Source organism: Marinomonas sp. G8-14, from assembly GCF_055808935.1.
The window spans coordinates 3,884,940-3,942,610 of record NZ_CM147891.1 but is presented as its reverse complement, the minus strand read 5'-3'; the positions used below and the strand labels follow the sequence as shown (position 1 = coordinate 3,942,610).

Below are 57,671 nucleotides of genomic sequence, written 5' to 3'. Positions count from 1 at the left end.
TTGCGCATAATCGATCGCCACATCGGTAAGACGATAGGCCTGATCTCGCGCCAAACGCAAACGCGGAAACTGCCTTAACACCTGATTCACCTGAGCCAGTAAAAGCGCCTGTTCCGCTCGCATCGCTGACTCTTCTCGCCAGAAAGAATAGGTCAAGTGACGGTCTGCCGTTCTACCAATAAAGCAGGCACCACCTTCAGTAATCACGCCATCCACAGGCAAGGCCCTAGCAATCATGTCTGACCAACCAGCACAGCCACCGGTGACGGGAATCACCTTAATGCCATTGGCCTGTAACCGTGCCAAAGCCTGCAAAGTATCGACAGGCAATTGACCTTCCCAGGTCAGCGTGTCATCAAAGTCCGTTAAAATAAATCGTAAGTTTTGACAGGCGTTGTCCTCTAAAGCAGACAAAGGCTGCGCAGAAAAAGCGGATATCGACATATTCGTCCTACGAGCAAAGTTTAATATGAACACCATGAGAGGTGAGTAATTGGGTTTGCGACTCGGTGAGTGCATCACTAAAAAACCAATCAATCGATGAAAAGGGCTGCACTCGCGCCATTGCTTTACGCCCCCACTTGTGTTGATCCGCCACCAACAAGCTATAGCGACTTTGCTCCACCAGAACGCGACTTACCGCCGCCTCTTCTGGGTCAAAATCTAATATCCCTTGCTCTTCATCCATGCCACCACAGCCCAATACGCCATAATCAAAATAATATTGACGCAACCCATACAAGGTCTCTTCGCCGACCAAATCATGGTGTTGATGACGCAATTTACCGGCTAATACCCGCACACGAATATGCGGATAATTCCCCAAAATACTCGCGACCGTCAGATTATTCGTGAACACCTGCAAATCATGGTGAGAAACCAAGGCTTTTGCCACGTACTCCACCGTTGTACCAATGCCCAAAAAAACCGACGCACCACTCGGAATCATCTGCGCTACTTTCGCCGCAATGGCCTGTTTCGCATCACTGTTCAAAAACTGGCGATGATCAAACGGCAGATTTTCGGTACTAGAAACCAGGGCAATACCGCCATGGGTACGACGAACTAGATGACGCTCAGCCAGCTGATTTATGTCTTTACGAATGGTTTGTGATGACACATTGAAACGTGCCACCATCTCCTCCACTAGCAAAGCGTCTTCCTGCTGTACCCAGTTTAAAATCTGATTTTGTCGCTCGTTTAAACTCACAAAACAACCTTAATGCCACAAAGCATGGTTATTCCGACAAGAACGCGAATTTCGTCGGATCGTCGGTAATAACGGCATCCATGCCCCACTCCCAATGTGCTTCCACTTTTTGGGGATCATTAGCGGTATAACACAGCAATTTATACCCCGCGGCTTTAACCGCACGCGCTTGCGCTTCGGTCAAACGGGAGTAATCACAATTCAGACTGTATGCTTCAATACCTGCAAGCTGCTCTTGCCAGTCGTCTGGAATCTCTTCATACAAGGGCGCAAGATAACGCTGAGGATCAATCTCGTAACACAGCTCTAACGCCGCCAGATTAAAACTGGAAATCATCAACTTGTTGTTGTCTTCCCAGTGATCACGCAACATCGCCATCACCGCCGGTACGATATTTTCCACATCGGCGCTGTCGTGTTTAATCTCAAGATTCAAACCCAGATTCAACGACTGAATGCATTCCAATGCTTCCAACAAGGTTGGCACTTTCTCGCCCGCAAACGCATCAGAGAACCAAGATCCTGCATCCAATTCCGCCACCTCGGTTGGACGTGCTTCACGTGTCACACCCGATCCATTCGTGCAACGATCAAGGCTGTCATCGTGGAAAATGATTAACCCACCTTCGGCGATCAAATACACATCAATTTCCACCCACGTCGCACCCACATCGGCCGCGGCACGAATCGACGCCAAGGTGTTTTCTGGCGCCAATAATGCCGCCCCTCGATGACCCATTACTTTTGTCTTCAAAATATCCTGCTTCACAAGCGTGTCATTTTGCATACCAATCTCACAATCTCTGTTGAGTTACTGCGTCGAATAAATGCCAGTATTGAGCTGGCGCCTTGAGCCACATAAGGCTATTAATATCCGGTAAATGCGGCCCAGAAAGACGTACCACCATAGCATCGCCTTGACCAGACGGCGTTTCCACCTTACCGTGAATTAACGTCTCGGCTCCTAACGATTCTACTGCCTGAATACGCAAAGCGAAATCGGCATTATGCTCGTCACTGACGTCTAAATGTTCAGGACGAATCCCCCAGACAATCGCCCCTCGATGCGGATGAGACAATGGTAAGGTTAATTCATCGGATACCGTGATGCCTTGCTCAGTCAAATGAGCATCAAGCAAATTCATCGAAGGCGAACCAATAAACGCCGCCACAAATGGCGTAGCCGGTTTATTGTACAAATCCATTGGTGTACCGATCTGTTCAGCTTTGCCTTTATTCAACACCACCAAGCGATCCGCCAAGGTCATGGCTTCTACCTGATCGTGGGTCACGTACAAGGTCGTGGTGCCTAATTTACGCTGCAATTGACGAATCTCAACACGCATCTGCACACGCAACTTTGCATCTAGATTAGACAAAGGCTCATCAAACAAGAACACTTTCGGATCTCGAACCATGGCACGTCCCATGGCAACACGCTGACGTTGACCGCCGGATAACTGACGTGGTTTACGCTGCAGCAACTCCGTTAACCCCAACATAGCCGCCACATCACTGACTTTTTCCGCAATCAGGTCTTTTGCCATGCCTCGATTTTTCAAACCATAAGCCATGTTGTCATAGACCGTCATGTGTGGGTATAAGGCATAGTTCTGAAACACCATCGCAATGTCACGGTCCGCAGGCTCTTTTTCATTCATACGCTCGCCACGAATGCGCAGCTCGCCTGTGGAAATACTTTCCAACCCGGCCACCATACGCAGCAGAGTAGATTTACCACAGCCAGAAGGGCCAACCAACACAATAAACTCACCTTCTTCAATCGATAAATCGACGCTTGGAATCGCGTGATAACCATTAGGGTAGGTCTTGCCCACTTTTTCTAAAATAACGTCCGTCATGACTACTTCTCCGAATCCACTAAGCCTTTTACAAACAGCTTCTGCATACCAATCACTACTGCAACCGGTGGCAACATCGCTAATAAGGTGGTGGCCATAATTTGGTTCCACGCAATATCACCGTCTGTTACTGACAACATGCGCTTAATACTCATTACCAAGGTGTAATAGGCATCGTCTGTGGTGATCAACAAAGGCCAGAGGTATTGATTCCAACCGTAAATAAACAAAATAACAAACAACGCGGCGATATTGGTTCGAGACAAAGGCAACAATATGTCAAAAAAGAACCGCCATGGCCCGGCGCCATCCATCCGAGCCGCTTCGACTAACTCTCCTGGAATACTCAAGAAACACTGACGAAACAAGAAAGTCGCCGTCGCACTGGCAATTAAAGGCAAGGTTAATCCAGTGTAACTGTTAAGCAGATCCAGATTCGCCACCACCTCGTAAGTGGGCACAATCCGTACTTCAACAGGCAACATCAAGGTCATGAAAATGATCCAAAAGCACAAGTTACGAAACGGAAAGCGGAAGAACACAATGGCGTACGCCGACAACAACGAAATAGCAATTTTGCCAAAGGTAATGCCCAACGCCATAATCAGGGAGTTCAGCATCATAAACCACACTGGCACGTCGACACCGTTACCGGCTTTGTCGAATAGCACAGCGCCCCATGTTTCTGCACCAGCATTGCCAAACCACAGAGGAATATGCCCAACGCCAAACGCCGACGCAGGATGAGTCGAGGCCACCAAGGCCATCCACACAGGCAATGCCACCAAAGCAATCCCCGTCAATAACGTCGCGTGGCTTACAAAGGTTAACCAAGGTCGATTCTCGATCATGAGTACTGCACCTTACGCTCAATAAAGCGAAACTGAATGACCGTCATCAGGCCAACAATGCCCATCAACACCACAGACTGCGCCGCCGATCCACCAAGATCCAAGCCAACAAAACCGTCATCAAATACCTTATAAACTAAGGTCGTCGTACTTTGCCCTGGGCCACCTTTGGTGGTCGCATCAATCACCCCGAAGGTTTCGAAGAAAGCGTACACAAGGTTAACAACCAACAAGAAAAACGTCGTCGGAGACAACAACGGAAAGACAATGGTCCAAAAGCGTTTAAACGGACTGGCACCGTCAATCGCTGCCGCTTCAATCAGCGAACGCGGCACGGCTTGCAAACCCGCTAGGAAAAATAAGAAGTTGTAACTGATTTGCTTCCAAGTGGAGGCTATCACCACCAATATCATCGCTTGGCTACCATCAAGATAATGGTTCCAATCGACACCCGCAGACTTCAACCACAAGGCAATCGGCCCCATGCTCGGATCAAATAAAATCCACCACAACACACCCGCTAATGCCGGTGCCACCGCGTACGGCCAAATCAATAAGGTTTGATACGCCAACTTGCCGCGAATCACCCGATCCGCCATCACCGCCAACAACAAGGCCACCGACATGCCCACAATGGCCACAGAAAAACTAAACACCAAGGTGGTTAAAATAGATTGGTAATATAAGGGGTTTGAAAATAAATCAGCAAAGTTTTCCAAACCAATAAATTCACGACTCAGACCAAACGCGTCTTCTTGATAAAACGCTTGCTCTAAGGCTTGCTCAGCAGGCCAAAGAAAGAAAATGGCGGTTATCAGCAACTGGGGCAAAAGCAATAACCAAGGTAAGCCCTTTTGGGGAAAGGTAACTGTCATCGGACAATCCAAACAAAAGAAAAAGACAAATAAAAAAACACACCATCGCAGCAATAAAAAGTGCCCTCACGCATGACACATGAGGGCACTGCTTTTATTTAATCATTCGCTTTTTCAAAACGGCGAAGTTGCGCATTACCACGCTCAACCGCCGTATTAAGAGCCGTTTGAGCATCCACATCTCCGCTCCATACAGACTCTAATGCTTCATCAATGATGCCGCGAATCTGCACAAAGTTACCCAAACGCAACCCCTTAGTGTTTGCCGTAGGCGTGCCCGTTGTCATTTGCATGACACCCGTTTCTGTACCTGGATTTGCTGCGTAGAAACCTTGTTCTTTGGTCAAATCATACGCCGCCTTAGTAATTGGCAAGTAGCCTGAAAACTGGTGCCAATCCGCTTGTACAGACGCTTTAGACAAGTAGCTCAAGAAAGACGCCACACCTTTGTATTCTTCTTTGGAATGGCCTTGCAATACCCACAAAGACGCACCACCGATAATGGTGTTAGAAGGCTGCTGCACCTTACCTTCCCAATAAGGCAACTCGGACACACCGAAATCAAAAGTCGCATTACGCTTGATACCAGCGTAACCTGCTGACGATTCGGTAAACATGGCACACTCTTGGCTGTAGAACTTCGCCGCACCATCGTTGGTACGACCAGAATAACTAAAAATACCGTTCTTTTGCCATTCGCCCATTTTCTCAATGTGAGCCACTTGCAATGGGCCATTGAATGTAAGCTCGGTTTTCACACCCGCAAAACCGTTTTCCAACGTCGCAAACGGCACATTATGGCGAGCACTTAAGTTTTCTAACTGAACCCAAGACTGCCAAGCAGTCGTAAAGCCACAGCTCACGCCAGACGCTAGCAGCTTTTTAGACACACTTTCGACTTCTTGCCAGGTTTTAGGCGCTTGATCAATGCCCGCTTTTTTGAACAAATCTTTGTTGTAATACAAAACGGGTGTTGAACTATTGAAAGGCATGGAGAGCATATGCCCTTCGCTGTTAGAGTAATAACCGGTAACAGCGCTTAAATACGCACTTTCATCGAACGGCTGACCTGAGTCTTTCATCAACTGATACACAGGATAGATCGCGCCTTTGGCCGCCATCATACTGGCTGTACCCACTTCAAATACTTGTACGATAGCTGGTTGTTGCTTAGCGCGGAACGCCGCAATCGCCGACGTCATGGTTTCCGTATAGTTGCCTTTATAAACGGGCTTAACTTCGTAATCACTCTGAGAATCATTGAAGGCCTTCGCCATTTCATCAACCTTCTCACCATTGGCACCACCCATAGCGTGCCACCACTCTATTTGTGTTGCCGCAAAGCCCGAACTTGCCATAGCCAACCCAACAACCACCGACGCTAACTTCAAATTATGCATTTCCGTGTTCCTCACAATGAGTTTTTATTTGAAAAGAAAGAACCACTATAGAAAGAAAATGTTTCACTTTGATGATAGTTAGGTTTCATTTGAAATACAATTGCAATTCAAATGAAACCTTCCTTGCGTCGAAAGGGCAAGATATGAAAGGAAATAAAGATCTCTTAGAGAAGATTTAACGCAAAATTTCTTGTTTGAAAACAAGCCTCAAAGCCTCAAAGGCCTATCTCAAAGCAGTATAACGAATAGGTAATTGATCGCCCTTACCTTGTATCGCTACACGTTCCATTTCAGTGATTAGTTGACAAAAACGATAACCAGACACTTCCAAAGCAGCGCCTTTTAAACGGTGTGCGACCAAAGCAAAATTTTCCCAGCCCTCATCCATCATGTGAGCTTGTAGCATGTCTAGAAAGACAGTAGCTTCTTTAATAGACTCACTGGCAACCAAAGTCATTAGTTCATGGTTATAGGTCAGACGAGGCTCTCGTAGAGCTGTATTATCAAATACCTTAGGCTCAAGCATGACAAAGAATCTCCATTTCAATCTTATCCACTAAGAAAGCCATTTTGTGAGTATCACTACTAATTTATCTTGTGAAATTGGTTTAGCGATATGGTCATTCATCCCTGCCGCAAAACATTCATCTTCATCACCTTTCATGGCATTGGCACTAAGTGCAACAATCACTAAATCAGAAGGCGTTTGTCCATCGGTAAACTGACGAATCGTTCGCGTCGCTTCATAACCATCCATGATTGGCATCTGGCAATCCATGAAGATCAGATCGAATTGAGTGGATTGGGCTTGCTCGACCGCTTTTTGACCGTTCTCCGCTACCACAACCTCTACGCCATATAAATTCAACAGACCACGAGCAACAATCTGGTTGGTTAAATTGTCTTCTGCTAGCAATACTTTGGCCTTAAATATTGGCCGACCCTCAGAGGCTTTCTCTACTTCGCTCGCCGCCATCACTGGCTCTCCTCCCACTAATGGTTTTAGATTTTCAAGCACGTCCACCAATGGTTGATGAAAAACAGGTTTCGTTAAAGAAGCAACATACACTTCTTTATCAAAATCCATACTTGAACGTCCTTGTAGCAATATTCGCTTAACCGCATTCTTCCGGCAAAATGAATCCAACTCAGTCACATCAGAAGTAGCCGAAACGACATCAGAGTCCAGTAGTATACAATTTCCGATCCATTCACTGTCAGCAAGCGCGCTGGCAATACTATCGTAAGCATTGCAAATGACCCCTAACGAATCCAGCAATGCGCTAACATACTCACGACCAATTTTATTCGCATAAATTAACGTCACTCTAATAGCTTGTTCTGTGCCATCAGTCACCACGGGGATATGCTCTGCAGTTGAAACCACAGTGAGTGGTATACGAAACCAAAAATCAGACCCCTGACCTTCCACTGAGTTTAAACCGATCTCTCCATCCATGGCTTGGATAATTTCCTTACTGATTGCCAAACCCAATCCTGTGCCACCAAATTTGCGTGTTGTCGACCCATCCGCTTGTTTAAAACGCTGGAACAAATGCCGTTGATTAGTTTCAGACACACCAATTCCTGAGTCTTTAATACCAACACTCAAAACAACACTGTCATCCGCTAGCGGCTCAAGCGTAAATCGCAACGCCACTTCACCTTCTTGGGTAAATTTAACCGCATTCCCCATCAAATTAACCAACACTTGTTTGAGGCGCAATCTGTCGCCAAAGAGTAATATATTAGGAACTGGAGTGGTTGGTGAATTCAGTACGATGCCCTTCTCTTCGGATTTTAAAACAAAGATATTGGTTACTTCTTCAATTAACGCCCGTAACTCAAAGTCTTGCTTGTATAACGCTAAGGTTCCCATCTCAATCTTAGACAAATCTAAAATATCATTAATAATATCCAACAAGGATTCCGCACTCTGCTGAGACATTTTTGCTAAATTCGACTGTTCAGGCTGCAATTTCGTATTCATCAACAAAGACAAACAACCAATAACGCCATTTAATGGCGTACGAATTTCGTGACTCATATTTGCCAAGAATTCACTTTTAGCGCGGTTGGCTTCTTGCGCCTCTTCTTTGGCTTTGCTTTGTTCCAGTTCAGACGCTTTTAAATGCTCGTTTGCCAACTGCAAATCTCGCGTCCTTAATCTCACTCGATTTTCAACTTCCGCCGTATGGCTACTCACAATCAATAAAAACCAACCAAATAAACCAGTGAATAAAAAACCACAAGCTAGAACAAACTTCACGATCCAAGGCTGTTTGAAAAAGTAGTTGTCACTAACTTGATACAACTGCCAGTTTTTGCCACCCACATTAATAACGAAATTAACCGCATGATGAAATTCACCGGCCAGGTAACGAGTAACCAAGTCTTCTGCAGACAAATGAGCTGCCGTATTTTTTGTCACGATAATCGGCTTGGATGTCGCGTTATCAGTATCGACCAAGTAGAGCTCAGTATTGGGGAGAAGCCCTTGCTTAACAATGGTATCGGTTAACGTATCAATCTCGATGACCGCTGTCGCAACACCTAAAAAAACATCGGTGTCTCGATCAAAAAATGGCAAAAACAATAATACAGCATTCGAATTTTGAACTAGCTTGAGTGGAGCCGTGGGGTAAACTTGACGTGACGAAATAGCCTGATCTAAGGCAAAACGTCGATCGGCTTGCGAATAAACGTCGTAACCTAATGCCGCTTTATTGCTCTGTAAGGGGCTAATAAAAGTCACCACAATGTGCCTATCTCTTGGCGTAACGGTCTTAAGTTTGCCCTCGCTGTCCCTTTCCTTCACACGAAAAATATCGTCTGGGTAATTTTTTTGAATCATCTGTTCAAAGCTAGCAATATCTTTTCCAGCCACGACAAAGTTTAATGACACCCCCAAAATAGAATCATCTCGACGCATCACACTATCTGCAAAAAGCTCAAACTCATTCGCTTCAATTTGCTCACTGCCGTTTATCAAGCCGACAAAGCTGTGCAACATATCCACGCTGTTTTTAATACGATTATTAAGCAGCACTTCTAGCAATTCGGCGTTGGAACGAAACTCTTTCGATTGTTTATTCCATTCCGAATAACTGCTTCCCCAAGACAAAACAATCGTAAGCACCAAGACAAATATAAAACCACCCACTAAACGCAGCGGATGTTCGAATTTATTACCAAAGTACTGAGGGAAACACACTGCCAACCAAGGCACCATGACCAACACCCCGATCATGTCACCGCCCCACCAAACCAGCCAATTGGTTAGAAACTCCGCCTTATTAATGATTCCAAAAGAAAGTAACGACGTTGAACCAACACTGGCACTAATCAAGGTGGACAAGACACCGGCTAAAAAGACAAACCTAACCACTAAACCAGTACGATGAAATTGAAAAGGCACACCTACAAAACGGCGAACTAAATAGCCACCAACAAAAGATTGTAACGTTGAACCAAGGGCAATAAGAACAGGAAGAGACCAAGCAAAAACATGATGATTAACCCAAGTCGCACCCATGTTTAGCAACATAGACCCTAGGAAAATACCGAACGGCGCTTGCTTAGGAAAAAAGATAGACGCCGCCACCGCCAAACCAGAAGCTGGCCAAATAATCGTCGAATAGCCCGGTGAAATCGCAACAGCCAACCCCACAACGCCAAGGATAAAATACCCCAACGCAGTTAAGGCGACTATCGTCATCACTCTCATCATAATCACTTGCTCCATCAAAGATAGTTAAAGCATAACTAAAACAACGAGTGTTTAAGATTTAATATTGGTTACGTTATGTAATAAAAAGCTATTTTATGGAGAGTTTATTATAGAGAAAGATGAGGAATATATGGTGCCCAGAGACGGAATCGAACCGCCGACACGAGGATTTTCAATCCTCTGCTCTACCGACTGAGCTATCTGGGCAAATAAGACATGACCGGTCATTTTGAATAAAAAACCGATTTAACCAAAAAAAGCCTGCTAAAAATAGCAGGCTTTCTCTTAATCATGGTGCCCAGAGACGGAATCGAACCGCCGACACGAGGATTTTCAATCCTCTGCTCTACCGACTGAGCTATCTGGGCAAGTGGGGCGTATTATAGAGAAACCTTTTTTCTGGTCAACAGTTTTTTTGAAAAAAAATTAAAAACTTAGTTTCTTCTGTTCCTCTGGTATTATCTTCCTATATCAAGGAGATAAACCTATGCTGCATGTTGTGCTTTACCAACCTGAGATTCCACCCAATACGGGCAATGTTATTCGTTTATGCGCCAATACTGGCTTTCATTTGCATCTGATTGAGCCTCTCGGCTTTGATCTAGACGACAAAAAGCTACGTCGGGCAGGTTTAGATTATCATGAGTTCACTCGTTTAAAACGCTATCCAGACTTTCAATCCTTTGTTGATCAGAACGAGATCGCCACGATTTACGCTCTAACCACTAAAGGCAGTCGTACGCACAGCGAAGCGCGCTTTGTTGAAAACGATGTGCTGGTTTTTGGCCCTGAGACACGCGGCCTGCCTGCTGAGTTTATTGAGGCGCTGCCACCAGCCCAAAGACTGCGTTTGCCCATGCAAGCCAATTCTCGCAGCTTAAATCTATCGAATACTGTCGCGGTGATGGTATATGAGTCTTGGCGTCAATTAAATTACGCCATGCCAATCGATAATGAGTAACACAGAGGTCCAATGAACTCTCTCGCAATGATGCTAAGGCGAAATAAAAATCGTCATCAATTCCGCAAAAAAGTTCACCTGCATGAGACGAGTGATTTAAAAAAGCGCCTCGTATTGATTGCTTGTGTCATCGCCTTGCACAGCTTGGCGATGGTTTTTTTCGAAGATTTGGATTGGTGGCAAGCCTTCTGGCTGACCATGACATCGGCCAGTACAACGGGTTATGGAGATATCTCAGCCATCACTTTTTGGGGACAATTTTCAACCATTCTGTTAATTTATGGAATGGGGATCACTCTGCTCGCCCAAATCGCCAGTGACTATGTCGAAATCAGGCTAATACGCAAAGAGATGCGTATTAAAGGCCGAATGAAGTGGGACGATATGCAAGATCACATACTTATTGTTAATACCCCCAAATACGATGCAGAACGCTACTTACGCTTACTGATCAATCAAATTAGTGTCACACCAGAGTTGACCGATATCCCGGTCCAGATCTTAACCACGGCCTTTCCTGAGGGTTTACCTCTGGATTTAAGATCACATGGTGTGGTACATCACACAGGCGACGCCTTAGAAGATGGCATGCTCGAATCCGCAGGTGCACACAAGGCTAAATACATTATTGTGCTTTGCCAAGACTTACAAGATAGCCACTCAGACAGTTTGACCTTTGATATTCTGCATCGCATTCACGCACTACAATCGCCAGCATTTATTATAGCGGAAGCGATTAACGACACGAATCGCCCGAGATTTAAAGCCGCCAGGGCAAACGCTATTATCAGACCCGTTCGTGCCTATCCAGAAATGCTTGTACGCTCGTTAATCGCTCCAGGAACAGAGCAAGTGTTAGAAGATTTATTCCGACACCAAGGAGACCACACAATTCGTTTGAATGTGCGTTTAACGGGAGTGACTTGGGCTGAGGTGGTCACCACCCTAATTCAAAAGGACATTGGCACCGCGTTGGGTTATGTGCGTAAAAATGGTGAGATTGTCACCCACCCACAAACCTTCTCTTCCATAGAAGCCGAAGGGTTGATCATTCTGATAAACGACGATCAGGTGATCCCTTCACTAGAAGAAATAGGCCAGTATTTTACGTCTTAAGGTAAAGGTTGGGCTTACGCTTGTTTGTCTTGAAGCTTAAGCCCAATGATCTCAATTTGGTTACCGTCCATTTGGCGAATGGTTAGGCGAATGTTACCAAAGCGCACTCGATCCCCTACCACCAAGTGCTTACCAAGCTGACGCTGTAGCAGCTCAGCGGCCGTGTCTTCAGGCGCGATGCCCTCTAGCGGCACACCATATACTTTCGCTAGATCAATCAAAGGCGCATCACCACGAATAGCAAATTCACCAAAGAAATTCTGCAATAGGAAAGAGCCAGACGCTTGCTGAGAAAAAATCTGCGCGACATCATTGACATCCTCCGGGTGCAACAGCATCCAAATTCTATCCCCTAGCTGCAATACAGTATCCGCGTTCACTACGATGGGTTTTTGATCACGAACAAGCGATACCAACTGCGGTGTAGACACGGTTGCACTGGGTACATTTTGCACAATCGAAGCGGGAATACGCACTTTTTCAGTCTGTACAAGAAACTCATACAATTCTAATGAGTGGTGCGAATCGGCATCATCAATCAAAGAAAAGCGCGTCGTTGGCGCAGGCGCAGGCGGCACCACCACTTTCAACCAGCGCGCGACAACTGGCACTGTCGACCCTTGTAGCAACAAAGAAATCAGCACCACGGTAAAGGTAATTTCAAACAATAATTCCGAATTAGACAGGCCAGCAATAATCGGATAGAGCGCCAATACAATGGGAACCGCACCTCGCAAGCCAACCCAGCTAATGTAAAAGCGTTCGGGCCAACGGAAATCAAATGGCAGCAAACAGACCATTACCGCCAAAGGACGTGCAACAAAAATCAAAAATGCGGCAATCGCAATCGCCTGCCAACCATGGGTTAACAAACTGGATGGCGTAACCAATAGACCAAGCAACAAGAACATGCCAGCTTGTGCCAACCAGGCCAAACCGTCCATCACCTGGGAGATAGCATCAAGCTGTTTAATGCGCCCATTCCCAACGGTCAAACCCACTAAGTAGACGGCCAGAAAACCACTGCCGCCAATCATATTGACACCAGAAAAAATAGCCAGACCAAAAGAAATAATGAGAAGTGCGTATAAACCTTCAATCAAAGGCACACGACGCAGGATCATTAATAGCAGTTTACCACCTAGCAAACCAAGCACACCGCCCACAGCAAATTGCTGCAGCATTTGCCCTAAGAAAGACAAAATACTCAAATGATCCGCACTTTGCAGCAAGCCCGTTAACATGGCCACCAGCAAAATTGCCATAGGATCGTTGGCACCGGACTCTATTTCCAATGTGCCGCCAACACGCTCATTAAGCTTTACGCCACTGTTACGCAACAAACTAAAGACGGCTGCAGCATCGGTTGAACCGACCGTCGCCCCCAGTAGCAAGCCATAGATCAACTGTACATCGAGCAACCAAGCCGCAAACATGCCGACGGCCCCGGTAGTAAAAACCACACCCAACGTAGCCAAAGACAAAGATGGCCATAAAGCCACACGGAAAGTACTAGTTTTGGTTTGCATACCGCCATCCAGAAGGATAACGGCGAGAGCGAGGTTACCGACAAAAAAGGCGAGGCTTGGGTTGTCAAAATCCAGTTGGCCAATTCCCTCTTCACCTGCCAACATCCCCATTCCGAGGAAAACAAGTAACAAAGGTAAGCCAACACGTACCGTAAAAGAGCTAGCCAGAATACTGACTAACAACAATATTCCGGCTAAAAATATAAAACTATTTGTGTCGATAGCGGCAACACCCTATTGGTTATAGCTGACCTGTGAGCACTAAGTATTTTTCCATTAGCTGCTCTTCCGTTTCTTTGTGATTCGGATCCAAAGGAATACAGTCAACAGGACACACTTGCTGGCATTGAGGCTCATCAAAATGACCTACGCACTCTGTACATTTGGATGGGTCGATCACATAAATCTCATCTCCCTGAGAAATCGCTTCGTTCGGGCACTCAGGTTCACATACATCACAGTTGATGCATTCATCGGTAATGATAAGAGACATTTTTCTCTCCTAAGACCGCTGCGATATTGGCACAGGCGCTAAGCAGCAGAACTAAATAAAACAGACATTAAATCGTTTGGTAGTGTTCTTGTAGAACACGTTTTACTTCTGGATTTACAAACTGACCAAAATCGCCGTTTAGAGACGCAATTTCTCGCACTAAGGTCGACGAAATATAAGAATGTTTTTCAGAAGGCGTCAAAAATATGCTTTCAACATCCGGAGCAATCGCACGATTCATATTGGCTAATTGAAACTCGTATTCAAAATCTGACACAGCACGCAAACCACGGATCACGACCTTGCCATTGACGGAACGAGTAAACTCGGTCAATAGGTTATCAAAACCGACCACTTCCACATTAGGCAAATGACCCAATACTTTTTTCGCCAATGAAATACGCATTTCATGGGACAGTGCTGGGCGCTTTTTAGGACTCGCAGCCACCGCTACGATAACCTTGTTAAATAGCTTTGATGCGCGTTCAACCAAATCCGTATGGCCGTTTGTAATAGGGTCAAATGTCCCCGGATAAACCGCAATCGTACTCATAGCTTTCATCCAAAAAATTAATAAGGGAGAAGGAAGCGGGCAGCTGACGTTTTTTTGTCCGCTCAAATTCCCGTTTAGGGGTCGCATCATATAGGAATACGCCCCTGTTCTCAATTCACCGAATAATATCCAGTATTTTTATTGCCTTATGCACAATGCAGATAACTGCACTAAATACTATACGGTGCTAACACTTGCTTCAAAAACGAAATCGCCAAAAAGATAAAAATGGGGGATAAGTCCAATCCGCCCAAGGTCGGAATTACTCGCTGACAAGCACGATATAGAGGTGCCGTAATTTGCCCTACTAGCAAGGCACCTGGGTGACTCGCCGTAGGAGCGACCCAGCTCAGAATGACCGAAATAAGCATGGCCCAAAAATACAAATCCAACAAATGGTATAACGTGCCTGCCACGGTAAAAATAGCATAACTGACCGGAGAAATCCCCACGCCATTAATCAATACCACCAAGAAGACCGTCAGTAACTGCACACCTAATGCTAGCACTAGGGATGCGGTATCCAAACGACCAATCGCTGGAATCACCTTGCGCAAAGGCAAGACAATCGGGACTCGTTGCTTTAACGATGCCTTGGCTAATCGGATTGTAAAAATCCGCACGAGTCAGTTGAAGCACCAAACGTAACAACACAATAAATAGATAAAGGTTACAAACAACCTTTACTAGCATGACAAATGGATCCGAGTACATGTTCAATAGTCCTTAATTAAGGTTTTTTCACAGAAAAGCTTTGCGCCATTTCTTTAGATCGGTTGATACAAGCCGTCATTGCATCGGCTACCATTTTATCAATATCGGATGCCTCCAAAGATAACAACGCCTGTTCCGTTGTCCCCTTAGGTGAGGTGATGTTCTTACGCAATTGGGCAATAGGCTCATCCAGCTCGATTACCATACGGGCTGCGCCTAACATAGTTCGACTGGCCAATTCACGGCTGGTAGTTTCATCCATGCCTTGTTGCTGTGCATGTTTAATCATGGCTTCAAGGAAACGAAAAAAATACGCTGGCGCACTGCCAGACAAGCTAGTCACTGTGTGCATATACTCTTCATTGTCTACCCAAACAGAATGGCCAATACTAGAGAATAGTTCACTGACCCATGTTTTTTGCTCATCATTGGTATACTGATTAGCAATTAATCCTGTCATCCCCACGCCTAGCTGCGAGGGTGTGTTTGGCATACTGCGAACCAAAGCAACAGGCTTACCTAACCAATGGGCCATCGCGTCAAGCTCAACACCCGCGGCAACTGAAATGAACAGCTGATCTTCTCGTACAGAGGCCGAGAAGGCTTCAATTACGTCTTGCATTTGTGCCGGTTTAACGCACAGCACTACCACATCGGCTTGACTCACTGCTGAGTCATTATCGGCCAGCATGGTAATTCCGTACTGCTGCTGATAATAATCACGTTTTTCAGGTGTTCTAGAAGTACCGATAATGTTTTTAGCTGGATAGCCACTCGCAAGCATGCCACTAAAAATCGATCTTGCCATATTACCCACGCCAATAAAGGCGATATTTGGTGTCATGTTATACCCTATTCTGTTCGTTATTTAAGCAGACATTCGTCTACCTATTTAAAATACGCTGTCGTTATCTCTCACGCTTTCGCTGAGGCTCTCTCACGCTTTCGCAGAGTAATCACGCTCGCCAAAAATAGCGGTTCCGACTCGCACCATGGTGCTGCCGGATTCAATCGCTGCTGCTAAGTCGCCAGACATGCCAATCGACAGCGTGTCTATCATGCTATCGGATGTCGATAAATCAACAAAAGCCTTCACCAGTGGCGCGTAAACGGTGCATTGCGCAGCATGGCTTTCCTGTGGTGCAGGGATAGCCATCAGGCCTCTAAGTTGTAAATTCGGCAACGATTTTATCAAAGCCACCATATAACCCAACTCCGACAAGGCGATACCCGCTTTGCTCTCTTCACCACTAATGTTCACTTGAATACAGACATTTAATGGCGGTAATCCTTCTAAACGCTGCTCACTCAAACGACGCGCAATTTTCTCTCGATCAAGCGAATGTACCCAGTGCATTGTTTCCGCAATCAGGCGTGACTTGTTAGACTGAATAGGGCCAATAAAGTGCCACTCTATGTCGGTTAAATGCGCTAAAGCGTGGTATTTATCGACCGCTTCCTGCACATAGTTTTCACCGAACGCTCTTTGCCCTGCTTCATAGGCCGCACACAACGCTGACACGGGCTTAGTCTTACTGACCGCCAATAAACGTACGCAGCCTGCGGCTCTATGACATTGTTGAACGAGCTGGTCAATCTGCCCTGTAACCTGGGCTAAATTGGCTTTGATATCGGCCACTTCAAGGCTTTCGATTTTCATCGACATATCGCATTATGCTCCTTATATTCACCCACCATAGGCTCATTTTTTGTCTGCATTTATCAGCCCAAATATACTAAACAAGCTTAAAAGCCCTTTATAGGAGGCATGATATCATTATTTTAAGGGACAAATAAAAGTGACGTGACGACTTATTGAGCTTTACAAGGTATAAAAACCGGCACTTGACTCATAGCATTCTCCATGAAATTCGAGGCGATATCCGGTGACATTTTTCAGCGAGTGCGCGGCAAACGAAGCCGCCTGATAAAGCGACTCCAAGGATGAATGCTCTGGGTAGAAAGCAATACCGATAGACAAGCCACTTCGTATTAATCGATTTTTTGAAAATGCGGGAGCACTGAGCGATTTTAATAATTTTGCCGCTACCACTTCTGCATCCTCTAAATGTTGAATACGTATTCCCATCACCAGCTCATGCTCATCGTAATGGGCAATAAGATCATTATCCCGAACAGTATCTCTCATGACGTCGGCCAGTACTTTTAGATCAGCATCATTCACTTTTGAACTAGAGTGCAACAAAATTGAAAGCAAAGCCGCTCGCTGAAAGTGGCGACGAGAGTCTTTTAGTACAATACCAAAACTGTTTTCAAAACTGTAACGACGTAATAATCCAGTGGAAGGATCTCGATGACTGTCTTCTAGCAACAATTGATCGGCTTTTTCACGTTCAAAAATAGCACATAGCCAAGCTTCATACGCATTGAGTGCAAGCATCATCAGCTCATTTTCTAAGCGATTTCTTTCTCGCTGAAACGCCAACATGAGATATATAGAACCTTGGTCGTCCGACACACTGACCATGGATACATGGGTAAATTCGTGATCATGCAAAAAAGGTTGCCAATGTTTCCAGCTGGACATGGTTTGAATATCAACATCATGGCGCTTAGGACACGAAGGTGCTCGCGGCAAAAGTCACCAAGGCTTGAGGAACGCTGATCAACTGGCCATTACGATTGGGCAGACCTTCATTGATCGAGTCTGTGAACTGTATACGCCACTGCAAACACTCCTTGTCACAAACAATAAAAAGGCAATATGCATTGGGCAATAGAGATTGCAACTTCTGTTTAGAACAATTCAGTAAAGTACTTAAAAGCGCTCCTTTTGCAAGTAGCTGCAACATCTGAGGCATGTCACCGTATAGCTTTTTAACAAAATCTCGCTCTTTTTCAAGAAAGACCACACGCGACAGTAATGCCTGTTGTTCCTTGAATAATGAGTTTGAAGAATCGATAGACATAAAATACTAAAGCCAAAATAATCCGTAATACAAACTAGATTAACGGCCTAATATTAAAAGTAAAGGAATAGTAAGGCCAAGTAAGCGAAAAACCCTACTTAGCCTTACTTATTGACTCAAACGACCTGATAAACACGCTGGCCTGAGATATAAGTCGCCATAACCCGACCGACAAATTCCTCACCGAGGTAAGGAGAATTGTGGCCTTTTGTCTTGCGGTTCTCAGAAGACCATGTCCAACGCGCCGTACTATCAAACAAAATAAAATCTGCGAAACTGCCCACGGATAAGGAACCCGCCTCGAGACCAAAACAGGCTGCAGGCCCTGAAGTTAGGCAAGTTAACAGCGTCAAGAAGTCTAAGTCGCCTTCATCGATCAATTGCATCGCCAAAGGCAACAAGATTTCTACGTTCGCCATACCTGGTTCAGTTGCAGCAAATGGTGCGATCTTGGCCATTTTTTCATGTGGCTGATGATCAGAACAAATGGCGGAAATAACCCCCGCTTTGATACCCTCGATCAAGGTCAATCGATCTTCATCACTACGCAGTGGTGGCAATACATGATAATGACCGTCAAAACGATTCAACACCTGATCAGTAAGCAACAAATTGTGTACTGCCACGTCTGCGGTAACATCCAAACCTGATGCTTTAGCATCGGCAATCATTTCAACCGATTTTGCACAAGACAAACGAGCAAAGTGTGCACGAACCCCTGTTTTTTGCACTAGCAATAAGTCGCGCATCAATGCAATGGTTTCTGCTTCTTCTGGAATACCTGGCAAGCCATGCATGGTCGACATTAAACCTTCATGGGCACACCCCCTTCCGAAAGACTGGTCTCGTCAGGATGAAATACCACCAACAAATCATGCGTTGCCGCATACTCAAGCGCACGAACCAATACCTTAGTATTCGCCATAGGATGGCGATGGTTCGATAGCGCCACGCAACCTGCATCAGTCAGCGCCACCATATTACTAAGTTGAGCACCTTCTAACCCCTGTGTTAACGCGCCAAGAGGAAATACGTTTGCCATTCCTGCATCGTCAGCCTTGTCTTGGATCAAAGCCGCTACCGCCGGTGTATCCACAATAGGGCGAGTATCTGGTGCACATACTAAGGTAGTCACACCACCGGCAACCGCCGCACGACCTTCCGTGGCAATGTTACCTTTTTGAGTCAATCCAGGCTCACGTAGAGACACTGCCAGATCCACTAAACCAGGCAATATCCAATGGCCCGATGCATCTACGACTTCGGCATCATCAAACTCTTCAGGCGCCTCGCCAATCGCGACAATTTTTTGATTATCAATAAACAATTCTGTGACGGCATCGAGACCTTGACTAGGATCGATCACACGACCATTTTGAATACGTAATTTCATGCTATTTATCATCCCCCGCTGCTGACGATTCGGCACTTTGCAACTGCCCACTCATCGCCATAGACATCACCGCCATACGCACCGCAATGCCGTTAGTTACTTGGTTCAAAATAACCGAATGTTTGCCATCAGCAACTTCAGAGGAAATTTCCACGCCTCGGTTAATTGGGCCTGGGTGCATCACGATAGCATCCGGCTTGGCCCAAGAGAGCGTTTCTTCCGTTAAGCCGTACAAACGATAAAATTCACTTTCACTGGGCAACAATCCACCCTTCATGCGCTCTTTCTGCAGACGCAACATCACCACGACATCTACGTCTTTTAGACCCGCTTCTAAATCATGGCAAATCGTAGCGCCCATTTCCGCAAAGAAACTGGGCACAAGAGTCTTTGGTCCGACCAAACGTACATCACTGACACCCAATGTCGTCAGAGCCTGCAATTGCGAACGCGCCACACGAGAGTGCAAAATATCGCCCACAATGGCGATTTTTAAGCCTTCAAAGCCCCCTTGTGACGTCGAATAGTCAACATGTCTAGCATGGCTTGCGTTGGATGGGCGTGACGTCCATCCCCTGCATTAATAATGGCCACGTTAGGCGTACAATGCTCGGCAATAAAATGTGCCGCACCACTGTCTGAATGGCGCACAATAAACATATCGCTTTGCATAGCTTCTAAATTTTTTAAGGTATCCAGCAAGGATTCACCTTTGGATGTGGCGGACGTTTCGATATTAAGGTTGATGACGTCAGCCGATAAACGCTTCGCAGCCAATTCAAAAGTTGTGCGAGTTCGTGTGGAATTTTCGAAGAATAAATTCACCACGGTTTTGCCGCGTAGCAAAGGGACTTTTTTAACCGATTGCTCTCCCATCGAAAGAAAAGATTCCGCCCGATCAAGAATCTCAGTCAAAATGGTTTTATCCAAGCCATCCAACGTTAAGAAATGTTTAAGCTGCCCGTGTTCGTTTAACTGTAATGCCCGAGGTTCGGATCGCATCATGGTTTGCTTTCCTCAAACTGCAAAGACGGTATCGTCTTTCTCTTTTTGCTTAAAAAATAAAACGTCTAGATAGGAAAATGCCCGGTGCAGGCGTACTGCAACCGGGCATTCATGACAGTAAACAGCTGTCTCACCTCATTCCCTCGGTAAGATATCGTTCTTATCACCACTGTAGAGTCAATTTTATCCATGCGTTAATTGTCGTATGTGTACGCGAAAAAATAAAGTCTTGTTGTGTATAATTAATCGGTATTAATCACCGAAAAACCAAGCGGTTGTGGTCCAGTCAGCTTAACTCTTTGGTCAGGATTAAGCGTCAACCGCTCACCAACAATGTCCGCCGCAATCGGTAACTCATGTTGCCCAAGATCATAAAGAATCGCTAAGGTGATACTGGCAGGTCGGCCAAAATCAAATATTTCGTTCATGGCGGCTCGGATCGTTCGACCAGACATTAATACATCATCAACCAAAATAACGTGCCGATCTTCAATCGCTGGTAACAGGGTTTGGTTTACCTTAGGGTTTAAACCCGCTTTGGTAAAGTCATCACGGTAAAAGGTAATATCTAAGGTGGCGAGTGGCTCGTTTGTTGGCACAGCAGACATCAAATGCTCCGCCACCCAAACACCACCGGTATGAATTCCTACAACAATGGCATCTTCAATCTTTTTCTTTTCGCAGTAAGACGCTAATTGTTCCCTCATAGACGCCAGCGAGCGCTCTAAATCTAACTTCATTATTTCCTCATACCTTGTTGTTAAATTCATCATAAAACAGGACGTAATCTCTGTCTTCTATTAGCGATAAAGTCCCTAGAAAGATTCTGCAAACCAAGTTTCTACAATCATTTGGGCCGCCAAACCATCCACAGAATTCTCTTTAAAGTTACGGTTACCACCACGTGCAATAACCTGCCCTTTTGCCTCATAAGAGGACAGTCGCTCGTCCATCATATGGTAAGGAAGGTTGAAACGTCCATGCAGTCGTTTGGCAAACTTACGCGCCCGTTGACACATCTCATTTTCTGAACCATCCATATCCAGTGGCAAACCGACCACAAAAGCGTCCGGTTTCCATTCTTCCACAATACGCGTGATTTCATCCCAATTCGGGATGCCTTCTTTTGCTTTAAGAGGATCGAGCGGCTGCGCCGTCCCCGTAATACTTTGCCCAATAGCCACGCCAATACGTGTCGTACCAAAATCAAAACCCAATACTGCGCAGGCAGCATTGGGTTTTTGGTTAGCATTCAAAGACGATGTTGCCGTCATTAACCATGTCCTATATCCGGTGATAGTCTTGTCATATCAATTCCCAGCACTCGTGTCGCGGCCGTGAACTGCATGTCACTTGGTGTATGAAATAATACGTCTAAATCCGCTTCACATACCAGCCAATCGTTATTCGCAATCTCGGTTTCAAGCTGCCCCGCATCCCAACCAGCGCATCCCAGAGTAATTCGGAAAGCGTGTGGTCCATTACCTTGAGCAATGTCTTCAAGTGCTTCTAGGGAAGCCGATAACGACACTTCCTCAGTGACATGCAAGGTTCTATCCCAGGATTTGTCCGTGGTATGTAAAATAAAACCTCGTTCTGCCTCCACCGGCCCACCAGTATAAATAGGGGCAGCCGCTAAACGCGAACCGTGAATTTGGATGCCGAGGTGATCGGCTAACTCGGTGAAATAAATATTAGAGGGACGATTAATTACAATCCCCATGGCCCCTTCTGGTGTGTGCTCACAAAGATAAATAACCGTGTGTTCAAGGTGGGGATCGTCTAGATGTGGCATAGAAATCAAAAAGTGATTTTTAAACGAATCGAAATATGCATTCATAGTCATGAAGCCTCTTTAATTGATGACAACGCAGTAAGCGCGTTGATTATTTACACTTAAGAAGTACTTGGAGCTAAAAAAACAACATGCCAAAAGGCTGATATAGACGGTAGAGCTGTAAAGAAGATCAAAAAGAAGACGGTAAATTTACACAACCGACTTATGCAGTATAGAGGAAGATGAAAATTAACCCACCCCTAATACACAAATTATTACTAAATCCCTTCAAAACACACATTTCAAGCAGTAAACTAACGATGTTTTCACATTTGAGATAGCTAACATGTCCATGACTTCATCATACAACGCTCATCAAAGCTCGGTTCAGACCAAGTCATTTGATTGCGTTCGCACGATGAGCCTGGCGCAATGGCTAGAACATTATCAAGCAGAAACCGTCGACTTACGCTATTTTTTCCACAGCGGTTGGTCCTCTTAGTCTTACGTATCTTGCTCTAAAGAATCCATTGTTTTCAGAATCCGGCCCCATGAGACTGATTGAAAACATATGAAAATTTTTTTGCACTATTCGATGAAGACAAGACTGCCAATAACTGGCAACAGGAAAAAACATGCAACTACAAGCCATTGATTACACCAGCAGCACTGCACAAGAAGATTTCGTTAAGTCCCTACGCGAAACAGGATTTGGTGTACTAAAAAATCATCCCATCAAAAAAGAATTGGTTAGCGCTATCTACCAAGATTGGCAGGAATTCTTCGCGGATGACAGTAAATACGACTACCGCTATAACGTCGGTCCACAAGATGGTTATTTTTCACCTAAGGTAGCGGAAACCGCCAAAGGTCATACCAAACGTGACATTAAAGAGTACTTTCATTACTACCCTTGGGGTCAGTGCCCTGAAAAACAAAAGCCCTTGTTAGAACAATACTATGGCGAAGCCTCTGCTTTGGCAAAAGAGTTGCTCGCTTGGGTAGAAAAGCACTCTCCAGCAGACGTAGCAAAACATTATTCACAATCGCTCTCCAGCATGGTAGATGGTAGCCAACAAACCTTGCTGCGCGTCTTACACTACCCACCACTCAAGGGCGATGAAGAGCTAGGGGCGATCCGCGCAGGTGCCCATGAAGACATCAATTTGCTCACTATCCTGCCTTCCGCCAATGAGCCTGGTTTACAGGTTAAAGCCAAAGACGGCACCTGGATGGACGTACCTTGTGATTTTGGCACGCTTATCATCAATATTGGCGACATGCTACAAGAAGCATCCGGTGGTTATTTTCCATCCACTTCCCACCGTGTAATCAACCCAGAAGGCGCAGACAAAACTAAGTCGCGCATCTCTCTACCGCTGTTCCTTCACCCTAAACCGGAAGTGGTGTTGTCAGAACGCCACACGGCAAAAAGTTATTTGCATGAACGCCTTGTTGAGCTAGGCGTATTGCCAGCCTAGTAGAAAAAACACGGTCATAACCGTGCCTAAGAAAACGCCCTACATAAAAACGCGCTTCACTGTCTCCATGTGTAGCGCGTTTTTTTATTGTGACATTTAGCTAGCTGCCCGTTACCCAAATAATCAAAGGAATACCCACCACAATCACCACAGAGGACACCAACGTCGTACTGGCAATCGCGTTTGCCGTTGATTTACCATCATCGCCTTTCGCCACCGCCGTTACATAGGCGGAGGCCGCCGTAGGAGCCGCTAAAAAGATAAACAAAAACAACAATTCTTTTTGACTAAAGCCCAATCCATACCCAATCGCCGTAAACACAAGAGGACTCAATAGGACTTTACATAACATCGCCATGGAAAAGTGTTTTGGCAAGGTAAATCCACTGGTCGCTAATGATCCCCCAATACAAACCAATGCCAAGGGCAAAGACAAACCACCAATTAAAGAGCCGGTTTTCATCACAAAAGCAGGCAACGTCAGTCCTATCATATTGGCCCCGACACCAAGCACTATGCTGACAATAAGCGGGTTCTTCAGAAGGCTTTTCAGCACTGGAACCAAACGCAATTGACCGTGGCTATAACGTGTTAATATCACTTCGGCCAAAATATTAAACAGCAACACACTCAAGCCAGACATCACGCCACCCAGCGCCACGCCTTCCTGACCAAACATATTGACCACTAGCGCAACACTGAAAATCCCACAATTGCCTCGAAAAGCAATCTGAACAAACACTCCACGCTGCCGTTCTGGTACATTAAGCTTGACCGCTAACCACCAAGACAGTAAAAAAGTAAGTCCTATCGCAGCCAAAAAATAGGCCGCCAAATTAAGACTTATCAAGCCACTTAAATTATTACCCATCATGCCGAAGAAGAACAAAGCGGGCATCGAGACTTGAAAAACGAAACGCGAACTCACCAAAATAAAACCATCATTGATCAGCTGAATTCGTCGCAGCAAAGCGCCCATCGCAATCATTAATAGAACTGGCGCAGCCACATCCAAAATCACGCTTTGTGTTTCTAGCAAATTGAACTCCCTAAAACAAACACTCTACAAGCCAGTTTGGCCAATAGAGTGTTTTTTATCAATTGAAAAGACTTATTTATACCAATTTCCCATTCACCAATTGAGGAATGTTTAGGGGATTTTGATCTTGAATGGCGTCTGGAATCAATGAGCTAGGAAAATCTTGATAACACACTGGTCGCAAGAAGCGATCAATAGCAGCGCTACCAACAGACGTTGAGCGACTATCGGATGTCGCAGGGAAAGGACCGCCATGTACCATGGAATGGCACACTTCTACGCCAGTTGGATAGCCGTTGCATAGAATGCGACCGACTTTACGTTCTAGGGTTGGTAGCAAGACTCGAACAGCGTCCACATCTGCATCAGACATTTGTACCGTCGCGGTCAATTGACCTTCTAAATGCTCAGCGACTACTTTGTATTCATCCAAGGTATCGCATTCGATGATCAAAGACATTGAACCAAACACTTCATCTTCCATTGAGGCATCCGCTAAGAACGCTTGTGCACTAGTAGCAAACACATGTGGGCAACACTGGTTTGGTTGATCACTGTCATTGCCTTTCGCCAAAAGTGCCGCGGCTGAGTTGTTGCTCAACTTCTCAATACCTTCACAATACGCTTGGTAAATACCTGGTGTTAGCATGGTTTGCGTACCCAATGCTTGTACTTCGCTAGCAACCGTCGCTTTAAAGCGATCCGCCGCTTCACCTTTCAACAGCACAACCATGCCTGGGTTTGTACAGAATTGACCTGCGCCCATGGTAAGAGAACCAACAAAACCTTTTGCGACCGTTGGAGCATCATTCGCCAATTTATTCGGCATGATAAAGACAGGGTTAATACTGCTCATTTCGGCATAAACAGGAATGGGCTTCAGGACGATTTGCGGCGATGTTCATCAGCGCTACGCCACCACTACGAGATCCTGTAAAACCAACGGCTTTAATCGAAGGATGTGCCACCAGAGCACTACCGATTTCACGACCAGAGCCATACAAGAGAGAAAATACGCCAGCAGGAAGAGCGCATTTTTTCACCGCAGCAGTAATCGCACGCCCCACCAGCTCAGACGTACCAGGATGAGCAGAATGTGCTTTTACAACAACAGGGCAACCTGCCGCTAAGGCCGACGCTGTATCCCCACCCGCAACAGAGAAGGCTAATGGAAAGTTACTCGCGCCAAACACCGCTACTGGGCCAAGGGCGACTTTTTGAAAACGTAAGTCTGCACGAGGCAATGGCGCGCGATCTGGCATAGCAGGATCAATACGCGCATCGGTTGCTTTGCCCAAACGAACCACGCCTGCGAACAAACGTAACTGCCCCATAGTACGACCACGTTCACCTTCTATACGCGCTTTGGGCAAACCAGACTCCGCCATAGCACGCTCTAATAGCACATCACCGAGCGCTAAAATCTCATCGGCAATACATTCAAGAAAAGCTGCACGTTTTTCTGTACTGATGGCTCGATACATATCAAAAGCTTGCCAAGCAGCGCTAGCCGCTTGATCGACATCGGCTTTTGTACCGCCATGATAAGCGGGTTCTAGCATTTCGTTGGTGGCAGGATTGATTGCGTGAATAGCTTGTTGAGTCCCAGTAATATCGTTACCGGCTACCAATAAAGTGCCTTTAAGAAGCCCTTTCGTATCCATGTTTCCCCCCTCAGTTTTATCGAAAAATAAAAGTGAGCCAAACTCACTTTTATTACGTTATTCTAGATCAAACTTATTATCGCTCTGGTAGCGTTCATACAGATGGTAGGCACGATATAAGTGATTATGCATGGCCTGTTTTGCGCCTTCTGCATCTTGGTTTTTGATACAATTGAGTATTTCAAGATGCTCTGATCGAATGCGGCGCAAATATTCGTCTGTAGCGACCTGCTTCAAGTTTGTGTTTATTAATTTTGCTCTGGGGATAACGTTCTTATTAAACTGCTCATAAAACTGTTTAAGGAAAGGGTTACGAGTAGCAGTGCAAATCGCTAAATGGAAAGCATAATCTTCTTTTCTCGCCAATTCGCCCTGGCTTAATGCCTCGTCAAACTCATTGAAGTGCTTCTCAAGTATGGCAACGTCTTCGTCTGAACGACGCAATGCCGCCAATTCACAAGCCGTTGTTTCCACACTCAAGCGCATTTCTAAGATATGTAGAATATCGGCAATCGCCGTAGGATCGATTCGATAAGCAAACAAGGTTTCGCTTGATTGAGCACGAATAACACTCGTCCCCACGCCACGTTTTGTCTCCACCAAGCCTAACGATTTCAACTGGGTGATGGCTTCTCGAATAACAGTTCGACTCACGCCAAATAGATCGCATAACGCATTTTCTGTCGGCAATTTATCTCCCACAGAAATGTGCCCAGCCGAAATCTGCTTTTCAAGCTGTTTTGCAACATTGCTTGCCAAGCTATCGCCTTTGCCTACTCGTTCTATTTGTAGTGATTTTGCCACTGTTTTCACCCTATCCATATCTGATTGCGCCGTATATTCTAAAACCCTGAACATTACCCCAGCGCTACTTATCTAACAAGCGCTGGTTTCTTAGGATCAAACGTCCAACCGGGAATAAGAAACTGCATTGCCAAACTGTCATCACGCTGACCTAAGGTGAGCGTTTTATACAGTGCATGGGCTTCCATTAGTTTTTCACGATCCAGTTCAATACCTAAACCCGGTTTCGTTGGCACTGTAATTTTACCGCCACGAATTTTTAAGGGTGCTTTGGTTACTCGTTGCCCATCTTGCCATATCCAATGAGTATCTATCGCTGTAACCTCTCCTGGACACGCGGCGGCAACATGCGTCATCATCGCTAACGAAATATCAAAATGGTTATTGCTGTGAGAGCCCCATGTCATTCCCCACTCATTGCAAAGCTCGCCCACAGCAACCGCGCCTTGCATGGTCCAGAAATGACAGTCGGCGAGCGGAATATCAACCGAATCAAGACGCACGGCGTTTTTCAGCTGTTTCCAATCCGTCGCAATCATATTTGTCGCGGTTTTTAGGCCGGTTCTGCGTTTGAATTCGGACATGGTTTCACGGCCAGACCACGCTCCTTCTTGGCCGCAAGGATCTTCTGCGTAACTCAGCATGTGCTTCACTGGCGTAAGGTATTCAACCGCTTGATCCAGCGTCCACGCGCCATTTGGATCCAGCGTTAAACGCGCATCAGGAAAAGCCTCGTATAAAGCAGCAATACACTCCGCCTCTTGATGACCATCCAACACGCCACCTTTTAATTTGAAATCTTTGAAGCCGTAACGGGCATAAGCCGCTTTCGCTAATGTCGCAATGGATTCAGGAGTGACGGCTTCCAGACCGCGAACCCGATCCCACTCATCTACTGGGTTATCATAGGTTGGGTAAGGCAAATTTGTTTTGGTGCGGTCCCCAAGAAAGAACAAATAACCTAATGCTTCGACTTCATCCCGCTGTTTTCCATATTGACCAAGCAAATCAACCACAGGCAAGCCCATATTCTGACCGGCTAAATCTAATAATGCAGATTCAATCGCGGTAATAACATGAACCGCTGTTCTTAGATCAAATGTTTGATTACCACGCACATCATCCGATTTGCCAGATGTAGCTTGCCGCACATCACTGACAATACTTTTCCATTTTCCAACGTTTTTGCCTTCAACCAGCACGCGGCACTCTTCAAGTGTAGAAATAATTTTATCCGTCGCCGGCACTTCACCTAAGCCGATATTGCCGTCATTATCTTCCAATACGACAACGGTGCGAATAAACCAAGGCGCATGTCCACCGCTTAAATTTAATAAAAAACTATCGTATCCAGCCACAGGTATCACCTGCATCTTTTTTATTGTTGTAAACATAATGCGAATCTCAGCGTTGTAAAAAGAACAAGAAGGTTGGACAGTCCAGCCCAGCCTTCTCTACGATATTAAGAATTTTTCTTGATAATAGCGTCTAACTCAGCCACTTCACTTGGCGTTGGCATCGTTAGTGGAGCACGAACATCACCAGCACTGTGCCCCATCAAGGTAGCGCCAGCTTTAATTAAGCTCACTGCGTAGCCTTTTTTACGATCGCGCAAACGACAGAATGGAATAAAGAAATCTTTGATAATCGCCGTGACAACCGCTTGATCGCCGGCACGTAATGCTTTGTAGAACTTGTTAGCCATTTCCGGCATAAAGTTAAATACAGCAGAAGAGTAGGTATTCACGCCTATCGACAAATAGGCTTCAGCGAAAATTTCCGCCGTTGGCACGCCACCAATGTACACCAAACGATCGCCGACAGTTTTAATTGTGTCGTTCAATGCTGCAATATTACCAACGCCGTCTTTTAACGCCACCATGTTTGGATTTGCAACCGCCAACGCTTTTACATTTTCAGCAGTCAAAATGCCATTTCCACGGTTGTAATAAATAAAATGTGTCTTACTAGAGGCCATGATTTGGCTAGCGTATTCAACAATACCGTCTTCAGGACATTCTGTTAGGAAAGGAGGCATCAAAAGAATGCCGTCACAGCCAGCTTCATCGGCAATCGCCACAAATTTCTTCGCATCAGAAACACTGCGACCCGCCGAGGCAATAACCGGAACACGGCCTTTTACGGTCGCAACCGATAATTCGACGATCTGACGATAATCATCTTCGTCTAAGGAGAAAAATTCACCCGTTCCACCAGCAACAAAAATAGAAGAAACACCATGTTCAATAAAAGACTCAAGACGCTGACGGAATGTCTCTGCATTAAATTTACCATTTGCATCAAAATCCGTTACAGGAAAGGACAACAGTCCATCACTCAATGCCGATCTCATTTGCTCAACCGAAAAAGCCATGCTTTTTTTCCTCTTTATTATATTAATAACACCTTCCTTGTTCGGAAGATTTTCTACACAACATGTAATACATCATACAACTAAACAGACGAATAACAAGCCCAATTTACGTTTATCATTCTCTGGACTCAGGTCACTGGGGCTGGGTTAAACAACACTAGGTCGTTATGTAGCCCCAGTCGATCTGCTGCCACCTGTTTGCGTCCGCTTGCCACATCTAATATCAGATGGAACAACTCCCAACCCGCTTCTTCTAACGTGATTTCCTTGGTTGCCATACGTCCAGCATCCATGTCGATTAAATCATGCCAGCGGTTTCCTAATGAACTATTGGTCGACACTTTAATCACAGGTGCCACTTCTAAACCGTAAGGCGTACCTCGCCCTGTAGTAAAAACTTGCACATTCATACCAGAGGCAAACTGAAGCGTACCGCATATAAAGTCACTGGCAGGGGTCGCGGCGAAGTTCAAACCGCGCTTGCGAATGCGCTCCCCTGGACTTAACACATCCACGATTGGGCTATTACCAGACTTGGTGATCGACCCCAATGACTTCTCTACAATGTTATTCAACCCGCCTTTTTTATTGCCTGGGGTCGTGTTCGCACTACGGTCCGCTTGCCCCTGATTTAAATAATCGTCGTACCACTGCATTTCGCGCAGCAAGGCTTTGCCTACTTCGACGGTTTCAGCTCTTGGTGTTAACAAATGAATCGCATCGCGCACTTCAGTGACTTCTGAAAACATCACCGATCCACCTGCACGCACAATCAGATCCGAGGCATAACCCACAGCAGGGTTTGCAGTAATGCCAGAAAACGCATCACTGCCACCACATTGCATACCAACAACCAGTTCAGAAATAGGACAAGGCTCACGACGGCGTAAATTTAAGCGTTTAAGATGTTCTTCGGCCATCACCATAATATGGTCAACCATATCTTGAAAGCCGTGATGTGATTCGTCTTGCAAACTCACCACGCTGTCTTCAAGTCGTTTCGCCGTTGCCGAATTAGGCAAAATATTGACCGCTTGCGAATCATCGATCTCTAACAATCGATGAGGTTGTAGTTTTTCACAACCCAAACCAATCACCATGATTTCACCACCAAAATTGGGGTTCTTCGCCATATTTTGCAAAGTTCGTATTGGCACGATCGCGCTCGGTGCGTTAATCGCCACACCACAACCATAGGAATGATTCAGTGCCACCACACCATCCACGTTCGGGTATTTTGGCAACAAAGTCTGCTTGATCAGCTTAACTACATAGTCTGTGATACCGGCAACACACTGCACACTGGTACTGATACCCAAAAGGTTTTTTGTACCAGCAGAACCATCAGCATTTTTATAACCTTCAAAGGTATAACCCTCTAATGGTTCAAATTTAGGTTTTTCTCGGGTCGCCAGTGGTAACTCGTCAAGATTTGGCGGCGTCGGCATCCGCACCACTTGCTCAGAGACCCAACATCCAGCATCCAGATCTTTATCCGCATAACCAATCACTTCGTTATAACGAATGATCTTCTCACCTGCTTTTATTGGCTGCAAAGACACTTTATGACCTTGTGGTACCGCCTCTTTTAGCACCAAACCATTATCTAGCTTAGCATCCGCTGGCGCGCCGCCGTGATTCAAGATGATCGCAACATTGTCATTATCATGAATTTTGATTAACACATAGGATGAACTCATTTACTCTCCCCTGAATGCTGCTTGCTTTTTTTATGTATCATGAATGAGACAACAATAGACAAGACAATCAATCCCCAAAGCACCATGGCAATCGGGCTTTTAGTAAACAACACGGTGTATTCTCCGTAGGACTCTAAACTCTTCACAAAGTACACTTCCGCACTGCCACCCAAAATAAAACCAATCACCAACGGTGCCACTTCAATGCCAATCTTGGTAAAAATCCAACCCGCCACACCAAAAATAAACAAGGTCCAGACATCGAACATAATGCCGTAATTAATGGCATACGCTCCGACGGTACACATCATGACTATAATGGGATAAAGGATAAACTTAGGGATCAACACCACCTTAGCGATGTAGCGAATGGCATAAAACATCACCACAAACATCACCACATTGGCAAACATCAAGGCCGTTATCATGGAATACCATGTCTCGATGTTTTCCCCGATAAACAATGGACCGACTTGCAAACCTTGCAAAGTAAACGCACCGATCAATACAGCCGTGGTACTGTCTCCCGGAATCCCTAGAGACAATAGCGGTATTAAAGCGCCACCTGTCAAACCGTTATTGGCAGACTCAGACGCCACCAACCCTTCAGGCTCACCGGTGCCCATTTTGTGAGGCTGTTTGGAAAGGTTTTTTTGTTGGGTATAGGCCAAAATCGATGCCGCACTGCCCCCTATTCCCGGCAACATCCCAATAAAGGTACCAATCGAAGAGGAGCGCAATAAATTACCCACTTGCCCTTTGAAAACAGAGAAGCGAAATGGCTTACCTTTTGTTAAGTTCACTTTATCTTCCTGGGACGACTCTTTTGCCCCCTTTTCTGCTTCTTCTATGATGGTCGATATTCCAAACAAGCCGATCAGGACAGGCAACAAGGAAAATCCGAAGGCAAGGTAAGGCTCCATAAACGGCAGCATCAATCGATACTCACCATTACCACCATCTGACACATCGTAGGAGCCAATTAAACTGAGCAAGACCCCCAATAAACCACTAAACACCCCCATGACAATATTCTTCGATAAAGAAGCAATCACCGTCAGAGCAAAGAAAATCATTAAGAATTTTTCAACATAAGAAAACTTAATGGCAAAATCCGCCAACACTGGCGCAAAGAAAAACAACACCAAGGCACTAAAAACACCGCCAACCAAAGACGCCACAATGCATATTTTTAAGGCGCGTTCAGCTTCTCCTCGCTGCGCCATTGGGTAGCCATCAAAGGTCGTCGTGATAGACGAAGGGGTTCCTGGGATATTGAGCAATATGGCAGGCACCAAACCACCTGAAATCCCCCCCACATATAGACCCAATAATAAAGCTAAGCCTTCTTGCAAACCCAATGTATAGGTCAGCGGTAAACAAACTGCGACCGCCATTGTTGCAGTCATTCCAGGGATAGCCCCAAAAACAATACCAATAATTGCCCCAGCGGCGGCTAGCAAGAAAAAAGCCGGCGAGAGTAATTCTAAAAACTCCATAACATTTACTCCTGATAGCTAAGGCATAGACACAAGGAAAAGATGGTAAAGCACGCCCCATACGACAGTAGGCGCAATCACAGCATTGGCAGTAATGATGGTGACATTCCGGCGAGTTCTTTCATGGCAATAAAGCATCGACATCAGAAACACAAAAGGAATCGACGCCAGCAAAAAGCCCAATCCCATATTGGGCAGCACTTCACCTATCGCATCCATCGACCAGAAATACACAGGAATCAGCACTAGGGTTACCAACAAGCGGAAGAAATCCGCGTTACGCACAAAAAACTGATAACGGCCAGAACGCATTGCTCGCCAGACAGGACGAATGTTAGCAAGAAGAATCAAGCTCCCTAACACCAGCAACAGCGTAATGATAATTCGAGGAAAGAACTGATGAGACGTATCAAAATCGATCGTCACCGAATTCAACGATATAAACCAATCAAACATATTGACCCTCACACGCGAGATACCATGGCGTCGCAGGCACGCAATACCTACGACGCCAATCTAAGAAGATTATTTGTGCAAACTATTAATAATCTTCGCGTAGCTGTCACTTTTCGCTTTTAAGTGCTGCTGAGCTTCAGCAGAAGTTCGGAAGTTTGGGATGAAAAAAGACTTTTTGAGGGTTTCTTGCACTTCACCATCGGCAAACACTTCAGCCAAGGCATTATCTAAAAACTTGATAGCTTCAGGCGACATACGTTTGTTATATAAGAAGAAAAACTCCTTATCGAAAGTAAAGTCATTATCGGCATCCATGGGAATATTCACCCCAAGACCTGACGCATATTGCATTAACTGATCACGAGAAGTTTCCCCCATGCCATTAGGATTGGCTTGACCAATCGTCGACGCTTTTGCCGTTAACCAGACAAAGTTCATTGCCTTCTGATCATCCGCTGGCAAGCGTGTATATTGCTCGTTAGCTTGTACACTACCATTGATAACATCAGCCAAACCATCAAACAACGCTTGGTTTTTGTCTGACTGAGAAGCCCGTATTCAATGCCACTAGATTGTCTTCTTGACCTGGGTATGCCAAACGAACAGCATTTTTCATCGCGGTATAACCAATTTCGGACACACCACCAGGCTGAATAGCAACACGAACTGTTTTGCCATTGCCCGCTGCGTTTAAGATCTCATCCATATTTTTGTAGGGTGAGTTTTTTGACACTAAATAACCGTTGCCTGGATTGATGGCAAAAGACGGTCCAATATTCCACTTTTCAAACGGATCTTCGTAACCTTTTTGTCCATATAAATAACCAAGATAGGCTTGGTCATGAAAAATCATCAAGGTATTGCCGCTTGGCACTCGCTCAAGCGCCTGATAACCAGCTGAAAAACCAACCGCATCGACCTTAATGTTTGTATCGATTTTCTTGGCTAACGCTTCAGTAATAATAGCCGCTGCCTGATAAGTATCACCACCCGTGGATGTAGAGCCAATCACCACACGAATATTGCCTCGAATTGGGTTCTCAGCAGCATAGGTTACTGCAGGAGCTAAGGCACAAGCTGCCATCAATACAAGGCTAGAGCCTCTGAAACAATTTTTTCATAACCGTATTCCTATCGTTGTTTTTGTAGTTAGGACGTATTTTTATGACCCCATAAAGGAGCTAAAAAACATCATACATCATACAACTAACATTTCAACTCAGAATTGGATTTTTTTGTCCTCCTGTAAACATCCAGTATTTAGTTTCATTTGGCACAAAGCAAAAAAAAGCTCAAGTTTGCTAAACAAACTTGAGGCTCTAGTTTTGGCCTTATGTCATTTATTACAGCTCAATCCCTTTTGATTTAAGCAGTTCAGCCACATCGATAATCTTGCCTGTTTTTACCGATTCCTCCGCGGCACACCCAACTACAACAGACCAGAAGCCTTCTTCGACTGTCGCGCTGTTGGTTTTTTTGCCAGCCATTTGATCAGCAAAAGCAATGTGTTCAAACCACGTCGCACCGTTATGACCAGACGCTTCGATCAATTTAGGGTAGCTTGGCTGTGATGTTTTAGACGGACGATTCTGACCACAGAAAACTTCCATTTCGGTACGCAAACGTGCGTTTTCACTGAAGTCTTCGATCTCAGCCGCTTTCACACGACCTTCATCACCGCACACCAATAGCTCTTCATGGAACATAGGGGCAAACATGCAAAGGTTGAAACCTGCGCGAACGCCATTTTCATATTCTACGGTAACAAACGCGCTATCAAGAATGTCGGATTTTTCGCCTTTGAATTCAAAGTCACGGAAGTTGGTAGACTGGGAACCATTGGCATAAACACGAACAGGACGAGACTGTGCGAACAAATTCATTAAATCAAAGTAGTGGCAGCATTTTTCCACCAGCGTACCACCAGAGAATTTAGAGAACTTGTTCCACTGGTTTACTTTATCAAGGAAGGGAATACGGTGTTCCATGATGTTGATCATCTTCACTTCACCCACAGCTTTGCGCTCTAGTACTTCGTGAATGGCTTCGGAATAGATAGATTTATAACGGTACTGCAAACCGATCTGCAAAACAGCGCCGTATTCTTTCGCCATTTTGGTGATTTCGTAGGCATCTTCTAACTTGGTCGCCATCGGCTTTTCCATGAAGATGTGTTTGCCCGATTTGATCGCTACTTTTAGAACATCAAGGTGAGTAAAATTAGGCGTACAAATTAAAATACCGTCAACTTCTGGGTCATTACAGGCTGCTTCTAGGCTGTCGTAGACTTTGAAATCTTCATCAGTGATTTTAGCGAACTCTTCTTTGGCTACTTTGACGCTGCGCTCGTTTAGATCGAACACACCATGAATAGCAGAACGACCAACGCGAGTCGCCACACGCATGTGTTCCATACCAATCATGCCGCAACCAATCAGGTTCACACGAAACTGCGCTGGCTCTTTGGCGAAGAAGTGACGTTCTTCTTCGTTGATGTAATGAAAAGCTGGGCCAGTGTAACTGAATAGCTGTCCGTCGATTTTTTCTCTGCTCATGGGGTCTCACCTAACTTAGAATTATTTTGTAAGGCTAAGATAGGAAAAGCACATCATTATGTCTAATATATGTTAATCACATGCTTAATATGAAAAAGATATCATGCGCTTTAGAAAACTGAATTATTTTATTACCGTGGCGGAAGAGCTGCATTTTGGACGCGCTGCGGCTCGATTGCATATTGCCCAGCCACCGCTGTCGCAACAAATCAAAGCCATTGAAGATGAACTCGGCGCCGTACTGTTTGAGCGCAGCAGCCAAAAAGTCTCTCTGACGCCTGCAGGAGAAGCTTTGCTACCTCAAGCAAGAGCACTGTTGCAGAACTGGGAAAAGATACAAGAACAAGTTCGCAGTGTTGCCAACGGCACAGCTGGTAACCTATCGCTTGGGTTTGTTTGGGCGGCTGGCACACCGCATTTTTCCAAAGGCATTGCTCAGTTCAAACAAGACAATCATGGCGTCACTTTGAATCTAGAAGAAATGACCACGACCCATGCCTTGGATGCGCTAAGAACAGAAAAAATCGATTTGGCGATGATCTTCCTCAACCCCTTGATGGACATCACCGACCTAGAACACCAAGACTATGAAACACAAAAACACCTTCTCGCTTTGCCTGATAACCACCCTCTCGCGCAAAAAGACAGTGTGCCACTGAGTGACTTACACCAGTTGCCGTTTATCTCCTTTGTTCGACAAGCTCACCCATCGTTATACGATCAAATTATGCACTCTCTTCATGCAGCCGGAGTAGAACCCAACATTGTACAAATTGCTCGACTGACCCAAACCACTCGTACGCTAGTCGCCGCTGGTGTCGGTGTGGCACTTGTGCCTGAATCCACCCAATTCGATCAACGAGAAGGCTTAACCTACCGCCCGATTGATGGCGTTTTACCAGAACTCGATATCCACTTTGTATGGCGTAAAAACAGCCTAACGCCCTTGATGGAAAGATTAATCACTCATCTTCAAGCGCAAGTGCCGAGCTAATCTAGCCCAACACATTTCTGAAAAAAAACACTCAGACCCAAATCCACGCAAAAAAAGACAAAAAAAAGCCAGTGCAAGCACTGGCCCAACGGAAAATCACCGTTCAGAAAGATTTATTAAGATTAGTTCTGCGCCATGTAAGCTTCATCAATAGATGCTTCACATGATTTAACCGCATTCTCTGTGGTTTCTACCCACTTAGCGCCATATTCGTTAACGAACCAAGCACGAACTGGTTTCGCTGCTTCTTGGAACTGAGCTTTTTCTTCAGCCGTTGGCGCATAAACGGTACCGCCAGACGCTTTAAACTCGTTATACGCTTCTATTTGACGACGTTTTGGCATGACGGTTGTCACTTCACGCAAAGCATCAAAGCCGTCCATCATGATGTGCTGAAGATCTTCAGGCATATCTTTCAAAGAATCATTATTCATCCACCACATAGACGCCATATAACCATGGCCATCTAGCGTCATGTATTTAATATGTTCGTTAAATTTCATGCCCATGATGTCGGTAATGCCGTTTTTCGTACCTTCCACCAAGCCAGTTGCCAATGAGGTATACACTTCTGGCCAAGGCACAGCCGTTGGGCTGCCACCCATTGCTTTCACAAGCTGCATTTGGATTGGTGAGTTGATCGTACGGATCTTCAAACCTTTCACGTCAGCTGGTGTTTTAATCTGTTTATTGGTTGTCGCAAAGTTACGCCAACCGCCCGTATTACCAATCGTCATTAAACGCATGGTACCAGTGCGATCCAATAGTTCTTTACGAATTGGCCCAACTAGCATTTCATTGTTTAAGGCACATTCCGCAACACGATCTGTTGGGAATATGTAAGGAATATCAAGCGCTTGAATCTCTGGAAAGACATTAGACAAACCACCAGTCGTGGTATTAAATACTTGGATTAAGTTCGCTTGTAGCGCTTCAATACATTCTGTTGGGTTACCACATAACTGACCGCCAGAATAGATATTCACCTGAATACGACCGTTAGATTGCGCCTCAACGTAATCTTTCAATACCACCGCACCGTCATAATCTTCATCACTGGTATTTGAAAGGTGCACAATATTGAATTCATAATCCGCCGCAAGCGCAGGTATAGCAGCAAGAGACAAACTCGCCGCCATAAGCGTTGGAACAAAAGCAGCTGTGGTCTTTTTGAGTAAATCGGTGTTTTTCATTTCGAAGGCTCCGTATTTTTTATTCTTGGATCACGTATTTTTATTCTTAAGTCACGTAAGTGGTAAACAAGCCAACAGAACATTTATTAACGAATTGTCATACGATTATTGATAGTAAATGAACGCTTATCTTGTTATAACTTGTTTTATATCTTATATAAGACATGAATTACAAGAAAATAACCGTTTTTTTACCTCGTCTGGTATTCTAAATTGATTCGAAATACGGCAGGACCAAACATGACAGACAAAGCACCGCAGCCATCACCTATCTTCAAACCTCTGTACAAACAAGTCCAAGAGCTGATCACAGAGAGGATTATTGAAGGCGTTTGGAAACCTGGTGAAATTTTACCCAGTGAGTTTCAACTGGCGGACCTACTGGGTGTCAGTCAAGGAACGGTTCGAAAGGCACTCAATGCACTCACCGAAGACAACGTATTATTTCGTCGCCAAGGCGTTGGTACCTTTGTGTCGGAACACACCTTACAAAAAATGATGTTCCACTTTTTTCATTTTAAAAGTGATAGTGGCGATATTCCCGAATTACCGTACGCACAGTTGCTCGAAACACGCTTGATCACACCGGACGACAGTCTACGAAGCGTTTTTAATATCGCAGCAGACGAAAAAGTCATCGAAATTCATCGTGTTCGATCCATTAAAAATACGGCCTCCATTCGTGAACTGATCTATCTGCCACATCGTTACTTTATGGATTTAGACAAAGAAGAAAAACTGCCGCATTCCCTGTATCACTACTATCAACAGCACTTTAATATTACTGTCCACAAAGCCACAGACAGACTTAAAGCGGTGTTGGCCGATGAGCAAGACCAAAGCATCCTAAACGTGGCTGCAGGAGAGCCCTTGTTAGAAGTGACACGAACGGCTCGTGCATTAGACGGACGTACTGTCGAATACCGAATCAGCCGAGCCAATAGCCAAGATCTGCATTATCTTGTTGAACTGAATTAATACACAGCTTCTGAAAACACTATAAAGAGCGCGCTGAGCCGAAAGCCAGCGCTCTTTTTTTAAGCTTACTAAAGTCCTTGCCACATCAAGCTAACACCAGACAGCAGCAACAAGCTAAACGCCACAAAACGCATCGCTCGACCGGAAATAGGTAATGGAAACGTCCTAGCGACCAACGTCGCTATAACGACCACAGGAAAGCCAAGCGCGCACAACAACCAAGTCTCGGTATCAACGCCTTGTGTCATGCTGACAGACCCCACACGTAATGCCGCCGTACAACAAAAGATCCCTAACAAGGTCGCACGTATTCTGGCCTGATCGTCTGGCTGGCGATACATCATAAAGGTAATTGGCGGGCCAAAAGTCGCAAACATGCCGCCCATCACACCACCTATCACGCCACTGACAGCAAAAGCCCCTGCAGAAGACGCTTTTCTCACTTTATGAGCTTGAAGCATCATCACCAAACTGCTAACGACAATGCACAAACCTAAGCTAAATTTCAGCCATCCCAGTGCATTTTCACCAAGATAGTCAAGCAACCATACGCCAAGAAAAATAGCTGGCAGACAAGGCAAAATAAAACCCCAAAAAGCACGGCGATTTATCTTTTTCCACCCCCGCCATAAAGCCCAATGCCAGCATTAATAAGGCTTAACACACTCACTGCAAACGCCGTCACTTCAATGGGTGCTAAACCCAAGGCAGACACACTACTAACAACAATCAGCCCAAAGGCAAAACCAGTCGTCGCTTGAATGTAACTGCCGAGCGCAAAAAACAGTAATAGAAGCAGGCTCGAACTATCCATAAGCATAAAAGCCTCCCTCATTTGTTACCTTCTTAAATACTCCGAGAACTAATTGCTTACGTCCCATTAGGAGGCAAAGCCAAGCAAACGAGGCAAGGTCATGGTCAATGCTGGGATATACGTAATCAGCAGAATAACCAGAATATGCACGGCCAAATACGGCAGCATTTCACGGCTGATCGTCTCAACTCGCTCACCACTCACACTGGACGCGACAAACAGCACCAAGCCCATTGGTGGCGTCGTCAAACCTATGGTTAAGTTCACACACATCACGATGGCAAAGTGCAATGGATCAATACCAAATTGTGTCACGATAGGACCAAGAATCGGCCCCAATATAAGAATCGCTGGGCCTGCATCTAAAAACATGCCAACAAATAACAACAAAATGTTAATAATCAATAGAAGCAACAACGGATTTTCCGTTAATGTCACCATGATACTGGCTATTTTCTGTGGCGCACCGGACAAACTAATTACCGCCGAAAATGCCACAGCACTGCCGACTAGGAACAAGATCACCGCAGACGATTTCGCTGTTGCATAGAATAAACTCGGCAAACTGCTCATTGTCATGGTTCGTGACAAAAGGCTGACTAACAAAGCATACGCCGCCGCAACTGCAGCGGCTTCGGTTGGTGTAAACACCCCAGACAAAATCCCACCGAGCAAGATAACAGGTGTCAGCAGAGGCCAAAAAGCCTGCTTAACCGCCGTACCACGCTCTTTCCATGTGGCTTTTTCAGAGGCCACTTTGTATCCGCGGCGACGAGCCAAAAACCAGGTCATGATCATTAAGCTTACGCCAACCAAAATACCTGGAATAATGCCTGCCGCAAACAAACCACCCACCGATACGTTCATCACAAAGGCGTACAAAATCATGATGCCGCTGGGTGGAATAATCGGACCAATCACCGAAGAGGCCGCCGTTACGGCCGCCGCAAAACGTCGCGAATAACCGTTTTTTTCCATTGCAGGGATTAGCATTTTCCCTAAAGCCGAACAATCCGCCACGGCTGAACCACTAAGACCTGCAAACAACATGGAAGACAAAATATTGATTTGCGCCAGACCACCGCGCAAATGACCGATAAAGGCTTGGCTTACCTGTACCAGCGACAAAGTAATACCACTGCGGTTCATCACCTCACCCGCCAACATGAAAAACGGAATTGCCATTAGAGGAAAGCTATCGATACCGTTATATAAACGCTGCGTGAGCAAGAGATAGAACATCTCTTTGCCTTCCAGAAATAGACTCAGACCCGGCGCAAACAATAAGGCAAACGCGACAGGCATGCCCAAAAACATGACAGAAAGCAAAATCCAGAAAAATGAAATGCCCATGGGTTATGCCTCGCTTTCGCTATCAGACAACACAAACTTGTCGCCATTAGATTCATTAAAAAGACGCGTAATACCAATCAAGAAAAGCTCGGTATACACCAACATCATGACGCCAAAACCAACCGGCATCGCCATATAAGACCAAGCTTTGGTAATCGGCAGCGCCGTGGCTAACATACGCGTTCCCTTTAGGGCGAAATCTAAGCTTTTATTAAAGGCGTAATACAAAACGATTCCGACCAACACATACAACACCAGCTCAAGTAACAAGCTCAATCGTTTGGGCAAAGACCCCAAAATAATATCGAGGGCCGCATGTTGTTTCGTACGGGACACCACAGGCAACATCAGAAACGTCATCCACACCATCAAATAGCGGGCAAGCTCTTCCGACCAAGGCAAAGAATCATTCAGCACATAACGACAAAAAACCTGTACTAAAATGGTCGTTGTCATAATGGCCACGGCACCGATCGCCAAATACTTAAATACAAATATCAAGGCCGAATTCAGCCGCCCTAATAGCGTTATTATTCTTATTAATAAAAGCATAGAGACACCTTTATGAGTTTTTCATTTGCGCTAAATGCGCCTTACACTGTCCCAACATATTGGCGAGATCATTGGCAATCGACACAAAACTAAAGCCAATTTCTAACGCCCACTTTGCATCGTCAGGGGTTGGCATCACGGTTCCTACGGGAATTCCAGCTTGGTTACAGGCGGTCACACAGGCCACGATTTTGGCACGCACATCAGGATGATTAACTTGTCCTGGCAACCCCATGGTCATCGACAAATCTCCTGGGCCAATAAATACCGCACTGACGCCATCAAGCTGACCTATCTCGACCGCCAACGCTAACGCTTCAACAGTTTCCAATTGGGGAATCAAACACACTTGCTCATTGGCTGCCGCAGGGTAATCTTCACGAGTGGTATAACGCGCCGCACGATGCATTTTGGCAAAGCCACGTTTGCCCAATGGCGGATACATGCTGGCCTGAACAATGGCCTTCGCCTCTTCCACCGATTCCACAAATGGGAAATACAAGGTCATACCGCCTTGATCTAATACCTGTTTAATGGCAATCGGATCATGGCTGGGCATACGAACCACGGCGGCTGTTGGTGTTTGCTCAATCGCACGTAAAATGGGCGTCGTGTCATGTACACTGGCTGGGCTGTGTTCTAAATCCACCACCAAGTAGTCATAATTCAAAAACGCCATCGCTTCTGCCACCGTCGGACTACCAGACAGCGTCCAACCACCAATCAACTTCTGACCGTCCAGTAAACGCTGTTTAAATGGGTTAATCGTCTTGCTCATTTAGAATATCTCCGGTTCATCGATGACAGCGTCACCTTGTAAAAAGTCAAAATCGCACCCTTCATTGGCTTGGGTGACATGAGTTGAAAACATAGCGCCATAACCACGGGCAAACTTTGGCGGTGGCGGTGCCCAAGCCGCTTTTCTTGCGGCCATTTCTTCATCACTAATCTCTAAATTCAGCGTGCGTTTTTCTACATCCAACACGATCCAATCGCCGGTTTGAACAAAGGCCAACGGCCCGCCAACATAAGATTCAGGCGCGACGTGTAAAATACAGGTGCCATAGTGGGTGCCGCTCATGCGGGCATCCGAAATGCGCACCATGTCACGCACACCTTTTTGCAAAAGCTTTTTCGGAATCGGTAAACCGCCCCACTCAGGCATGCCCGGACCACCAATTGGCCCCGCATTTTTCAGCACTAAAACGGTGTTTTCATCCACATCCAGATCCGGATCGTCGATCTGTGCGTTCATTTGCGCGTGGTTTTCAAACACCAAAGCTTTGCCACGATGATTCAATAAATGCGGAGACGCCGCAGACGGTTTACACACCGCGCCATCTGGACAGAGGTTTCCAGTGATCACGCCAATCGTGCCGCGGTCATTAACCGGGTTATCTAGAGAACGAATCACGTCTTCGTTGTAAATTTCCACGCCTTCCAAGTTCTCACCCAAGGTACGACCATTCACATTGCCTTGATCCAGGTGCAGAAAATCTTTTAAACGCGTTAATAACGCCGGCAATCCACCCGCGTAAAACAGGTCTTCCATTAGGTATTCGCCAGCAGGCATTAAATTAGCAATAACAGGCACTTTACGCGCCCATTCATCAAACAAGGACATAGGCAAATCAATGCCCGCACGCCCCGCCATGGCGATCAAATGAATAATGCCGTTGGTGGAACCACCCAGCGCAACATAAGTGACAATGGCGTTTTCAAAAGCTTCTTTGGTGGCGAGGGTTTTAGGTGTCAGGTCTTCAAACACCATTTTGGTAATGCGTTCGCCCGCAAGAGAGCAAAGACGTTGGTGAGCCGAATCGGCCGCCGGAATGGTCGCAGAGCCGGTAAACAAAAGCCCAAGACTTCCGCCATAGAAGTTAACGAAGACGCGGTGCCCATGGTGTTGCACGTTCCCACCGAGCGCGTCATTTTGGCTTCCAATTCAAGCCAATCTTCATCACTCAAATTACCCGCGCGTTTTTCATCCCAATATTTTCGGGTATGAGTGCCCGTACCAATTTTTTCGCCTTTGAAATTACCGTTTAGGCTCGCACCTGCTGGAATATAAATAGCAGGAATATTCATACTGATGGCGCCCATTAATAGGCCCGGTGTGGTTTTGTCACAACCGCCCATTAAAATCGCACCGTCAATAGGATGACTACGAAGCAGTTCTTCGGTTTCCATCGCAAGGAAATTTCGGTACATCATGGTGGTTGGCTTCACCATCACTTCGCCAAGTGACATAGCTGGCATTTCCAATGGATAACCGCCAGCGCGAATGATGCCTTCTTTGACAAACTGGGACTCGTTCTCTAAGATGGGTATGACACGTACTGATATCGCTCCAAGTATTAATAATGCCAATAACGGGGCGATTCATGAAATCGCTGCGCTTATAACCCGTTTGCTGGGTTCGCTGTCTGTGCGCAAACGCGCGCATATTGTCAGGCGCAAACCAACGCTGACTGCGCAGGTCTTCGATACGTTTTGCCATGATGTAGTCCTGTTCTTTTCTCTGTTTATTTTTATCATTTGCCGTATTAACGATTGCAGCTTGTTTACGGCTTCTTAAAACTTGTGATATAACTCTTATATAAGACATAAGAGAATATATAGGACATAAAAAAAGTCAAGAACTATCCCCTTACCCATGAAACATAGTGAGCAAAAACAGCGACAAAAAAATAATCACTTGAAACAGACAAAATCGTAACAACCTAAAAATAAGACGTATTCAATAACGAGAGGTACCGCAATGCTTGAACTAAAGAACAAATCACTCCTGCAAACAAAATGTTTAATCAATGGAGAGTGGGTTGAGTCTTCTGAAGGCAACACATTGGATGTGTTCAACCCAGCAACGGGTGAATTAGTCGCAACCATTGCCAGTGTTGGTCCTGCTGAAACACAACAAGCGATTGCTGCTGCTGAAGTCGCGCAAAAAACTTGGAAAAAGAAAACCGCCAAAGAGCGCGCGACATTATTGCGTCGCTGGCATGACCTATTAATGGCCAACCAAGAAGATCTTGCGACATTGATGACCGCTGAACAAGGCAAACCCTTAGCAGAATCTCGCGGCGAGATTGGCTATGCCGCCTCTTTTATTGAATGGTTCGCCGAGGAAGGCAAACGCATTTATGGCGACATGATTCCAACTTACGCACCAGATCGTCGTATTCTTGTGATGAAAGAACCGGTTGGCGTGTGTGCGGCGATTACGCCGTGGAACTTCCCTGCGGCCATGATCACTCGTAAAGCCGGTCCAGCCCTTGCTGCGGGCTGTACCATGATCATCAAGCCTGCTTCCGAAACACCATTAAGCGCCTTAGCCATGGGGGTTCTTGCCATTGAAGCCGGCATCCCAGCAGGCGTGATTAATATTGTTGTGGGTAAAGCGAGCCAAATCGCCAAAACTCTCACGGACTCTTCCGTTGTTCGTAAGCTCACGTTCACAGGCTCTACGCCTATTGGCAAATTGCTGATGAAAGACTGTGCCGACACCATAAAAAAGGTCTCTCTTGAACTGGGTGGCAACGCGCCTTTTGTTGTGTTTGATGATGCCGACATCGATGAAGCCGTTAAAGGTGCCATGATGTCAAAATACCGCAATGCCGGACAAACTTGTGTTTGTGCCAACCGCATCTATGTTCAAGCTGGCGTATACGATACCTTTGTTGAAAAATTCGCGGAGCAAGTTGCCGCCATGAAAATCGGTCACGGTACTGAAAGCGGTGTCGAACAAGGCCCGCTGATTAACCGCGCCGCCGTCGACAAAGTGGACGAACACGTACAAGACGCCATCAAAAAAGGCGGTAAAGTCGTCACTGGTGGCAAACGCCATGAACTGGGCGACAACTTCTATCATCCAACCGTTATCGCTAACGCTACACAAGACATGCTGTTTGCCAAAGAAGAAACCTTTGGTCCTTTAGCACCTATCTTCAAATTCGAAACAGAGGACGATGTGATCGCGATGGCGAACGACACAGAGTACGGCTTAGCGTCTTACTTTTACTCCCGTGATATCGGTCGTATTTTCCGTGTAGCGGAAGCGTTAGAAACAGGTTTGGTTGGTGTTAACGCAGGTATCATCGCCACAGAAGTCGCGCCATTTGGTGGCTACAAAGAATCAGGTCTGGGTCGTGAAGGTTCTAAATATGGCATTGAAGACTACATCAACACCAAATACGTTTGTGTTGCCGGTTTAGATAAATAGCAGATAAATAACGGATAAATCAAAACTTGTAGGGTGTGTTCATTTAGATATGAGCACACCCATTGTTTGTCGATCGGAGAATAATACATGCCGACATTAACCAACCAATACCCTTCCTTAAAAGACAAAGTCGTGTTTATCACTGGCGGTGGCTCAGGGATTGGCGAATACCTTGTTCATCACTTTATAAAGCAAGGCGCACGAGTTGCTTACATCGATATCGATGAGGCCAGCTCCGCTGCCTTAAATCAGAAACTCAGCGACGAATTCAACGTTACCCCTTGGTTTAGACAAGTCGACGTCCGTGACATTGCCTCCTTACAATCTGCAATAGACGACGCTGCTCAAGAACTGGGCCGCTTAGATGTCTTAATCAATAACGCGGGCAAAGACGACCGTCATAAAATCGAAGACGTCACACCGGAATACTGGGATAACTGCCTAAACATCAACATGCGCCCGCATTTCTTTGGCATGCAAGCGGCCGCTAAATGGATGAAAGAAGGCGCCAGTATTATCAATATGGGATCGATCAGTTGGATGCGTGGCCGTGCTGGTATGGTGGGTTACACCACATCAAAAGGGGCGATTCACACCATGACGCGAACCATGGCACGAGAGCTTGGCCCACGCGGTATTCGTGTTAATTCGATTGTCCCAGGAGCGGTGGTGACAGAACGTCAAAAAGCACTTTGGTTAACCCCTGAATTGGATCAGGAGTTTATCGATGTGCAGTCGCTTAAATTCCGCATTCAACCGGACGATATTGTCGCCATGGCGTTATTCCTTGCTTCTCAGGACAGCCGTGCTTGTGCGGGACAAAACTTTATCGTTGATGCTGGGATTGTCTAGCAAACAGGTGATTCTCCCGATCCCCAAAGCAGCGGCACGTAAATCATTATGAGCCGCTTTTCTTTTGTATTGTTTGACACCCTGTCTAGATACCTTATAAATCGCTTAGATTCTGTAAACAAAAAGCATCTGCCTTGTTTTCTCTCGTCAAACGCTTTTAATTTCCGACTCTGCCCATAAGAATAGTCATTATTAAACATCGAGGACATAGCCATGAAAGAACCATTGGATATTCAATTTGTCTCTGACGTCATGTGCCCTTGGTGCGTGGTTGGTCTAGGCAATCTCAATAAAGCACTTGAGCAGCTGAATGACACAGTCGATGCGACCGTAACTTTTCAGCCGTTTGAACTGAACCCCAAGATGCCTCTTGAAGGTCAAAATTTAGACGAACATATCACCGAAAAATATGGCATCAACAAAGCTCAATCTGAACAAAACCGCGCCATGATTCAAGCGCGCGGCAAAGAGATCGACTTTGATTTTAACTTTACAACGGAAAGCCGCATGCGCAATTCATTTGACGCGCATCGTTTGTTGCATTGGGCACAGTTAGAAGGCAAGCAGGCGGAACTCAAAAGCGCGTTATTCAAAGCGCACTTTACCCACAATCAAGACATCAGTGATCACACCATTCTCGCCAACTTAGCGGCCAGTGTGAACCTAGACCCTGCTGCGGCAAAAGGCATTTTAGAGAACAACCACTTTGCTGATGACGTGCGCCAACAAGAAAAGATCTGGCAACAAAACGGCATCACATCGGTACCAACCGTCATCATCAACAATGCCTACGCGATTTCAGGTGGACAACCTGCAGAAGTCTTTAAAAGCGCGATTGAAGAAGTTCTAGAGAAACTAAAAACAGAGCAAGCACCAGCTTAGCATTGGTTGTTTCAGTTCAAATAAAAATGCCCATGTTGTCATAACATGGGCATTTTTTATGCACAATACTCAGCCAAACATGGTATTTGGAAGGAAGAGTACAATCTGTGGAAAAAGAATCAACAAGGCAACCGCCAGTATCATCATTAACCAAAAAGGCAGCACACCACGGAAAATATCACCTAATTCCACATTCGGTGCGACCGATTTAACAATAAACACATTGATGCCCACAGGCGGTGAAATTAGCCCCATTTCGAGCGTCAGAACCGTCAGTACACCAAACCAAATTGGATCAATGCCAAGGGCCATAATAATGGGAAAGAAGATTGGCAAGGTCAGTACCAACATGGCAAAGCCTTCCAAAAAACAGCCTAAAATTAGATAAATCGCCAGAATCAGAATCAGTGTTCCCGTGACACCCAATCCTAACCCAGACAATACCTCTCCGACCGCAGTAGGAATATGACTGAGCGCCATAAATGGGTTGATCAAATGCGCGGCAATCAAGATCAACATGACTGTCGCTGTTGTCACTACCGCATCGCGAGCGGCCCGCCACAGTGCCTGTAGAGATAAAACGCGTGTGAATAAGCCCACCAGTATTACCACGCCAGCACCGACAGCGGACGCTTCAACGGGCGAAAAGAGCCCACTGTAAATGCCACCGATGGTCAGTAGTATCACTGCAATAATTGGCCCCGCCCCTAATAGCGCCTTGCCTTTATTGCGCCAGCTCGTGGCAGGCCCTGCTGGACCAAATTCGGGACGAAACCAACAAATCACCATGATGACAAAGATAAAGAGAAGCAACATCATGATGCCCGGCAAAACACCCGCCAAAAACAAGCGTCCGATACTCTGCTCAGTGAGAATCGCATAAATAACGAAGCCGGTTGAGGGCGGAATCAAGATGCCCAAAGTACCGCCTGCCGCCACCACGCCAGTAGATAAGCGCGTGTTGTATTTAAAGCGGTCCATCTGCCCTAGCGCTACTTTCCCCATGGTCAAAGCCGATGCCACAGATGAGCCAGACAACGCGGCAAAACCACCACAACCAATCACGGTCGCCGATGCCAATCCGCCACGGAATTGACCAATAATGGCATAAGCCGCATCGTACAGTTTTCGACTCATGCCCGTTTCTGAGGCGACATTCCCCATCAGTATAAACAGCGGAATAACCACCAGCTCAGGCGAAGATGCCAAAGTAAAGGTTTCCGATGCCAACAAGCTCAGTGCAGATCGACTACTGTCCAATATAGTAATGCCGACAAAACCCACCGAAAACATGGCAAACGCCACCGGCACCCGCAGCACCAACAAAGCAAACATAACCAAGATGCCAATAAATCCTATCATTGCCGCGCTCATGCCATGCCTCCTTTATCCGTGTCTACTTTACGAATGTCACGACCTGAGAGGATCAGCTCAATGGCACGTAGTGCCATTCCTGCCGCCGTCAATAAGGCCAAGATAGACAAGCCATTTTGAAACCACGCTTTAGGCAGACGCAAAAGGTTAGTTGATAAATTCAGCATCATTGAGATTTTAGCGCTTTCATTAACGGCGTAAGCAATACCGAAAAAAATAACCGCGCCCAACAGCGCCGAAAAAATATCAATCATACGATTAAGCCATGCGGGATAACTGCGTTCAAAAAGATCAACGGAAATATGCCCCCCTTGGCGATCACACAACGCCATTGCGCCAAAAACAACGATCACCATAGTCATAGTAATCATGTCTTGCGAGCCGTAGATTGGCGCGCCAAAGGCACGACCAATGACATCGGCTAGCAAGATGATGACCTCAACGATCAGCCCTAAAGCCCCCACTGCAGCGGACAGGGCAATGAGCCTGTCCGCCAGTTTACGTGTTGCGTTCAGCATAAATTACTTGCCTTGCATGGCGTCAAGCGTGGCAGCACCACCGACACTTTTCACATAGGACTGAATAACACCAGAAACCGCCTGCGCAAACGCCACTTTTTCGGCATCCGTTAGTTCTGTGATGGTGTTGGCACCATCCGCTCTCGCCGTTTCAAGCGCAGCGTTTGCCGTACTCATCCAAGCGTCTTCGGCACTCTTGGATAATCCGGCTCCACTGGCAGCATCCACTGCGGCTTTTTCTTCCTTAGTTAACCCATCATAAACACTACGGTTTAATACCGTATAAAAAGCCAAACGACCTAATGGTGCTCCTAGCGTTAGCGCATCCGCCACCTCATCAAGCTTAAAATCTGTCAATGTCGACGCGCCCGTGATAACGCCATCAATCAAACCAGTTTGCATGGCGTTATATATTTGGCTTGCTGGCATTTGCACAGGCGTTGCGCCTAATGCCTTTGCCACCTCAGCAGCGGTTGTTCCCGCTACACGAATTTTAAGCCCAGCAAGATCAGCAGGCGTGCGAATTACCTTGTTGCGCATGATGAAAATATTGGGTTCAGAAGTCCACAGTGCCAATGGTTTGGTACCTGGAAACTCTTGGCTTAGGTGTTTATCGTAGGCACGCCATAACGCTTCATATCCGGGCATATCTTCAGGAATTGCCCCAGGCAGCTCAGCGATCATGGTTTTACCAAATTGTGACGAGGTATAACCCGGTAAGCCCCAAGACATATCTGCAGCGCCTTGTAACACACGAACGTATTGTTCCGCAGGGCCGGCTCCGAGTTCCCCGCCATGATAACCACGCACGGTTAAATTGCCATTTGTGGCCGCAGAAAGATCCGTATTTAGTTTCTCAATGACGGACGCATTAATGGTATGAAATGGCGGAGTAAAGCTGGCAAATTTCAACTCCTCTGCAAATACTTGGCTGGATAGCGTGATCGCTGCTGAAGCCGCAATAACCAATTTATTGAATGTCATGTCGTTTCTCCCAATGCTACTTTAGTGCCTCTGAAGGCTTTGTTATTTTTGTAACGGACAGACCGAATCAACGGAGCGCCCTGATTCCATAGAAAATGCTGTATCCACTGTTCTCAAGCATGAGCTTTCCGCCCATTACCTAACCTTTCAATGCCCCCTTATTCAACATGCAGTGCCTTTGTAGTGTAGTTCAATCGAACCTTGTCTTTTGGCAATCAGCCATTCACCTTCAATCATTTTTAGTTCATCGACAAAACGACCAATGAACACATCCGCATTGGCTTGCACCATGCTCTCAATGTGATCCACTTTTTTATTCGCGGCAAACAACACCACTCTCGATGTCACAACAGCGTGTTTTGCATTAATAATTTGAGTTTCTTGATTGGCCAAAACATGGCAGGTTTCTTTGGCCGGACGCGATGTAAAAGACGCTAAAATCGCCTCACGCCCTTCGATTTTGACAGTCGGTGCACTGGGACGAAACAAGACACCATCCTCGGTATAACAATTGGCTAACGCTTGCCAACGCCCTTGATCCAACAGGTTAATCGAATGCGTAACGCGTTTTTGACATTGCCACTCAATCAGCATGTCTTCTATTGTTTGATCGCTTCGGGCTTGGCGGTTTTTTTGTAGCCAATGTTTCAAGGCATTAGCAACTTCTACCGGCTCTTCCACTGGGGCCATGTGCCCAGCACCGTCAATCACCACCAGTTCGCTGCCATGGATCTTTTGTTGCATTTTTTGATGCTGCTCAACAGGCTTCCACGTGTCTTCTGTACCAGACAAAAGCAAAGTAGGCACAGATATCTGCGCAAGCTGTTCTTCCGCATTCGGTCGATTAAGTAAGGCATGAATCTGCTTTTCGAAATCCTCAAGCGAATAGGATTCCACCATGTGCGTTAACGTCGTCATCAGTTCTGCATTACAACGCCCTTTAGGTGACATCATGGGAACCAACCATTGCTCAGCCAAGGCTGACATCCCCTGGTTTTTTGCCTCTTCAAGCAAGCGCATGCGCCCCGGAATTTCCTTGTCTGACTTTGGGTGCACCCCCGTATTCAATAGGGCTAAGTGCGTGATACGTTGCGGCGCAAGACGATGAATTTCTAATGCCACACGCCCGCCCATAGAGTGGCCAGCCAAGGCGAAATTCCCCTCCACATTGGCCAACACATGCTGCGCCATGGCGGTCAAATCATCAAAGCCTGCGAAGCTTACAACCTTAACGTCGGCCTCTTTTTCTAATTGAGCAGCAATGCTTGCCCACATCCGTTGATCACATAGCAAACCAGCTAAACAAACCAGTTTGGGTCTAGTTACGCGCACATTCATTGTGATTTATTCTCCCTTTTCATTAACATTTTCGTATATCAGATGACCCAACGCCGTGTTGGATACCGGCACATGGTAGTGGCGATGAATTTCTCTCACATCGTGATTTAGGGCACCGCGCATGATCAACCACATTACCATTTCGCTCCCTTCTGTACCGGACTCGCGGATATATTCCACTTGAGAGATCTTAGCTAACGCCTCATAGTGGCTCTGTAAGTCGTCCATAAACGCCAGATCCCATTCCCGATTGATTAGGCCAGCACGTTCGCCCAATAACTGGTGACTCATGCCGCCCGTTCCCCAGACTTGAACATTTAGATCTTCTGGAAATTGTTCAACCGCCGCTCGAATCGCTTTCCCTAAAGCAAGGCAACGCTCTCCCGTTGGTGCGGGATACACGACGGTATTCACCGCCAAAGGAATCACTTGGCAAGGCCATTCCTCTACCTCACCAAACACCATAGACAGTGGCACCGTAAGGCCATGATCCACGTCCATCTCATTCACGATGGTCATGTCAAACCCTTGCTTAATCAGCGACTCAGTAATGTGCCATGCTAATTTAGGAGCACCTTTCACGATGGGCACTGGACGAGCACCGTAACCCTCATCCGCAGGGCGATATTCTTCTCCACAACCAATGGCAAAGGTCGGAATAATTTTCATATCAAACGCTGTTGCATGATCGTTGTACACCAAGATCACCACGTCCGGTTTTTGCTCTTTAATCCAACGTTTGGTGAACTGGAAGCCATCGAATATTGGTGCCCATTTTTCAGCGCTGCTCTCACCTTTATCAATAATGTGTCCAAGCAAGGGAATGTGAGACGTCCCCAATCCTGCAATTATTTTGGCCATTACTGCTACTCCTTGGACGATTTTTTGTCAGATTCTTTTTCGTCAAACTCTTTATTATGAGTAAAGCGATTGCCTTCTGGTGAACGACCGCCATTACGCATCATTTCCATGTAATCTTCAGGAGATAAGTCGGTCATAGTGGAAACGGCGGCAGCGACACTAAGCCCGTCACTTGAACTGAGTTTAACGAGGTAATAGATATTGCCACCAAGAGCGATTAACTGAGTGAAATCCCGCGCGAGCACGGCGTTTTTCTGCGCTTGAGTCATTGGCCATTGATCTAAATAGGCACGCTCATTTTGCTTAAACGCGTCACGGTTGGAGGCTTGCATGAGCGACATACAAAATTGATTAAGGTGAAAACCGACTCTGGCCATATCCCCGTCAAATACGGTTGTACCGGGAATATTGCTGTAAGGTTTATTGTTATTATTCATTCTCATCTCGCCTAAACTGAATGTGTGAAATGAACTGCGTAGACTGTGTTTTATTCAAAGATACACAGAAAAAAACCGACCATCATATGCACAATTAAAAACATAGCTTTAATTTTAGTTATATCTTACGTTATGAGTTTGAAAACATTATCTTGATAAGACGGACAAAACGCTTATATAAAGGCCCCAAATGAACAACCCTATTGCCAGCTTTCCACTGTCGCTCAAACAATGCCGTGTAATCACTGAGATCATGAAAAAAGGCACAGAAAAAGACGCTAGCGTTTCGCTTAACCTGAGCCAGTCCAGCGTGTCTCGAGCTCTGTCTCAAGCAGAACAAGCCTTACAAATGAGTGTATTCACTCGTGGTTGGAGTGGCGCAGAGCCAACCGCTAAAGGAGAAGTAGTGATCTCATCGTGCAACAATCTCTTACAAGCCATTGCCGATACAGAGCGCCATTTACAAGAAAATACCACAGCATTGCTCAAACTAAGAGCCTACGTGGAATGGCGTCATCTGGTGACGATTGAAACCGTGGTGAGAGTCGGTAGTGCCTCGCTGGCCGCGCAAACCTTGGGCATGACACAACCAGCGGTCAGCAAAACGCTAAAAGAAATCGAAAACATGGTACAACAGCCGCTTTTCTCACGTGCACGCCATGGGCTGATACCGAACACAGCAGCGAAACAACTCGCTTCGTTATGGCTAAGAATCTCTCCTATCGCCCAATCCTTTCAGCAAACATTGCAATCCTTACCCAACGAACTGACAGGAAGGTTGTCTGTCGGCATGCTGTCCTTTTCCTGCCAAGATATCGTTCCCATCGCGTTTGCTGCTATCTTTAAAAAACACTCGGGGATTCGTTTACAAGCCATGCAAGGCCCTTATCACATGCTGGCAAATGCCCTGCGTCAAGGAGAAATAGACTGTTTTCTCGGTCTCATGAGAAAAGGCCCGATTCATCCAGAATTAATCGAACTGCCCTTGTTAGACATTCAATATGCCTTAATCGCACGGGCTGATCACCCCGTACATGACTACGCCAAAACCCTCAATGATTTAACCAACGAACGCTGGATTGTCGCACGCCATGGCACCCCAATTCGGGATTATTTCGAAAGCTTATTTTACAGTATCGATAACAAACCACCGATCCAAGCCCTTGAAATGCTCACCTTTGCCTCATCAGAAGAGCCTCGTCATTCACAGCGATGCCATAGCGCTCCTTTTCTACGATGACTGGAACATCAAGCAACTCAATCCACGCTTAAAGCAAATCCCCATTCGCTTACCCAACCCAGAATGCACATTAGGCATCACACTACACAGAGAACGCCAATCAACACTCATTCAAATGTTTATTGAAGAATTACAACTGACTATTAACAACAAGCTAACAAGTAAAAAAAATAGCCCCGCATGATGAATGTGAGGCTTTACTATTTGTTTGATTAAAAAGGATAAGGCGTAGCAGATTGCTTTACTGTCACCCATTGCCAATGGGTGTATAGATCCCAATCTGCGAGCCCACACACCGCACTGCCATTGCCCGAAGCGCCACAACCACCAAATGGGTTGATGCATTCGTCGTTCACGGTCTGATCATTGATGTGCAATAAGCCAACATGTAGCTGAGCACCAATGCCTTGTGCGCGAGAAAGATCATTCGAGATCACTGCGCCCGCTAGGCCATATTGGGTGTTATTCGCCATTTCAACGGCTTCGGCATCGCTTTCAAAGGTGACAATATTCACTACTGGACCAAAGATCTCTTCATCAAAAGAACGCATACCGGGTTTGACATTACTCAATACCGTTGGAGCATAGAAAGGACCTTCATACGTCCCACCCGCTTCTAACTTAGCGCCAGCCGCTACAGAGTCTTGAACGATAGAATGCACTTTTTCAAGTTGACGAGAATTAATCAACGGCCCCAAGGCTACTGTCCCAGAGACTGGATCACCTACAGGTAGGTGTAGGGCTTTTTCGACTATTTTTGCCGTCAATGCTTCCGCAATACTTTCTTGAACGAGAATACGGCCTGATGCCATGCAAATTTGACCTTGGTGGAAATACGCGCCCCACGCGATATTACTGGCTGCCACATCTAAATCGGCGTCTTCCAAGACAATCAGCGAACTCTTACCACCTAATTCAAGAGAGACTTTTTTCAAGTTACGTCCGCAAGCCTCGCCCACCTTTCGACCCGCTGCTGTCGAGCCAGTAAAGGCCACCATACCAATTTCTGGCGCATTACAAAGCGCTTCGCCTGCTTCAACGGTACCCGGTAGAACCTGATATAAGCCTTTTGGAAAGCCTGCGGCTTCTAACGCCAGAGCAAGAATAAAACCACCAGTGACTGGCGTTTGTGGATCGGGTTTGGTGACCACCGCATTACCGGTCGCCAACGCGGGGGCAATGGAACGAATAGACAGAATTAATGGAAAGTTAAACGGAGAAATAACACCAATGACGCCGATAGGTTTGCGTGTTGCATAAGACATTCTTTCTGGTACAGAAGGCAAAGTTAAACCATTTGGTTCCAAGGTCATATTGGCTGCCAATTGCAAAATGACAATGGCTTCTTTTATTTCGTGCTGACCTTTGGGGATGATCCCGCCCGTTTCTCGCGCCACATACAGGGCCAACTCATCAAAATTGTCTTGCATGAAAGCCGCGGCTTTGTGGAATAACGCCGCTTTGTCTCTAGGAGGGACATTGAGCCACTCTTTTTGCGCCTTCGTCGCCTGCTGACACGCCAAATGCACGTCGTCTGCCGTAGCAATCCCCACTTCGCTCAATACTTTCCCGGTTGCTGGCTCCATAACGTCTTGCTTGTTTGAAGCAGCAACCCAGTCGCCCGTGAAAAACTTACCCGACCATTTTTTGGATTCAAGTACAGATATCGTCATGTGTATTCTCCTGTTTATTTTTATTAGGTTTCCACATCAATCACTCATCCCACCTGTTCAAGAGAACGACTTAGTAGATAACAAAACCAGAGCAATACCTATGCCGATATATTGTGTCTATTTTTTTATCAAAATAAAAAAACCTCAAACTATTGATATATAAACAATTAATTCTAATAAACCAAAAATATTACAGGACGTTGAAGGATACAACTGAATCAATAGACTTGACGATATCGTTAAATTCAATCAAAACTAAAGGAAAAGCAGTTCACCATTTCATCAATTAGGTGAAAGAGGAAAATAATAATGACAAACTTGCAGCGCATCTCATTGGCAGATATGGCCAAGAGCAACCAAAAAATCCTCCTTAAAGGCAGCTCCCGTGAACTAGACGGTCAGCACGCGCCCACCGTAGAAGAACTCACCGAGTGCCTATTTTTCTCGCCCGGCGATGGCCGTATTTGGTTAGACGATCAACGCATGCTGCTGATCCATAGCTCGTCATTTGGATTGTTACGTCGAGAAATGATTGATTCACTTGGCCTCGATAAATCGCGCGATATTCTTACTCGAACGGGTTATTTATCGGGTCTAAGAGATGCTGAACTGATTCAAAAACGTTGGCCAGATTCTGACCCTGCGTCCATTTTCACTGCTGGTACGCATCTTCATGGGCTAGAAGGCGTCGTCAAAGTGGAAACTATTCACTTTGAATTTGATACCGAAAAAGGCTTGTATGATGGTGAATTTCTTTGGCATCACAGCAGTGAAGATGAAGAGCATATTGCCGCTTATGGCATTGGCAGTTCACCCGCTTGCTGGATGGAATTAGGCTACGCCATCGGCTATGTCTCGGGTTTAGTCGGTTCTTTGGTTATTTTCCGCGAAGTGGAATGCCAGTCCATGGGGCATTCAATCTGCCGAGTCATCGGTAAATCGTCAGAGCTTTGGGATAATATTGAAGACGACATTCGTTTTCTCAATGTCACCACCAACGATGCCAACATCAGCGTCAGACCAGACCCACAGCTCGATAAAATGGAGCCAGCACCGCTAGACGACCAACCAAAAATGATTGGTGTTTCCGCCGCCTTCACAGCCGCAAACCATTCTCTACAGAAAGTCGCACCAACCAGCGCCACCGTGTTATTCACAGGAGAGTCTGGTGTGGGTAAAGAACTTTTTGCCAGTATGCTGCATAAATTCAGTCGCCAATCGGGTCCTTTTGTCGCATTTAACTGTGCCGCCATTCCTGAAAATCTCATGGAATCCGAGTTATTTGGCGTCGAAAAAGGCGCCTTCACTGGAGCCACTATTAGCCGTCCGGGACGTTTTGAACGAGCCAATGGCGGCACGCTTTTTCTTGATGAAATTGGTAACCTGAACTTAGCAGGGCAAAGCAAATTACTGCGCGTTTTGCAAGAAAGAGAAG

Annotated in this window: 56 protein-coding genes, 2 tRNA genes and 3 pseudogenes (2 of these 61 cut by a window edge); 10 read left to right on the top strand and 51 right to left on the bottom strand. The window is 45.9% G+C overall.

Going from position 1 to position 57,671, the window contains the following annotated elements:
• The 11 genes from AC0L6V_RS20140 to AC0L6V_RS20090 form a co-directional block, all read right to left on the bottom strand.
• Positions 1-444, bottom strand: partial view of an HAD family hydrolase gene (locus tag AC0L6V_RS20140; protein WP_265220112.1) — the 5' portion only. 375 nt of this gene lie to the left of the window's left edge; 444 of the gene's 819 nt are visible here — the first part of the coding sequence; it begins with the start codon at positions 442-444; the stop codon falls past the left edge of the window.
• A 7-nt stretch (positions 445-451) separates the two neighbouring features.
• Positions 452-1,210 (bottom strand): DeoR/GlpR family DNA-binding transcription regulator, encoded by a 759-nt coding sequence (locus tag AC0L6V_RS20135; protein WP_418138551.1) that lies wholly within the window; start codon positions 1,208-1,210, stop codon positions 452-454.
• Positions 1,211-1,238: 28 nt separating this feature from the next.
• Positions 1,239-1,964, bottom strand: a complete 726-nt coding sequence (locus tag AC0L6V_RS20130) for a glycerophosphoryl diester phosphodiesterase (RefSeq protein ID WP_418138550.1) — start codon at positions 1,962-1,964, stop codon at positions 1,239-1,241.
• Between the two features lie 40 nt (positions 1,965-2,004).
• The gene (ugpC, locus tag AC0L6V_RS20125; protein WP_409418982.1) at positions 2,005-3,072 is read right to left on the bottom strand and encodes a sn-glycerol-3-phosphate ABC transporter ATP-binding protein UgpC; all 1,068 of its coding nucleotides are present in this window, start codon (positions 3,070-3,072) and stop codon (positions 2,005-2,007) included.
• 2 nt (positions 3,073-3,074) lie between these two features.
• The gene (gene ugpE, locus AC0L6V_RS20120; protein WP_265220108.1) at positions 3,075-3,923 is read right to left on the bottom strand and encodes a sn-glycerol-3-phosphate ABC transporter permease UgpE; all 849 of its coding nucleotides are present in this window, start codon (positions 3,921-3,923) and stop codon (positions 3,075-3,077) included.
• Positions 3,920-4,798, bottom strand: a complete 879-nt coding sequence (ugpA, locus tag AC0L6V_RS20115) for a sn-glycerol-3-phosphate ABC transporter permease UgpA (RefSeq protein WP_111608340.1) — start codon at positions 4,796-4,798, stop codon at positions 3,920-3,922. Before ugpA ends, ugpE begins: the two co-directional genes overlap by 4 nt.
• A gap of 98 nt (positions 4,799-4,896) precedes the next feature.
• Positions 4,897-6,198, bottom strand: a complete 1,302-nt coding sequence (gene ugpB / locus AC0L6V_RS20110; protein WP_265220106.1) for a sn-glycerol-3-phosphate ABC transporter substrate-binding protein UgpB — start codon at positions 6,196-6,198, stop codon at positions 4,897-4,899.
• Positions 6,199-6,421: 223 nt separating this feature from the next.
• Positions 6,422-6,724, bottom strand: coding sequence for an Hpt domain-containing protein (locus tag AC0L6V_RS20105; RefSeq protein WP_418138549.1), 303 nt, complete (start codon positions 6,722-6,724; stop codon positions 6,422-6,424).
• A gap of 30 nt (positions 6,725-6,754) precedes the next feature.
• Entirely contained in the window at positions 6,755-9,928 is a 3,174-nt protein-coding gene (locus AC0L6V_RS20100) for a CHASE domain-containing protein (RefSeq protein ID WP_409418980.1), read from the bottom strand.
• A 131-nt stretch (positions 9,929-10,059) separates the two neighbouring features.
• Positions 10,060-10,135 (bottom strand) — tRNA-Phe (locus AC0L6V_RS20095).
• An 85-nt stretch (positions 10,136-10,220) separates the two neighbouring features.
• Positions 10,221-10,296: transfer RNA gene (locus AC0L6V_RS20090), tRNA-Phe, on the bottom strand.
• Positions 10,297-10,415: 119 nt separating this feature from the next.
• Between AC0L6V_RS20090 and trmL the strand changes: the two genes are divergently transcribed.
• Positions 10,416-10,889, top strand: coding sequence for a tRNA (uridine(34)/cytosine(34)/5-carboxymethylaminomethyluridine(34)-2'-O)-methyltransferase TrmL (trmL, locus tag AC0L6V_RS20085; protein WP_111608334.1), 474 nt, complete (start codon positions 10,416-10,418; stop codon positions 10,887-10,889).
• A gap of 12 nt (positions 10,890-10,901) precedes the next feature.
• Positions 10,902-12,005, top strand: a complete 1,104-nt coding sequence (locus tag AC0L6V_RS20080) for a potassium channel family protein (protein ID WP_418138548.1) — start codon at positions 10,902-10,904, stop codon at positions 12,003-12,005.
• 14 nt (positions 12,006-12,019) lie between these two features.
• Here AC0L6V_RS20080 and AC0L6V_RS20075 read toward each other — a convergent pair whose 3' ends face one another.
• The 14 genes and pseudogenes from AC0L6V_RS20075 to AC0L6V_RS20010 all read right to left on the bottom strand — a co-directional run bounded on the left by AC0L6V_RS20075 (position 12,020) and on the right by AC0L6V_RS20010 (position 22,468).
• Positions 12,020-13,756, bottom strand: a complete 1,737-nt coding sequence (locus AC0L6V_RS20075) for a potassium/proton antiporter (RefSeq protein WP_265220324.1) — start codon at positions 13,754-13,756, stop codon at positions 12,020-12,022.
• Between the two features lie 19 nt (positions 13,757-13,775).
• Positions 13,776-14,027 carry a YfhL family 4Fe-4S dicluster ferredoxin gene (locus AC0L6V_RS20070; protein ID WP_111608331.1) on the bottom strand — a complete coding sequence of 84 codons (252 nt, stop codon included), beginning with the start codon at positions 14,025-14,027 and terminating at the stop codon, positions 13,776-13,778.
• Between the two features lie 67 nt (positions 14,028-14,094).
• Positions 14,095-14,580 (bottom strand): pantetheine-phosphate adenylyltransferase, encoded by a 486-nt coding sequence (gene coaD, locus AC0L6V_RS20065; RefSeq protein WP_111608330.1) that lies wholly within the window; start codon positions 14,578-14,580, stop codon positions 14,095-14,097.
• Positions 14,581-14,750: 170 nt separating this feature from the next.
• Positions 14,751-15,203: a YggT family protein gene (locus tag AC0L6V_RS20060; RefSeq protein WP_418138547.1), complete on the bottom strand. Its 453-nt coding sequence runs from the start codon at positions 15,201-15,203 to the stop codon at positions 14,751-14,753.
• Between the two features lie 107 nt (positions 15,204-15,310).
• Positions 15,311-16,138: a pyrroline-5-carboxylate reductase gene (gene proC / locus AC0L6V_RS20055; protein WP_265220100.1), complete on the bottom strand. Its 828-nt coding sequence runs from the start codon at positions 16,136-16,138 to the stop codon at positions 15,311-15,313.
• Positions 16,139-16,231: 93 nt separating this feature from the next.
• Positions 16,232-16,960 (bottom strand): YggS family pyridoxal phosphate-dependent enzyme, encoded by a 729-nt coding sequence (locus AC0L6V_RS20050; RefSeq protein WP_321160369.1) that lies wholly within the window; start codon positions 16,958-16,960, stop codon positions 16,232-16,234.
• 156 nt (positions 16,961-17,116) lie between these two features.
• A complete protein-coding gene (locus tag AC0L6V_RS20045) occupies positions 17,117-17,893 on the bottom strand; it encodes a GGDEF domain-containing protein (protein WP_418138546.1) in 777 nt (258 codons plus the stop codon).
• Entirely contained in the window at positions 17,868-18,224 is a 357-nt protein-coding gene (locus tag AC0L6V_RS20040) for a hypothetical protein (RefSeq protein WP_265220098.1), read from the bottom strand. Before AC0L6V_RS20040 ends, AC0L6V_RS20045 begins: the two co-directional genes overlap by 26 nt.
• A gap of 116 nt (positions 18,225-18,340) precedes the next feature.
• Positions 18,341-19,030, bottom strand: a complete 690-nt coding sequence (locus AC0L6V_RS20035; protein ID WP_321160368.1) for an amidohydrolase family protein — start codon at positions 19,028-19,030, stop codon at positions 18,341-18,343.
• Positions 19,030-19,617, bottom strand: a complete 588-nt coding sequence (locus tag AC0L6V_RS20030) for an amidohydrolase family protein (RefSeq protein ID WP_321160367.1) — start codon at positions 19,615-19,617, stop codon at positions 19,030-19,032. The genes AC0L6V_RS20035 and AC0L6V_RS20030 overlap by 1 nt, the downstream gene beginning before the upstream one ends.
• A 1-nt stretch (position 19,618) precedes the next feature.
• Positions 19,619-20,622: pseudogene (locus AC0L6V_RS20025) on the bottom strand (aspartate carbamoyltransferase catalytic subunit).
• Between the two features lie 242 nt (positions 20,623-20,864).
• The gene (gene pyrR, locus AC0L6V_RS20020) at positions 20,865-21,362 is read right to left on the bottom strand and encodes a bifunctional pyr operon transcriptional regulator/uracil phosphoribosyltransferase PyrR (RefSeq protein ID WP_265220096.1); all 498 of its coding nucleotides are present in this window, start codon (positions 21,360-21,362) and stop codon (positions 20,865-20,867) included.
• Positions 21,363-21,437: 75 nt separating this feature from the next.
• Positions 21,438-21,896, bottom strand: coding sequence for a Holliday junction resolvase RuvX (gene ruvX / locus AC0L6V_RS20015; RefSeq protein WP_265220095.1), 459 nt, complete (start codon positions 21,894-21,896; stop codon positions 21,438-21,440).
• Positions 21,896-22,468: a YqgE/AlgH family protein gene (locus tag AC0L6V_RS20010; RefSeq protein WP_265220094.1), complete on the bottom strand. Its 573-nt coding sequence runs from the start codon at positions 22,466-22,468 to the stop codon at positions 21,896-21,898. Before AC0L6V_RS20010 ends, ruvX begins: the two co-directional genes overlap by 1 nt.
• Before the next feature lie 566 nt (positions 22,469-23,034).
• Here AC0L6V_RS20010 and AC0L6V_RS20005 point away from each other — a divergent pair.
• Entirely contained in the window at positions 23,035-23,880 is an 846-nt protein-coding gene (locus AC0L6V_RS20005; RefSeq protein WP_265220093.1) for a 2OG-Fe(II) oxygenase family protein, read from the top strand.
• A gap of 100 nt (positions 23,881-23,980) precedes the next feature.
• Here the strand turns inward: AC0L6V_RS20005 and AC0L6V_RS20000 are convergent, their stop codons facing one another.
• The 11 genes and pseudogenes from AC0L6V_RS20000 to AC0L6V_RS19950 form a co-directional block, all read right to left on the bottom strand.
• Complete coding sequence (locus AC0L6V_RS20000) at positions 23,981-24,919, bottom strand: AEC family transporter (RefSeq protein WP_265220092.1); 939 nt, start codon at positions 24,917-24,919, stop codon at positions 23,981-23,983.
• 76 nt (positions 24,920-24,995) lie between these two features.
• Positions 24,996-26,583, bottom strand: a pseudogene (locus tag AC0L6V_RS19995) (aldehyde dehydrogenase (NADP(+))).
• 57 nt (positions 26,584-26,640) lie between these two features.
• On the bottom strand, positions 26,641-27,387 hold the full coding sequence (locus AC0L6V_RS19990; protein ID WP_265220091.1) for a FadR/GntR family transcriptional regulator: 747 nt from the start codon (positions 27,385-27,387) through the stop codon (positions 26,641-26,643).
• A 68-nt stretch (positions 27,388-27,455) separates the two neighbouring features.
• Positions 27,456-28,781, bottom strand: coding sequence for an enolase C-terminal domain-like protein (locus tag AC0L6V_RS19985; RefSeq protein ID WP_409418976.1), 1,326 nt, complete (start codon positions 28,779-28,781; stop codon positions 27,456-27,458).
• Between the two features lie 68 nt (positions 28,782-28,849).
• Positions 28,850-29,761 (bottom strand): 5-dehydro-4-deoxyglucarate dehydratase, encoded by a 912-nt coding sequence (locus AC0L6V_RS19980; protein WP_265220089.1) that lies wholly within the window; start codon positions 29,759-29,761, stop codon positions 28,850-28,852.
• A 128-nt stretch (positions 29,762-29,889) separates the two neighbouring features.
• Positions 29,890-31,461, bottom strand: a complete 1,572-nt coding sequence (garD, locus tag AC0L6V_RS19975) for a galactarate dehydratase (RefSeq protein WP_265220088.1) — start codon at positions 31,459-31,461, stop codon at positions 29,890-29,892.
• The gene (locus tag AC0L6V_RS19970) at positions 31,458-32,960 is read right to left on the bottom strand and encodes a tripartite tricarboxylate transporter permease (RefSeq protein ID WP_409418975.1); all 1,503 of its coding nucleotides are present in this window, start codon (positions 32,958-32,960) and stop codon (positions 31,458-31,460) included. Before AC0L6V_RS19970 ends, garD begins: the two co-directional genes overlap by 4 nt.
• An 18-nt stretch (positions 32,961-32,978) precedes the next feature.
• Positions 32,979-33,416, bottom strand: coding sequence for a tripartite tricarboxylate transporter TctB family protein (locus tag AC0L6V_RS19965; protein WP_265220087.1), 438 nt, complete (start codon positions 33,414-33,416; stop codon positions 32,979-32,981).
• A 69-nt stretch (positions 33,417-33,485) separates the two neighbouring features.
• On the bottom strand, positions 33,486-33,941 hold the full coding sequence (locus AC0L6V_RS19960; protein ID WP_418138545.1) for a hypothetical protein: 456 nt from the start codon (positions 33,939-33,941) through the stop codon (positions 33,486-33,488).
• A complete protein-coding gene (locus AC0L6V_RS19955) occupies positions 33,934-34,500 on the bottom strand; it encodes a hypothetical protein (protein ID WP_418138544.1) in 567 nt (188 codons plus the stop codon). Before AC0L6V_RS19955 ends, AC0L6V_RS19960 begins: the two co-directional genes overlap by 8 nt.
• Before the next feature lie 259 nt (positions 34,501-34,759).
• Entirely contained in the window at positions 34,760-35,971 is a 1,212-nt protein-coding gene (locus AC0L6V_RS19950) for a Gfo/Idh/MocA family protein (protein WP_265220085.1), read from the bottom strand.
• A gap of 103 nt (positions 35,972-36,074) precedes the next feature.
• On the opposite strand from AC0L6V_RS19950, the gene AC0L6V_RS19945 reads away from it, so the two are divergent.
• Entirely contained in the window at positions 36,075-36,965 is an 891-nt protein-coding gene (locus AC0L6V_RS19945) for a LysR substrate-binding domain-containing protein (RefSeq protein WP_265220084.1), read from the top strand.
• Positions 36,966-37,087: 122 nt separating this feature from the next.
• Here AC0L6V_RS19945 and AC0L6V_RS19940 read toward each other — a convergent pair whose 3' ends face one another.
• A complete protein-coding gene (locus tag AC0L6V_RS19940; RefSeq protein WP_265220083.1) occupies positions 37,088-38,158 on the bottom strand; it encodes a TRAP transporter substrate-binding protein in 1,071 nt (356 codons plus the stop codon).
• A gap of 240 nt (positions 38,159-38,398) precedes the next feature.
• On the opposite strand from AC0L6V_RS19940, the gene AC0L6V_RS19935 reads away from it, so the two are divergent.
• Entirely contained in the window at positions 38,399-39,136 is a 738-nt protein-coding gene (locus tag AC0L6V_RS19935; RefSeq protein ID WP_409418973.1) for a GntR family transcriptional regulator, read from the top strand.
• 68 nt (positions 39,137-39,204) lie between these two features.
• Here AC0L6V_RS19935 and AC0L6V_RS19930 read toward each other — a convergent pair whose 3' ends face one another.
• The 7 genes and pseudogenes from AC0L6V_RS19930 to AC0L6V_RS19900 form a co-directional block, all read right to left on the bottom strand.
• The gene (locus AC0L6V_RS19930; protein WP_418138543.1) at positions 39,205-39,717 is read right to left on the bottom strand and encodes a TSUP family transporter; all 513 of its coding nucleotides are present in this window, start codon (positions 39,715-39,717) and stop codon (positions 39,205-39,207) included.
• A gap of 26 nt (positions 39,718-39,743) precedes the next feature.
• Positions 39,744-39,956, bottom strand: coding sequence for a hypothetical protein (locus AC0L6V_RS19925; protein WP_418138542.1), 213 nt, complete (start codon positions 39,954-39,956; stop codon positions 39,744-39,746).
• Between the two features lie 60 nt (positions 39,957-40,016).
• Positions 40,017-41,303 (bottom strand): TRAP transporter large permease, encoded by a 1,287-nt coding sequence (locus AC0L6V_RS19920; protein ID WP_111608301.1) that lies wholly within the window; start codon positions 41,301-41,303, stop codon positions 40,017-40,019.
• Between the two features lie 3 nt (positions 41,304-41,306).
• Positions 41,307-41,855: a TRAP transporter small permease gene (locus AC0L6V_RS19915; protein ID WP_265220079.1), complete on the bottom strand. Its 549-nt coding sequence runs from the start codon at positions 41,853-41,855 to the stop codon at positions 41,307-41,309.
• Positions 41,856-41,865: 10 nt separating this feature from the next.
• Positions 41,866-42,633 carry an HpcH/HpaI aldolase family protein gene (locus AC0L6V_RS19910; RefSeq protein ID WP_265220078.1) on the bottom strand — a complete coding sequence of 256 codons (768 nt, stop codon included), beginning with the start codon at positions 42,631-42,633 and terminating at the stop codon, positions 41,866-41,868.
• Positions 42,634-43,221, bottom strand: coding sequence for a hypothetical protein (locus AC0L6V_RS19905; RefSeq protein ID WP_473483167.1), 588 nt, complete (start codon positions 43,219-43,221; stop codon positions 42,634-42,636).
• Between the two features lie 138 nt (positions 43,222-43,359).
• Positions 43,360-44,114, bottom strand: a pseudogene (locus tag AC0L6V_RS19900) (dihydroxy-acid dehydratase domain-containing protein); the annotation flags it as partial.
• A gap of 502 nt (positions 44,115-44,616) precedes the next feature.
• Between AC0L6V_RS19900 and AC0L6V_RS19895 the strand changes: the two are divergent.
• The 3 genes from AC0L6V_RS19895 (at position 44,617) to AC0L6V_RS19885 (ending at position 47,811) form a co-directional block, all read left to right on the top strand.
• Complete coding sequence (locus AC0L6V_RS19895) at positions 44,617-46,077, top strand: NAD-dependent succinate-semialdehyde dehydrogenase (protein ID WP_265220077.1); 1,461 nt, start codon at positions 44,617-44,619, stop codon at positions 46,075-46,077.
• A gap of 87 nt (positions 46,078-46,164) precedes the next feature.
• Positions 46,165-46,929 (top strand): SDR family NAD(P)-dependent oxidoreductase, encoded by a 765-nt coding sequence (locus AC0L6V_RS19890; RefSeq protein WP_265220076.1) that lies wholly within the window; start codon positions 46,165-46,167, stop codon positions 46,927-46,929.
• Between the two features lie 213 nt (positions 46,930-47,142).
• Positions 47,143-47,811 (top strand): DsbA family oxidoreductase, encoded by a 669-nt coding sequence (locus tag AC0L6V_RS19885; RefSeq protein ID WP_265220075.1) that lies wholly within the window; start codon positions 47,143-47,145, stop codon positions 47,809-47,811.
• A gap of 69 nt (positions 47,812-47,880) precedes the next feature.
• Here the strand turns inward: AC0L6V_RS19885 and AC0L6V_RS19880 are convergent, their stop codons facing one another.
• From AC0L6V_RS19880 to ligA, 6 genes are all read right to left on the bottom strand, one after another.
• Positions 47,881-49,185 carry a TRAP transporter large permease gene (locus AC0L6V_RS19880; protein WP_409418971.1) on the bottom strand — a complete coding sequence of 435 codons (1,305 nt, stop codon included), beginning with the start codon at positions 49,183-49,185 and terminating at the stop codon, positions 47,881-47,883.
• Positions 49,182-49,703 carry a TRAP transporter small permease gene (locus tag AC0L6V_RS19875; RefSeq protein WP_265220072.1) on the bottom strand — a complete coding sequence of 174 codons (522 nt, stop codon included), beginning with the start codon at positions 49,701-49,703 and terminating at the stop codon, positions 49,182-49,184. Before AC0L6V_RS19875 ends, AC0L6V_RS19880 begins: the two co-directional genes overlap by 4 nt.
• Before the next feature lie 3 nt (positions 49,704-49,706).
• Positions 49,707-50,687, bottom strand: coding sequence for a TRAP transporter substrate-binding protein (locus AC0L6V_RS19870; RefSeq protein WP_265220071.1), 981 nt, complete (start codon positions 50,685-50,687; stop codon positions 49,707-49,709).
• A gap of 162 nt (positions 50,688-50,849) precedes the next feature.
• Entirely contained in the window at positions 50,850-52,025 is a 1,176-nt protein-coding gene (locus AC0L6V_RS19865) for an alpha/beta fold hydrolase (protein ID WP_418138541.1), read from the bottom strand.
• Positions 52,026-52,031: 6 nt separating this feature from the next.
• Positions 52,032-52,886 carry a class III extradiol dioxygenase subunit beta gene (locus AC0L6V_RS19860; protein WP_265220068.1) on the bottom strand — a complete coding sequence of 285 codons (855 nt, stop codon included), beginning with the start codon at positions 52,884-52,886 and terminating at the stop codon, positions 52,032-52,034.
• A gap of 5 nt (positions 52,887-52,891) precedes the next feature.
• Complete coding sequence (gene ligA / locus AC0L6V_RS19855; protein WP_265220067.1) at positions 52,892-53,323, bottom strand: protocatechuate 4,5-dioxygenase subunit alpha; 432 nt, start codon at positions 53,321-53,323, stop codon at positions 52,892-52,894.
• Between the two features lie 190 nt (positions 53,324-53,513).
• Here ligA and AC0L6V_RS19850 point away from each other — a divergent pair, with 190 nt between their 5' ends.
• A complete protein-coding gene (locus AC0L6V_RS19850; RefSeq protein WP_418138540.1) occupies positions 53,514-54,563 on the top strand; it encodes a LysR family transcriptional regulator in 1,050 nt (349 codons plus the stop codon).
• A gap of 212 nt (positions 54,564-54,775) precedes the next feature.
• On the opposite strand, the gene AC0L6V_RS19845 is transcribed toward AC0L6V_RS19850, so the two are convergent.
• Entirely contained in the window at positions 54,776-56,236 is a 1,461-nt protein-coding gene (locus AC0L6V_RS19845) for a benzaldehyde dehydrogenase (protein WP_418138539.1), read from the bottom strand.
• A 309-nt stretch (positions 56,237-56,545) separates the two neighbouring features.
• On the opposite strand from AC0L6V_RS19845, the gene AC0L6V_RS19840 reads away from it, so the two are divergent.
• Positions 56,546-57,671 carry the 5' portion of a sigma 54-interacting transcriptional regulator gene (locus tag AC0L6V_RS19840; protein ID WP_418138538.1) on the top strand. The gene runs 353 nt beyond the window's last position, so only the first 1,126 of its 1,479 coding nucleotides appear in the window; the start codon lies at positions 56,546-56,548; its stop codon lies beyond the right edge, outside the window.

What these genes read in the sequence shown, in the direction of transcription:
- ugpC (WP_409418982.1), bottom strand. Translation starts at nt 3,072, where the DNA reads ATGACGGACGTTATTTTAGAAAAAGTGGGCAAGACCTACCCTAATGGT.
- ugpE (WP_265220108.1), bottom strand. Translation starts at nt 3,923, where the DNA reads ATGATCGAGAATCGACCTTGGTTAACCTTTGTAAGCCACGCGACGTTA.
- ugpA (WP_111608340.1), bottom strand. Translation starts at nt 4,798, where the DNA reads ATGACAGTTACCTTTCCCCAAAAGGGCTTACCTTGGTTATTGCTTTTG.
- ugpB (WP_265220106.1), bottom strand. Translation starts at nt 6,198, where the DNA reads ATGCATAATTTGAAGTTAGCGTCGGTGGTTGTTGGGTTGGCTATGGCA.
- AC0L6V_RS20105 (WP_418138549.1), bottom strand. Translation starts at nt 6,724, where the DNA reads ATGCTTGAGCCTAAGGTATTTGATAATACAGCTCTACGAGAGCCTCGT.
- AC0L6V_RS20100 (WP_409418980.1), bottom strand. Translation starts at nt 9,928, where the DNA reads ATGATGAGAGTGATGACGATAGTCGCCTTAACTGCGTTGGGGTATTTT.
- trmL (WP_111608334.1), top strand. Translation starts at nt 10,416, where the DNA reads ATGCTGCATGTTGTGCTTTACCAACCTGAGATTCCACCCAATACGGGC.
- AC0L6V_RS20080 (WP_418138548.1), top strand. Translation starts at nt 10,902, where the DNA reads ATGAACTCTCTCGCAATGATGCTAAGGCGAAATAAAAATCGTCATCAA.
- AC0L6V_RS20070 (WP_111608331.1), bottom strand. Translation starts at nt 14,027, where the DNA reads ATGTCTCTTATCATTACCGATGAATGCATCAACTGTGATGTATGTGAA.
- coaD (WP_111608330.1), bottom strand. Translation starts at nt 14,580, where the DNA reads ATGAGTACGATTGCGGTTTATCCGGGGACATTTGACCCTATTACAAAC.
- proC (WP_265220100.1), bottom strand. Translation starts at nt 16,138, where the DNA reads ATGACACCAAATATCGCCTTTATTGGCGTGGGTAATATGGCAAGATCG.
- AC0L6V_RS20050 (WP_321160369.1), bottom strand. Translation starts at nt 16,960, where the DNA reads ATGTCGATGAAAATCGAAAGCCTTGAAGTGGCCGATATCAAAGCCAAT.
- AC0L6V_RS20040 (WP_265220098.1), bottom strand. Translation starts at nt 18,224, where the DNA reads ATGTCTATCGATTCTTCAAACTCATTATTCAAGGAACAACAGGCATTA.
- AC0L6V_RS20035 (WP_321160368.1), bottom strand. Translation starts at nt 19,030, where the DNA reads ATGTCGACCATGCATGGCTTGCCAGGTATTCCAGAAGAAGCAGAAACC.
- AC0L6V_RS20030 (WP_321160367.1), bottom strand. Translation starts at nt 19,617, where the DNA reads ATGAAATTACGTATTCAAAATGGTCGTGTGATCGATCCTAGTCAAGGT.
- pyrR (WP_265220096.1), bottom strand. Translation starts at nt 21,362, where the DNA reads ATGAAGTTAGATTTAGAGCGCTCGCTGGCGTCTATGAGGGAACAATTA.
- ruvX (WP_265220095.1), bottom strand. Translation starts at nt 21,896, where the DNA reads ATGACGGCAACATCGTCTTTGAATGCTAACCAAAAACCCAATGCTGCC.
- AC0L6V_RS20010 (WP_265220094.1), bottom strand. Translation starts at nt 22,468, where the DNA reads ATGACTATGAATGCATATTTCGATTCGTTTAAAAATCACTTTTTGATT.
- AC0L6V_RS20005 (WP_265220093.1), top strand. Translation starts at nt 23,035, where the DNA reads ATGCAACTACAAGCCATTGATTACACCAGCAGCACTGCACAAGAAGAT.
- AC0L6V_RS19985 (WP_409418976.1), bottom strand. Translation starts at nt 28,781, where the DNA reads ATGTTTACAACAATAAAAAAGATGCAGGTGATACCTGTGGCTGGATAC.
- AC0L6V_RS19980 (WP_265220089.1), bottom strand. Translation starts at nt 29,761, where the DNA reads ATGGCTTTTTCGGTTGAGCAAATGAGATCGGCATTGAGTGATGGACTG.
- garD (WP_265220088.1), bottom strand. Translation starts at nt 31,461, where the DNA reads ATGAGTTCATCCTATGTGTTAATCAAAATTCATGATAATGACAATGTT.
- AC0L6V_RS19970 (WP_409418975.1), bottom strand. Translation starts at nt 32,960, where the DNA reads ATGGAGTTTTTAGAATTACTCTCGCCGGCTTTTTTCTTGCTAGCCGCC.
- AC0L6V_RS19965 (WP_265220087.1), bottom strand. Translation starts at nt 33,416, where the DNA reads ATGTTTGATTGGTTTATATCGTTGAATTCGGTGACGATCGATTTTGAT.
- AC0L6V_RS19955 (WP_418138544.1), bottom strand. Translation starts at nt 34,500, where the DNA reads ATGGCAGCTTGTGCCTTAGCTCCTGCAGTAACCTATGCTGCTGAGAAC.
- AC0L6V_RS19950 (WP_265220085.1), bottom strand. Translation starts at nt 35,971, where the DNA reads ATGAGCAGAGAAAAAATCGACGGACAGCTATTCAGTTACACTGGCCCA.
- AC0L6V_RS19945 (WP_265220084.1), top strand. Translation starts at nt 36,075, where the DNA reads ATGCGCTTTAGAAAACTGAATTATTTTATTACCGTGGCGGAAGAGCTG.
- AC0L6V_RS19940 (WP_265220083.1), bottom strand. Translation starts at nt 38,158, where the DNA reads ATGAAAAACACCGATTTACTCAAAAAGACCACAGCTGCTTTTGTTCCA.
- AC0L6V_RS19935 (WP_409418973.1), top strand. Translation starts at nt 38,399, where the DNA reads ATGACAGACAAAGCACCGCAGCCATCACCTATCTTCAAACCTCTGTAC.
- AC0L6V_RS19925 (WP_418138542.1), bottom strand. Translation starts at nt 39,956, where the DNA reads ATGCTTATGGATAGTTCGAGCCTGCTTCTATTACTGTTTTTTGCGCTC.
- AC0L6V_RS19920 (WP_111608301.1), bottom strand. Translation starts at nt 41,303, where the DNA reads ATGGGCATTTCATTTTTCTGGATTTTGCTTTCTGTCATGTTTTTGGGC.
- AC0L6V_RS19915 (WP_265220079.1), bottom strand. Translation starts at nt 41,855, where the DNA reads ATGCTTTTATTAATAAGAATAATAACGCTATTAGGGCGGCTGAATTCG.
- AC0L6V_RS19910 (WP_265220078.1), bottom strand. Translation starts at nt 42,633, where the DNA reads ATGAGCAAGACGATTAACCCATTTAAACAGCGTTTACTGGACGGTCAG.
- AC0L6V_RS19895 (WP_265220077.1), top strand. Translation starts at nt 44,617, where the DNA reads ATGCTTGAACTAAAGAACAAATCACTCCTGCAAACAAAATGTTTAATC.
- AC0L6V_RS19890 (WP_265220076.1), top strand. Translation starts at nt 46,165, where the DNA reads ATGCCGACATTAACCAACCAATACCCTTCCTTAAAAGACAAAGTCGTG.
- AC0L6V_RS19885 (WP_265220075.1), top strand. Translation starts at nt 47,143, where the DNA reads ATGAAAGAACCATTGGATATTCAATTTGTCTCTGACGTCATGTGCCCT.
- AC0L6V_RS19880 (WP_409418971.1), bottom strand. Translation starts at nt 49,185, where the DNA reads ATGAGCGCGGCAATGATAGGATTTATTGGCATCTTGGTTATGTTTGCT.
- AC0L6V_RS19875 (WP_265220072.1), bottom strand. Translation starts at nt 49,703, where the DNA reads ATGCTGAACGCAACACGTAAACTGGCGGACAGGCTCATTGCCCTGTCC.
- AC0L6V_RS19870 (WP_265220071.1), bottom strand. Translation starts at nt 50,687, where the DNA reads ATGACATTCAATAAATTGGTTATTGCGGCTTCAGCAGCGATCACGCTA.
- AC0L6V_RS19865 (WP_418138541.1), bottom strand. Translation starts at nt 52,025, where the DNA reads ATGAATGTGCGCGTAACTAGACCCAAACTGGTTTGTTTAGCTGGTTTG.
- AC0L6V_RS19860 (WP_265220068.1), bottom strand. Translation starts at nt 52,886, where the DNA reads ATGGCCAAAATAATTGCAGGATTGGGGACGTCTCACATTCCCTTGCTT.
- ligA (WP_265220067.1), bottom strand. Translation starts at nt 53,323, where the DNA reads ATGAATAATAACAATAAACCTTACAGCAATATTCCCGGTACAACCGTA.
- AC0L6V_RS19850 (WP_418138540.1), top strand. Translation starts at nt 53,514, where the DNA reads ATGAACAACCCTATTGCCAGCTTTCCACTGTCGCTCAAACAATGCCGT.
- AC0L6V_RS19845 (WP_418138539.1), bottom strand. Translation starts at nt 56,236, where the DNA reads ATGACGATATCTGTACTTGAATCCAAAAAATGGTCGGGTAAGTTTTTC.